Annotated in this window: 54 protein-coding genes, 23 tRNA genes, 2 rRNA genes, 1 riboswitch and 2 other annotated features (1 of these 82 running past the window's edge); of the genes, 19 read left to right on the top strand and 60 right to left on the bottom strand. The window is 38.3% G+C overall.

The genetic code is table 11. From position 1 onward, the window contains the following. Together ACIP9W_RS00395 and ACIP9W_RS00390 are read right to left on the bottom strand one after the other, a co-directional pair. Positions 1-521: the 5' portion of a DUF84 family protein gene (locus ACIP9W_RS00395; protein ID WP_400785030.1), read on the bottom strand. 1 nt of this gene lie to the left of the window's left edge; the window shows 521 of its 522 coding nt (coding positions 1-521); it begins with the start codon at positions 519-521; its stop codon straddles the left edge of the window (only 2 of its three bases are visible, at positions 1-2). 47 nt (positions 522-568) lie between these two features. Then, complete coding sequence (locus tag ACIP9W_RS00390; RefSeq protein WP_400785028.1) at positions 569-1642, bottom strand: M42 family metallopeptidase; 1074 nt, start codon at positions 1640-1642, stop codon at positions 569-571. A gap of 169 nt (positions 1643-1811) precedes the next feature. Here ACIP9W_RS00390 and ACIP9W_RS00385 point away from each other — a divergent pair, with 169 nt between their 5' ends. Both ACIP9W_RS00385 and ACIP9W_RS00380 read left to right on the top strand, forming a co-directional pair. Next, a complete protein-coding gene (locus tag ACIP9W_RS00385; RefSeq protein WP_282241349.1) occupies positions 1812-2123 on the top strand; it encodes a hypothetical protein in 312 nt (103 codons plus the stop codon). A gap of 233 nt (positions 2124-2356) precedes the next feature. Beyond that, entirely contained in the window at positions 2357-3271 is a 915-nt protein-coding gene (locus ACIP9W_RS00380) for an iron-hydroxamate ABC transporter substrate-binding protein (RefSeq protein ID WP_400785026.1), read from the top strand. 603 nt (positions 3272-3874) lie between these two features. Here ACIP9W_RS00380 and ACIP9W_RS00375 read toward each other — a convergent pair. Genes ACIP9W_RS00375 through pepV form a run of 7 tightly spaced genes read right to left on the bottom strand, consistent with a single transcriptional unit; the run spans position 3875 to position 10080 of the window. Next, positions 3875-4726, bottom strand: coding sequence for a YtnP family quorum-quenching lactonase (locus ACIP9W_RS00375; RefSeq protein WP_400785024.1), 852 nt, complete (start codon positions 4724-4726; stop codon positions 3875-3877). Between the two features lie 16 nt (positions 4727-4742). Then, complete coding sequence (gene trmB / locus ACIP9W_RS00370) at positions 4743-5384, bottom strand: tRNA (guanosine(46)-N7)-methyltransferase TrmB (protein WP_400785022.1); 642 nt, start codon at positions 5382-5384, stop codon at positions 4743-4745. Positions 5385-5388: 4 nt separating this feature from the next. Further along, complete coding sequence (locus ACIP9W_RS00365) at positions 5389-6327, bottom strand: diacylglycerol/lipid kinase family protein (protein ID WP_400785020.1); 939 nt, start codon at positions 6325-6327, stop codon at positions 5389-5391. Continuing rightward, on the bottom strand, positions 6320-7279 hold the full coding sequence (locus ACIP9W_RS00360; protein ID WP_400785018.1) for a nuclease-related domain-containing protein: 960 nt from the start codon (positions 7277-7279) through the stop codon (positions 6320-6322). Before ACIP9W_RS00360 ends, ACIP9W_RS00365 begins: the two co-directional genes overlap by 8 nt. Position 7280: 1 nt before the next feature. Further along, positions 7281-7823 (bottom strand): RNA 2',3'-cyclic phosphodiesterase, encoded by a 543-nt coding sequence (thpR, locus tag ACIP9W_RS00355; RefSeq protein ID WP_400785016.1) that lies wholly within the window; start codon positions 7821-7823, stop codon positions 7281-7283. Continuing rightward, positions 7820-8671 (bottom strand): D-amino-acid transaminase, encoded by an 852-nt coding sequence (gene dat, locus ACIP9W_RS00350; protein WP_400785014.1) that lies wholly within the window; start codon positions 8669-8671, stop codon positions 7820-7822. Before dat ends, thpR begins: the two co-directional genes overlap by 4 nt. Further along, entirely contained in the window at positions 8671-10080 is a 1410-nt protein-coding gene (gene pepV, locus ACIP9W_RS00345) for a dipeptidase PepV (protein ID WP_400785012.1), read from the bottom strand. Before pepV ends, dat begins: the two co-directional genes overlap by 1 nt. A 301-nt stretch (positions 10081-10381) precedes the next feature. Between pepV and ACIP9W_RS00340 the strand changes: the two genes are divergently transcribed. Beyond that, positions 10382-10603: a DeoR family transcriptional regulator gene (locus ACIP9W_RS00340; protein WP_142538837.1), complete on the top strand. Its 222-nt coding sequence runs from the start codon at positions 10382-10384 to the stop codon at positions 10601-10603. A gap of 37 nt (positions 10604-10640) precedes the next feature. Here the strand turns inward: ACIP9W_RS00340 and ACIP9W_RS00335 are convergent, their stop codons facing one another. Together ACIP9W_RS00335 and ACIP9W_RS00330 are read right to left on the bottom strand one after the other, a co-directional pair. Beyond that, positions 10641-11363, bottom strand: a complete 723-nt coding sequence (locus ACIP9W_RS00335; protein ID WP_400785010.1) for a pseudouridine synthase — start codon at positions 11361-11363, stop codon at positions 10641-10643. Positions 11364-11372: 9 nt separating this feature from the next. Beyond that, positions 11373-12989: a putative polysaccharide biosynthesis protein gene (locus ACIP9W_RS00330; RefSeq protein ID WP_400785008.1), complete on the bottom strand. Its 1617-nt coding sequence runs from the start codon at positions 12987-12989 to the stop codon at positions 11373-11375. 300 nt (positions 12990-13289) lie between these two features. Here ACIP9W_RS00330 and ACIP9W_RS00325 point away from each other — a divergent pair, with 300 nt between their 5' ends. The 3 genes from ACIP9W_RS00325 to ACIP9W_RS00315 all read left to right on the top strand — a co-directional run bounded on the left by ACIP9W_RS00325 (position 13290) and on the right by ACIP9W_RS00315 (position 17511). After that, complete coding sequence (locus tag ACIP9W_RS00325) at positions 13290-14546, top strand: BaiN/RdsA family NAD(P)/FAD-dependent oxidoreductase (RefSeq protein WP_400785006.1); 1257 nt, start codon at positions 13290-13292, stop codon at positions 14544-14546. 726 nt (positions 14547-15272) lie between these two features. Then, positions 15273-15501 (top strand) — a binding site (T-box leader). 52 nt (positions 15502-15553) lie between these two features. After that, positions 15554-16942, top strand: a complete 1389-nt coding sequence (gene trpE / locus ACIP9W_RS00320) for an anthranilate synthase component I (protein ID WP_400785004.1) — start codon at positions 15554-15556, stop codon at positions 16940-16942. Then, positions 16939-17511: an anthranilate synthase component II gene (locus tag ACIP9W_RS00315; protein WP_400785003.1), complete on the top strand. Its 573-nt coding sequence runs from the start codon at positions 16939-16941 to the stop codon at positions 17509-17511. The genes trpE and ACIP9W_RS00315 overlap by 4 nt, the downstream gene beginning before the upstream one ends. 228 nt (positions 17512-17739) lie before the next feature. Here ACIP9W_RS00315 and leuS read toward each other — a convergent pair whose 3' ends face one another. The 7 genes from leuS to ACIP9W_RS00280 all read right to left on the bottom strand — a co-directional run bounded on the left by leuS (position 17740) and on the right by ACIP9W_RS00280 (position 27028). After that, positions 17740-20151 carry a leucine--tRNA ligase gene (gene leuS, locus ACIP9W_RS00310; RefSeq protein ID WP_400785001.1) on the bottom strand — a complete coding sequence of 804 codons (2412 nt, stop codon included), beginning with the start codon at positions 20149-20151 and terminating at the stop codon, positions 17740-17742. Between the two features lie 42 nt (positions 20152-20193). Continuing rightward, positions 20194-20405 (bottom strand) — a binding site (T-box leader). 43 nt (positions 20406-20448) lie between these two features. Next, positions 20449-21216 carry a 3-hydroxybutyrate dehydrogenase gene (locus ACIP9W_RS00305; protein WP_400784999.1) on the bottom strand — a complete coding sequence of 256 codons (768 nt, stop codon included), beginning with the start codon at positions 21214-21216 and terminating at the stop codon, positions 20449-20451. Positions 21217-21264: 48 nt separating this feature from the next. Further along, positions 21265-22593 (bottom strand): GntP family permease, encoded by a 1329-nt coding sequence (locus ACIP9W_RS00300; protein ID WP_282241333.1) that lies wholly within the window; start codon positions 22591-22593, stop codon positions 21265-21267. A 46-nt stretch (positions 22594-22639) separates the two neighbouring features. After that, complete coding sequence (locus ACIP9W_RS00295) at positions 22640-23296, bottom strand: 3-oxoacid CoA-transferase subunit B (RefSeq protein WP_400784997.1); 657 nt, start codon at positions 23294-23296, stop codon at positions 22640-22642. 20 nt (positions 23297-23316) lie between these two features. Continuing rightward, positions 23317-24006, bottom strand: coding sequence for a CoA transferase subunit A (locus ACIP9W_RS00290; RefSeq protein WP_400784995.1), 690 nt, complete (start codon positions 24004-24006; stop codon positions 23317-23319). A gap of 415 nt (positions 24007-24421) precedes the next feature. Then, positions 24422-25765, bottom strand: a complete 1344-nt coding sequence (locus ACIP9W_RS00285; protein WP_400784993.1) for a sigma-54 interaction domain-containing protein — start codon at positions 25763-25765, stop codon at positions 24422-24424. Between the two features lie 93 nt (positions 25766-25858). Continuing rightward, on the bottom strand, positions 25859-27028 hold the full coding sequence (locus tag ACIP9W_RS00280) for an MDR family MFS transporter (RefSeq protein WP_400784991.1): 1170 nt from the start codon (positions 27026-27028) through the stop codon (positions 25859-25861). A gap of 122 nt (positions 27029-27150) precedes the next feature. Between ACIP9W_RS00280 and mnmL the strand changes: the two genes are divergently transcribed. The 4 genes from mnmL (at position 27151) to ACIP9W_RS00260 (ending at position 30489) form a co-directional block, all read left to right on the top strand. After that, positions 27151-28110, top strand: a complete 960-nt coding sequence (mnmL, locus tag ACIP9W_RS00275; protein ID WP_400784989.1) for a tRNA modification radical SAM protein MnmL/YtqA — start codon at positions 27151-27153, stop codon at positions 28108-28110. Continuing rightward, entirely contained in the window at positions 28107-28676 is a 570-nt protein-coding gene (gene mnmM / locus ACIP9W_RS00270; RefSeq protein WP_400784987.1) for a tRNA 5-(aminomethyl)-2-thiouridylate-methyltransferase MnmM, read from the top strand. The genes mnmL and mnmM overlap by 4 nt, the downstream gene beginning before the upstream one ends. A 186-nt stretch (positions 28677-28862) precedes the next feature. Further along, the gene (locus tag ACIP9W_RS00265) at positions 28863-29945 is read left to right on the top strand and encodes a type III polyketide synthase (RefSeq protein ID WP_400784985.1); all 1083 of its coding nucleotides are present in this window, start codon (positions 28863-28865) and stop codon (positions 29943-29945) included. A 1-nt stretch (position 29946) separates the two neighbouring features. After that, on the top strand, positions 29947-30489 hold the full coding sequence (locus ACIP9W_RS00260; protein WP_400784983.1) for an isoprenylcysteine carboxyl methyltransferase family protein: 543 nt from the start codon (positions 29947-29949) through the stop codon (positions 30487-30489). Between the two features lie 25 nt (positions 30490-30514). Here ACIP9W_RS00260 and ACIP9W_RS00255 read toward each other — a convergent pair whose 3' ends face one another. The 3 genes from ACIP9W_RS00255 to ACIP9W_RS00245 all read right to left on the bottom strand — a co-directional run bounded on the left by ACIP9W_RS00255 (position 30515) and on the right by ACIP9W_RS00245 (position 33446). Then, positions 30515-31828 carry an NAD-dependent malic enzyme gene (locus ACIP9W_RS00255; protein WP_400784981.1) on the bottom strand — a complete coding sequence of 438 codons (1314 nt, stop codon included), beginning with the start codon at positions 31826-31828 and terminating at the stop codon, positions 30515-30517. Positions 31829-31916: 88 nt separating this feature from the next. After that, positions 31917-32600 (bottom strand): phosphoribosylaminoimidazolesuccinocarboxamide synthase, encoded by a 684-nt coding sequence (locus ACIP9W_RS00250; RefSeq protein ID WP_400784979.1) that lies wholly within the window; start codon positions 32598-32600, stop codon positions 31917-31919. Between the two features lie 54 nt (positions 32601-32654). Further along, positions 32655-33446 (bottom strand): alpha/beta hydrolase, encoded by a 792-nt coding sequence (locus ACIP9W_RS00245; RefSeq protein ID WP_400784977.1) that lies wholly within the window; start codon positions 33444-33446, stop codon positions 32655-32657. A gap of 88 nt (positions 33447-33534) precedes the next feature. Here ACIP9W_RS00245 and ACIP9W_RS00240 point away from each other — a divergent pair, with 88 nt between their 5' ends. After that, positions 33535-34047: a gamma carbonic anhydrase gene (locus ACIP9W_RS00240; RefSeq protein WP_400784975.1), complete on the top strand. Its 513-nt coding sequence runs from the start codon at positions 33535-33537 to the stop codon at positions 34045-34047. A 134-nt stretch (positions 34048-34181) separates the two neighbouring features. Further along, complete coding sequence (locus tag ACIP9W_RS00235; RefSeq protein WP_400784973.1) at positions 34182-34802, top strand: hypothetical protein; 621 nt, start codon at positions 34182-34184, stop codon at positions 34800-34802. A 1277-nt stretch (positions 34803-36079) separates the two neighbouring features. On the opposite strand, the gene metK is transcribed toward ACIP9W_RS00235, so the two are convergent. After that, positions 36080-37276, bottom strand: a complete 1197-nt coding sequence (gene metK / locus ACIP9W_RS00230) for a methionine adenosyltransferase (protein ID WP_282241322.1) — start codon at positions 37274-37276, stop codon at positions 36080-36082. Between the two features lie 200 nt (positions 37277-37476). Continuing rightward, positions 37477-37594, bottom strand: a riboswitch (SAM riboswitch). Between the two features lie 190 nt (positions 37595-37784). Between metK and pckA the strand changes: the two genes are divergently transcribed. Beyond that, positions 37785-39371, top strand: coding sequence for a phosphoenolpyruvate carboxykinase (ATP) (gene pckA, locus ACIP9W_RS00225; protein WP_400784971.1), 1587 nt, complete (start codon positions 37785-37787; stop codon positions 39369-39371). Positions 39372-39417: 46 nt separating this feature from the next. On the opposite strand, the gene ACIP9W_RS00220 is transcribed toward pckA, so the two are convergent. The 8 genes from ACIP9W_RS00220 to ACIP9W_RS00185 form a co-directional block, all read right to left on the bottom strand. Beyond that, positions 39418-39867, bottom strand: a complete 450-nt coding sequence (locus tag ACIP9W_RS00220) for a hypothetical protein (protein WP_282241320.1) — start codon at positions 39865-39867, stop codon at positions 39418-39420. Beyond that, positions 39849-40658: an alpha/beta hydrolase family protein gene (locus ACIP9W_RS00215; protein ID WP_400784969.1), complete on the bottom strand. Its 810-nt coding sequence runs from the start codon at positions 40656-40658 to the stop codon at positions 39849-39851. The genes ACIP9W_RS00220 and ACIP9W_RS00215 overlap by 19 nt, the downstream gene beginning before the upstream one ends. Next, positions 40636-41109, bottom strand: a complete 474-nt coding sequence (locus tag ACIP9W_RS00210; RefSeq protein WP_400784967.1) for an NUDIX domain-containing protein — start codon at positions 41107-41109, stop codon at positions 40636-40638. The genes ACIP9W_RS00215 and ACIP9W_RS00210 overlap by 23 nt, the downstream gene beginning before the upstream one ends. Before the next feature lie 50 nt (positions 41110-41159). Further along, positions 41160-41810, bottom strand: a complete 651-nt coding sequence (locus ACIP9W_RS00205) for a CPBP family intramembrane glutamic endopeptidase (RefSeq protein WP_400784965.1) — start codon at positions 41808-41810, stop codon at positions 41160-41162. Between the two features lie 147 nt (positions 41811-41957). Then, positions 41958-42119, bottom strand: a complete 162-nt coding sequence (locus ACIP9W_RS00200) for a hypothetical protein (RefSeq protein WP_400784963.1) — start codon at positions 42117-42119, stop codon at positions 41958-41960. Further along, a complete protein-coding gene (locus ACIP9W_RS00195) occupies positions 42103-42444 on the bottom strand; it encodes a transposase (RefSeq protein ID WP_282241315.1) in 342 nt (113 codons plus the stop codon). The genes ACIP9W_RS00200 and ACIP9W_RS00195 overlap by 17 nt, the downstream gene beginning before the upstream one ends. Positions 42445-42525: 81 nt before the next feature. Further along, positions 42526-42705, bottom strand: coding sequence for a putative motility protein (locus ACIP9W_RS00190; RefSeq protein ID WP_282241314.1), 180 nt, complete (start codon positions 42703-42705; stop codon positions 42526-42528). A gap of 58 nt (positions 42706-42763) precedes the next feature. Continuing rightward, positions 42764-43222 (bottom strand): Dps family protein, encoded by a 459-nt coding sequence (locus ACIP9W_RS00185; protein WP_282241313.1) that lies wholly within the window; start codon positions 43220-43222, stop codon positions 42764-42766. Between the two features lie 100 nt (positions 43223-43322). Here ACIP9W_RS00185 and ACIP9W_RS00180 point away from each other — a divergent pair, with 100 nt between their 5' ends. The 3 genes from ACIP9W_RS00180 to ACIP9W_RS00170 all read left to right on the top strand — a co-directional run bounded on the left by ACIP9W_RS00180 (position 43323) and on the right by ACIP9W_RS00170 (position 44856). Next, positions 43323-43445 (top strand): hypothetical protein, encoded by a 123-nt coding sequence (locus tag ACIP9W_RS00180; protein WP_282241312.1) that lies wholly within the window; start codon positions 43323-43325, stop codon positions 43443-43445. Position 43446: 1 nt separating this feature from the next. Continuing rightward, on the top strand, positions 43447-43680 hold the full coding sequence (gene yidD, locus ACIP9W_RS00175) for a membrane protein insertion efficiency factor YidD (RefSeq protein WP_400784960.1): 234 nt from the start codon (positions 43447-43449) through the stop codon (positions 43678-43680). Positions 43681-43779: 99 nt separating this feature from the next. Further along, a complete protein-coding gene (locus ACIP9W_RS00170) occupies positions 43780-44856 on the top strand; it encodes a metal ABC transporter solute-binding protein, Zn/Mn family (RefSeq protein WP_400784958.1) in 1077 nt (358 codons plus the stop codon). Positions 44857-44880: 24 nt separating this feature from the next. Here the strand turns inward: ACIP9W_RS00170 and ACIP9W_RS00165 are convergent, their stop codons facing one another. From ACIP9W_RS00165 to ACIP9W_RS00145, 5 genes are all read right to left on the bottom strand, one after another. Further along, complete coding sequence (locus ACIP9W_RS00165) at positions 44881-46311, bottom strand: o-succinylbenzoate--CoA ligase (protein ID WP_400784956.1); 1431 nt, start codon at positions 46309-46311, stop codon at positions 44881-44883. A gap of 62 nt (positions 46312-46373) precedes the next feature. Further along, entirely contained in the window at positions 46374-47192 is an 819-nt protein-coding gene (gene menB, locus ACIP9W_RS00160; RefSeq protein ID WP_142538870.1) for a 1,4-dihydroxy-2-naphthoyl-CoA synthase, read from the bottom strand. Positions 47193-47194: 2 nt separating this feature from the next. Beyond that, a complete protein-coding gene (gene menH, locus ACIP9W_RS00155; protein ID WP_400784954.1) occupies positions 47195-48016 on the bottom strand; it encodes a 2-succinyl-6-hydroxy-2,4-cyclohexadiene-1-carboxylate synthase in 822 nt (273 codons plus the stop codon). Next, positions 48004-49716, bottom strand: coding sequence for a 2-succinyl-5-enolpyruvyl-6-hydroxy-3-cyclohexene-1-carboxylic-acid synthase (gene menD, locus ACIP9W_RS00150; RefSeq protein ID WP_400784952.1), 1713 nt, complete (start codon positions 49714-49716; stop codon positions 48004-48006). Before menD ends, menH begins: the two co-directional genes overlap by 13 nt. Further along, on the bottom strand, positions 49709-51070 hold the full coding sequence (locus tag ACIP9W_RS00145) for an isochorismate synthase (RefSeq protein ID WP_400784950.1): 1362 nt from the start codon (positions 51068-51070) through the stop codon (positions 49709-49711). The genes menD and ACIP9W_RS00145 overlap by 8 nt, the downstream gene beginning before the upstream one ends. Before the next feature lie 159 nt (positions 51071-51229). Between ACIP9W_RS00145 and ACIP9W_RS00140 the strand changes: the two genes are divergently transcribed. The 3 genes from ACIP9W_RS00140 to ACIP9W_RS00130 all read left to right on the top strand — a co-directional run bounded on the left by ACIP9W_RS00140 (position 51230) and on the right by ACIP9W_RS00130 (position 53943). Beyond that, the gene (locus ACIP9W_RS00140) at positions 51230-52141 is read left to right on the top strand and encodes a 1,4-dihydroxy-2-naphthoate polyprenyltransferase (protein WP_400784948.1); all 912 of its coding nucleotides are present in this window, start codon (positions 51230-51232) and stop codon (positions 52139-52141) included. 172 nt (positions 52142-52313) lie between these two features. Continuing rightward, positions 52314-52655, top strand: a complete 342-nt coding sequence (locus ACIP9W_RS00135) for a P-II family nitrogen regulator (protein ID WP_400784946.1) — start codon at positions 52314-52316, stop codon at positions 52653-52655. 19 nt (positions 52656-52674) lie between these two features. Continuing rightward, positions 52675-53943 (top strand): ammonium transporter, encoded by a 1269-nt coding sequence (locus ACIP9W_RS00130; protein WP_400785916.1) that lies wholly within the window; start codon positions 52675-52677, stop codon positions 53941-53943. Positions 53944-54997: 1054 nt separating this feature from the next. On the opposite strand, the gene ACIP9W_RS00125 is transcribed toward ACIP9W_RS00130, so the two are convergent. The 25 genes from ACIP9W_RS00125 to ACIP9W_RS00005 all read right to left on the bottom strand — a co-directional run. Then, positions 54998-55069, bottom strand: a tRNA-Glu gene (locus ACIP9W_RS00125). Positions 55070-55077: 8 nt separating this feature from the next. Further along, positions 55078-55168 (bottom strand) — tRNA-Ser (locus ACIP9W_RS00120). Between the two features lie 6 nt (positions 55169-55174). Then, a tRNA-Asn gene (locus ACIP9W_RS00115) sits at positions 55175-55249 on the bottom strand. 218 nt (positions 55250-55467) lie between these two features. Further along, positions 55468-55539, bottom strand: a tRNA-Glu gene (locus ACIP9W_RS00110). A 9-nt stretch (positions 55540-55548) separates the two neighbouring features. Beyond that, positions 55549-55639, bottom strand: a tRNA-Ser gene (locus ACIP9W_RS00105). Positions 55640-55645: 6 nt separating this feature from the next. Beyond that, positions 55646-55720, bottom strand: a tRNA-Asn gene (locus ACIP9W_RS00100). Between the two features lie 4 nt (positions 55721-55724). Beyond that, positions 55725-55801: transfer RNA gene (locus tag ACIP9W_RS00095), tRNA-Ile, on the bottom strand. 5 nt (positions 55802-55806) lie between these two features. Further along, a tRNA-Gly gene (locus ACIP9W_RS00090) sits at positions 55807-55880 on the bottom strand. A gap of 7 nt (positions 55881-55887) precedes the next feature. Continuing rightward, positions 55888-55963: transfer RNA gene (locus ACIP9W_RS00085), tRNA-Phe, on the bottom strand. Positions 55964-56021: 58 nt separating this feature from the next. Next, positions 56022-56097 (bottom strand) — tRNA-Asp (locus ACIP9W_RS00080). Between the two features lie 3 nt (positions 56098-56100). Beyond that, positions 56101-56177 (bottom strand) — tRNA-Met (locus ACIP9W_RS00075). A 28-nt stretch (positions 56178-56205) separates the two neighbouring features. Next, positions 56206-56298 (bottom strand) — tRNA-Ser (locus ACIP9W_RS00070). Positions 56299-56310: 12 nt separating this feature from the next. Beyond that, positions 56311-56387, bottom strand: a tRNA-Ile gene (locus ACIP9W_RS00065). Between the two features lie 6 nt (positions 56388-56393). Continuing rightward, positions 56394-56467: transfer RNA gene (locus ACIP9W_RS00060), tRNA-Met, on the bottom strand. 21 nt (positions 56468-56488) lie between these two features. Continuing rightward, positions 56489-56564 (bottom strand) — tRNA-Ala (locus ACIP9W_RS00055). Between the two features lie 11 nt (positions 56565-56575). Then, positions 56576-56652 (bottom strand) — tRNA-Pro (locus tag ACIP9W_RS00050). 7 nt (positions 56653-56659) lie between these two features. Further along, a tRNA-Arg gene (locus ACIP9W_RS00045) sits at positions 56660-56736 on the bottom strand. An 18-nt stretch (positions 56737-56754) separates the two neighbouring features. Then, positions 56755-56843 (bottom strand) — tRNA-Leu (locus ACIP9W_RS00040). Positions 56844-56858: 15 nt separating this feature from the next. After that, a tRNA-Gly gene (locus ACIP9W_RS00035) sits at positions 56859-56933 on the bottom strand. A 17-nt stretch (positions 56934-56950) separates the two neighbouring features. After that, positions 56951-57035: transfer RNA gene (locus tag ACIP9W_RS00030), tRNA-Leu, on the bottom strand. 18 nt (positions 57036-57053) lie between these two features. Beyond that, positions 57054-57129, bottom strand: a tRNA-Lys gene (locus ACIP9W_RS00025). A 6-nt stretch (positions 57130-57135) separates the two neighbouring features. Next, positions 57136-57211: transfer RNA gene (locus ACIP9W_RS00020), tRNA-Thr, on the bottom strand. Between the two features lie 12 nt (positions 57212-57223). Then, positions 57224-57299, bottom strand: a tRNA-Val gene (locus ACIP9W_RS00015). A gap of 39 nt (positions 57300-57338) precedes the next feature. After that, positions 57339-57454, bottom strand: a 5S ribosomal RNA gene (gene rrf, locus ACIP9W_RS00010). Positions 57455-57578: 124 nt separating this feature from the next. Beyond that, positions 57579-57671: ribosomal RNA gene (locus tag ACIP9W_RS00005) — 23S ribosomal RNA — on the bottom strand; the annotation flags it as partial.

Raw genomic sequence — 57671 nt, 5'->3', positions numbered from 1 at the left:
TACAACAACTTCTTGGAAAGCTCATATTGCCCTATTAGAAGATACATAATATGTTCGAACATCATACTTCTTGTGATAAGCCCGTCCGTAAATACACCAATTGCTCCTTCCGCGTGGCGAATCCCTTTCCTATTTGTATAGACGTCCATTACTGGTCCAAGTTCCGCCCCAGCACGTAACTTTTCGGACACTTCGTCTGGCAAAGGAATACCTGCCCCCATCGCAGTAAATACTTCCCCGCCACTTGTCACAAGCGCCCCCCAATTACACATGTAGAGGACACCTTCAATTTCCTGTACGCCTCCTTCTAAGCCAATTCCAAACAAAGTATCCTGCTGCTCTATTAGCTGTTTTGCTCGATTGATCGCTCCTTGTCTCGTTTCTTCATTGCTCATTGGCTGTACAGATACGAAGGAGTCTACTTCCTTGTTTACGAAACTGGCATCTGGATAATATAGTTTCGCAATTGTTTGCACTGCTTTTGTTTTAGCTTTATTATTAGTTCCTATGTATATTTTCATCGATTTATTCTCCATTTCCAAAAAAAGATGCCTCGAGGGCATCTTTTTTATACGTTTGCTTTAATCGTTTCTAGTGTAGTTTGATCACATGCTTTTACTAGTTTTACTAGTAATTCTTTTGCTGCAGCATAGTCATCTGTATGGATGATTGAAGATGATGTGTGAATATAGCGTGAGCATATACCAATTACAGCACTTGGAATTCCTTCATTAGATGTATGCACTCGACCTGCATCTGTACCACCTTGGGAGATGAAGTATTGGTAAGGAATACTATGTGTTTCTGCTGTGTCCAATACAAATTCTCGCATACCACGATGCGTTACCATTGTACGGTCAAAAATACGTAAAAGTGTCCCTTTTCCAAGTTGACCAAATTCATTTTTATTGCCAGAAGCATCATTTGCAGGACTTGCATCTAAAGCGAAGAACAGGTCTGGTTTAATCATATTTGCAGAAGCCTGTGCCCCACGTAAGCCCACTTCTTCCATTACGTTTGCACCGGAATAAAGCATATTCGGTAATTGCTCGTTTTGGACTTCTTTTAATAGTTCAATTGCAAGTCCACAGCCATAGCGATTATCCCAAGCTTTTGCCATGATTTTTTTATCATTAGCCATTGGTGTAAATGGGCAAACTGGAACAATCTGATCTCCTGGTTTGATCCCCATGCGCGCCACATCTTCTTTATCGTCTGCACCAACATCAATGAGCATATTTTTAATATCCATCGGCTTGTTGCGTATTTCATCGCTTAGTAAATGAGGAGGAATGGAACCGATTACACCAGGAATTGTTTTTTCTTTTGTTACAATGTCCACACGTTGTGCAAGTAGAACTTGGCTCCACCAGCCACCAAGTGGTTGAAAACGAATCATTCCGTTATCAGTAATACCAGATACCATGAAACCAACTTCGTCCATATGACCAGCTACTAATATTTTAGGTCCATTTGCATCTCCTTTTTTCAAACCGAAAATACCACCTAAATTATCTTGCACGATCTCATCCGAATATTTCGACAGCTCGCTTCGCATAAATGCTCGAACTGCATGTTCATTGCCAGGTGCGCCTGGTAATTCTGTTAACGTTTTAAATAGTGAGCGCGTTTCTTCATTCATCTAAAAAAGCCTCCTAAAGCTCCTGCAAAAATATATTTTTCAATAAAGATTCCACTTCTATTGTAATAAAAGATGCATTACTTTACTACAATTAAACTTCGAATATCGAATAATTTAAACGACACCGGATGTGTGATACACTAAAAAAAAGGACTGGAGGAAGATAACGATGAAACTAAAAGATTATATGATGGGTCTAGGTACTGGTATTGCTATTGGAATTATTGCAAGTCAAGCCGCTAACAAAGTGAATAATCGATCTGCCGAGCTCGTTCTAAAAGATATAAAAACAGCATTTAAAGAAGAGGGACCAATTGATGGTTCATGGATTTTAATGAACCCAGAGCCGTTTAACAAAGAGGCTATTCATACGAATGTATACAAAGGCGGCATTTCCCGCATGAAAGATGGAGAACTTGAGCAGTTTGAGTTTGCCGCAGACGCAAAAACTGGTACGGTTGTAGAATTGGTAAGAATGTAAGGTAAACAAAACTAATATAATTTAAAGCCAAGAAGAAGTAAAATATCTACTTCTTTCTTGGCTTTTTCAATTCCCTTTTCTCTTCTTATAAGCTAATTATAAACAAAAAATTCATTGACATCTTTTATCAACGCTATTAATATTTTATATGAGTTAATTGAAAATGATTATCATTATTACTTTGATTACTTTCATATTAATATCACACTATGTTTTAAAAGGAGAAAATCATATTGAAAAAGCTATTCCTACCATTCTTATTTTTGTTAGTACTCATTCTTTGTGCCTGCGGAAATAATGAGTCGGTGAACGAAGATAAGACAACTGAGACTAAAACAGATACATTTACTTACCAATCAGAAACTGGACCTATTGAAGTACCTACCGATCCCAAAAGAGTAGTGGCTCTTACTAATGGTCCCAATGCATTGGCCCTAGATGCCCACATCGTCGGTATTGATGAATGGACTAATACAAATCCCCTTTTTGAAGAAAAGCTTAAGGGTGTCGAAGTCGTATCAGAGGATAACTTGGAAAAAATCATTGAACTGGAACCAGATCTTATCATAGCTGGATCTTATATGAAAAATATCGACAAATTAAATGAAATTGCTCCTACTGTTGTTTTTACTTGGGGAAAACTGGATTATTTAACCCAGCAAGTTGAAATTGGAAAACTCTTAAACAAAGAAACAGAAGCGAAGGAATGGGTCAAAGATTTCCAAGAGCGTGCTAAAACGGCAGGAGAAGCCATTCAAGCAAAAATCGGTAAAGATGCAACTGTTTCTGTCATTGAAAGTGGGGATAAAGAGTTTTATGTATTTGGAAATAATTATGCACGAGGAACAGAAATACTATATCAAGCAATGGAATTAAAGATGCCTGATAAAGTAAAGGAATTGGCGCTTGAATCAGGTATTTATACCTTTTCATCAGAAATGCTTCCGGAGTTTGCTGGAGATTATGTAATTCTAAGTAAAAACCCAGATGTGGATAATTCATTTATGGAAACTGATGTATGGAAGAACATACCAGCAGTTAAAAACAATCAGGTATTCGAAATAAACACGAAAGCATCTACCTACAGTGATCCCATCACCCTAGAATATCTTCTCGAGTTTTTCGAAAAATCATTTCTTAATAACTAGTTAGCTAAAATATATCCCAACTTGACTGACAACCACCCCCGTATAATTACGGGGCTTTTTTTATAGCACATCACCGGGCCAACTGTAGCGAAAATCAAAGAAGCTTGCTATTTACTTAGTTCTAGCTGTTCTTATATAACCCATTAAAAAATCCAGTAATTGTTTGAACGAGACATAACAGGCTGCGAACGCGACAAAACTCCTCTTCGAGCATGACCAAACCCATTTCGAAAGCGACGTAATTCCCGCTGAACACGATAAAACCAATTTAGCAGATTCTCTTTTGGGAATAGTGAAGAATGGCTCCTATTTACTACGTAGTATCCCCATAATTCTAAGTATCTTCTTGTACCCTTATCCAGTAAATGGATAAGGGCAACCAATCAGTCATGGTAAGCAACTAATTCTTAAATTAGCAAGTTTACTTGGGGTGAGACACTGATAATTACCACACAGTTTTCTCAAATCATGATTAAAATAATTAGCATGCCGTTCCTTATGCAACTTGAGTTATCTACGTGTCTAAACTTCTATAGTCTCCTTCTCTATAAATAAAAACAACTTATGGTTACGTAAGCCATAAGCTGTTTTATCAGACTTCATTCAGAAGTTATTCGTTCTCTCTAGTTTATCTACTATCTCTTTTCCATCTTCAGACCATTTCACTAATCGGTAAAAGACGTCATGGTAAAAGCTAAACCAATAATTAGATTGTAATGCCTCGTTTACCCACTTTTCTTTCGCAAAAATAGAAGTCATTGGATAATCGTCATAAGCCAATACCCATAGTGGATTTTGGTGTGCATGTGTAGGCATGAGATCCGCCATATGAATAATCGTCTCATCGTTTTGCTTAAACAACACAATACTATGTCCATCGCTGTGACCACCAGTGTGAATCATTTCAATCCCATCTACTACTTCTATGGAATCGGTAAATGTCACTACTTGATCTTCTATGGGCTCCCAATTTTCTTTCCAATATGTATTTCGAGAACGGATATTTGGGTTTTTCATTTCATTCCATTCGACGTCCGACACATAAATTTTAGCATTTGGAAAACTGGAAACAAGCCTGTCATCTGCCCATTTAGTTAAACCACAAGCATGATCAAAATGTAAATGTGTCATGATCACTATATCGATTTCTTCTGGGAGAACACCAAGTTGTGCTAAATTGTCTTCCACCTGAGATTGATTGGAAACTCCATAGTTTCGTAATTGCTTGTCCGTAAATTTTCCGTAACCGATTCCTGCTTCTAGTAAAATTTTTTGCCCTTTGTGCTGGATGAATAATGGATCGGATGCTAATTCGATTTGATTCTTTTCATTGACAGGATATTTCTTTTCCCATAATGGTTTTGGTACAACACCGAACATGGCACCCCCATCCATATGCGTCGTCCCGCCCTGTAACCAAGTTAAAGACATGTCGTGAAATTGAAACGTATCCATTCTCCCTTGTCCCCTTTTATACGAATTTTGCTTCAACACGATAAATCGGCTGCCCTTTTGCAGAAAATTTTTCTTCATACTCCGTCATAATGTTATCTTCTGGCATATTTGCGTGCAAATCGAGCGAAACATCTTTTATTAACATACCATAAGCTGACATACTAATTAAAGAGTATTCAAATAATCCCCGATTATCTGTTTTGAAATGGATTTCCGCATTATCTACTAAAATAGATTCATATAGTTTCAAAAACCCTTCATGCGTTAAGCGTCTTTTCGCATGTCTAATTTTTGGCCATGGATCAGAGAAATTTAAATAAACACGGTCTACATCGTTTTTCTCGAAGTATTTGTCCAAATCGGCACCATTTACTTTTAGTAAGCGTAAATTTGACGGAGAGCCTGCTGCAATCACATTTTCAACCGCAGAAACAATAACGCTATCATAAAGCTCTATTCCAATGTAGTTAATATTGGGATTTTGTTTTGCCATCCCAGTTATAAACTGACCTTTGCCTGTACCCACTTCCATATGAAGCGGATGATTATTATTAAATTCCGATTCCCACTTCCCTTTCAACTCTTCCGGATTCGGAATAACAATTTCAGGGTGGCTATTTATAAATTCTTCTGCCCATGGTTTATGTCTTAACCTCATTATGTTAAACTCCTTTTTCTATATGTTTTGCTAAGTTCCAAGCTTTTGGACTGACTGAAAATAAATAAGAGTGATTTTCCTCGGTTATACAAGAAAATTCCCCATCTACATGTCCATAAACTTTGTCATGCATTGATATTGTATAGTTTTTCGCTTGAAACTGAATAACTTCTTTATATTTTGTATGTTTTCCAAAGAACACCGTACTAAATATAAATAATAATTTCCATCTTGCTAGCTTGTACACGATGGTCATTTCAATTAATTGATCATTTGGTTTGGATAAAGGTGATATTTTCATCCCTCCACCAAAATAGGGTTGATTGCATACAACGATGAACCAAACATCGTCATACGTTACCATTTTGTCTTCTGTATGTAAAGTGAAAGAAAAACGCTGAAAAGTAAATAACTCTTTTATAAGGTATATAATGTAAGTTAACTTTCCTAAACCAAACGTATTTAATCTTTTTTTCCATGTAGAATGGTTAACAGAATAAGCCACTTTTGCATCAAAACCAAACCCTGCATTATTCACTACAGGGTATGAATCATGACCAATAGTTAACAAAGCTAGATCCATTTTCACTGATTCATAGTTGCTATGTACATACTCATTTAATTGCTCGGTCGTTTGAAAAACAGAAAATGTTCGGCCGAAATCATTCCCACTTCCTGCAGAAATGACACCAACTCGAACATGATTGTAGCCTGTAACTCCAACAATGATTTCGTGGACCGTACCATCCCCACCAACAGCAACTATTAATAACGCATCTTTACTCGATGCAGCATAGCTTCTAGCAATCTCTGTTGCATGTCCACTTCGTTCAGTTATTACACATGTATAAGGAAAAGCAATGGCATCTTTCCACTTCTTCCAAATCTTTTTTCCACGTCCATTACCGGCATGCTCATTGACGATAAAAACAATGTTATTCATCTTTCTCCTCGCTATCTAAATCCCAAGAAGACCTTGAATAAGAAGTAGTTTGCACTAAATTTAAAATTGCTTGTGCAGCTTTAAATTGCATATGTTTCATAGGAGAAGGAGAATTCTTTAATGATAAAAACCATTCTCCATACGTCCTGCTATCGACAAATTGGACATTATAAGAAGAACCGGGATAGTCGATATATCCATTCCTTGATAGAATAACTTTTCTAATCGGTAAATCTATTTCTTCTTTTTTAAAAACTTGCAATAAGATAGATTCCATACGATTAATATTAATCATCGGACTTAATACTTTTTTCTCTTCTTTTCCACTTTTTCTTATCCAAAAACGATCCCCGCTACCGATAAATGCATCTAGATTTTGGCCTTCTAGCATAACGATACAAACAATTTCTGTTGGCAAAACCAGCATAATATCTAATTCAATTGGTGCCTTTTTTAGCTTTAAAATAGGATAATAGAATAAAAAATAATTATCGGGAAGCGTCTGCATAAACGTTCTTAATAATGTATCTCGCATAAATTTTGGATCCACATACGACTTTTCACGTAAAGTAGAACTTGCCCATTTTATTTGAAAATGGAAAAGTTGATCTAAATACATTCGTTTTAAATCTTCTTTCGTCTGTGGCTCATAAACAATTTTTGGTTCAAAAAAAAGAGGAGTGGGCTCATCCGAAATAGAATTTACCTCTTCTATTTCCGTATTTTCTTCCTTATTGCGATGAAACAGTTTAGAAAAAAAAGATTTTTTCTCTGGTTCCTCTATTTTTTCTTCTTCTGTATCCATCCAATTATTATGGAATGCCCCTTTTTCAAATTCCTCTTTCGTGCGTTCCCATTGTTGTTTTTTCAATCGAATAAATTGAGTTGGGTATCTTTTCAAATCTTTTTCGTAACGTGAAACATAATCCTGTAGCTTAACTAATTGAGCCATTCTACACCCCCCTATTCTGTATACAAACAATATCCTCATAACGAGGGGAACGATTGTTATTTATTTGGAAAATGGAGAAATGAGAGACATCAAAACTCATCTTTGGTAATTGAAAATCTGTTGTATGCAATTCGTTCGCTGCTGCCCATTTTTTAGCAATGGTAATATGAGCGTTAAAATCTTTAATGTTATTTATCTCAATAACTTTGGATAATTGCTGCACAATTTTCTGTTGTAGATCATGTAAAGGATTGCTGTCTTCTAAGGCAGTATATATTACACGAGGTGTTTGCGCATTTCCAAAATGAGATAAGCCGCTTGTTGTTAGTTCGAACGCTTCCCAATGAATATCTTGTAAACGTTCCACGATCGATGTTAGTACAATTTGTTCCACATGCCCTAAGTAAAAGAGCGTGATATGCAAGTCCTCTGCGACAGGCAAAGTTTTATGTGTTGTATGCACATTTGTTTTTTCACGCTCATTTACAATCGCTTTTGCAATATGCTCGGGAACCTTAATACCGATAAAGTAATGTTGTTTCATACACCAATAGAAGATGGGATTTTGTGTTCAAATGCTTGTTGCAGTTTTTCTGTCCATTCCCCACGTTTACCTTCTCCGATTAGTTGTCCTTCAAGAGAAATGATTGGCATTACTTCTGCGTTTGTAGAGGACATAATCATTTCATCCATAGCCAATGCTTGTTCCTTCGTAAACGCTTCTTCGACTACTGTTAACCCGATTTCTTCGCAACAATCTAAAATCACTTTTCTTGTAATACCATTCAATATCAAGTTACTTACTGGATGCGTATAAAGTACACCATCTTTTATGCCATACACATTAGAAGAAGATCCCTCTGTCACAATCTCTCCACGATGTTGAATTGCTTCATAGCAGTCTTTATTAATTGCTTCTTGTTTAGCGAGTACATTACCAAGTAAGTTAAGCGACTTAATATCGCAACGAAGCCATCGAATATCCTCTACAAAACAAGCTTTTACTCCGTTTTTTAGCTGAGCGAGTGGGCGTGTCGTTTCTTTTGTATAAGCTGTTAAAACGGATTCAACTGCAGGATTAGGAAAATTATGCTGTCTCGGACTTATACCACGTGTAACTTGTACATAAATATGACCATTCTCTACTTCGTTTGTTTCGATTAGTTCATGGAGCATTTTGTGCATAACATCTTTTGTGTATGGGATCACTAGCTGAATTTTATCGGCACTTGCATATAAACGATCGATATGCTCTATTGCTGTAAATACATTGCCGTTATAAATTTTAATTACTTCGTAAATCCCATCACCGAATTGATAACCACGGTCTTCAAATCCAATTTTTACTTCTTCTTCGTTTATAATTTCGTCATTCCATAAAATTTTAGCCATTATTTTTCACCTGCTTCTACATTTTTACTTGCTAGTTCAACGATTGCATCAGCATAAATTGCTGTAGCTTTTATCAAATCTTCAATATCCACGTATTCATCTAGTTGATGCGCAACATCTTTTCTACCCGGAAAAAGCATACCAAACGCCACCCCTTTATCGAGTACACGTGCATATGTCCCTCCACCAATGGATAGAAGCTTTGCTTCTTCTCCAGTATTTCTTTCATATACTTTTTGTAATGTTTGGATTAACTCATCCTTTTCATCGACATGATGCGGAGCAGAATTAGAACCTAAATCAAGTGTAATGCCCATTTGCTTTAACACTCCTCGACAAGCAGCAAGCTTTTCTTCAAAAGGATACGTAACAGAATAGCGCATGCTTACTTGTGTGCATGATCCTTGTTCTGGTGCATAATGAATCACCCCAGGATTAAGCGTAGTATCACCTGATATATCATCCGTAAAGTTTAACTCGAGTTTATGCCCTCTGCTATCTTCCCCAAATCCTTCTACCAAAAAGTCTACAAAAGCTTTCGAATGAGCGGTTAAATTAATCGTTTGTAAAAATTTCGCAAGTACGATTGCTGCGTTAACTCCTTCATCCGGTTCCATAGCATGTGCAGATTTTCCGTGGACTAATACTTTTACCATTGGGCCTTGAGGAGCAACTTCCCCAGTAATTCCATGTTCTTTCGCAAAAACATCAAATTTTTCTTTAATGGTAATAAGTCCACCAAATACAAAGGCAAAGGCTTCATCAGGTACCATATTTGTTCGTTTTCCAGCTTGAAAAAACTGAATTGTTTCTGTTTCAGGGGAACCTGTTTGCGTAAAGATTAAACTGGCAATTCCTTTTTCTGCATTAATAATTGGAAAATCTGCATCCGGAGCAAACCCAATTGTCGGCATTTGTTCTTTTTGAAAATAGCGATCCACGCAACGAAAGCCACTTTCTTCGTCCGTTCCAATAATCATACGCACTTTTTTAGAAAGCTCAATTCCAGATTCTTTTACTAATTTCATCGCCATCCATGCGGCAATGGTTGGTCCTTTATCATCTATTGCACCGCGACCGTATACTCGATCGTTTGCCACGACACCCTCAAATGGTGGGTAAGTCCAGCCATTTCCTTCTGGTACTACATCTACATGACAAAGAATACCGAGAATTTCTTCACCTTCACCCATTTCAATATGACCAGCCATATTATCTACATTTTTTGTTGTAAAACCGGCTTTTTCTCCTTCTTGCAGCATATGTTGTAATGCCTCTAAGGGTTTTGGACCGAAAGGCATGTCGTCTGTAGCTAGATCTTTTTGTAGGACACTTGGAATTTGAATAAGCTTTTGTAACTCTGTTATTATTTCTTCTTTCTTATCTTCAGCAAGTTTTAACCAGTTCATAAGACAACCACCTCTACGATTAATGTATATATAGCTATTTTACACTTATTTTAACTGGACGTCTTTTAAAAAAATTTATAACCTATAAATGCCTGTACTTTCAGATTTTTATGTTAAAACTTTGTAAATTAATTTGTTTTGATAGAAATTTGGTAGAAAATCTACTATAATTAAATTGTCAGATAATACTATTGACTACCAATATAGTAAAGGGGCTGTAAATTGCAATTATCTAGTTGCTTTTCACCCATGTCGTCCGCTAGTCTAGCCAAGAGATATGATGATGAAGGAGTGGTTACTCATGAAACCTACTACTGATCGGATGCTCAATCGAATTAAAGACATGTACATGTTCATCCGAGATAACGGAACTGTTACAACACAAGACTTAGTCGATGAATTTGGCATCACTCCTCGCACCATTCAGCGAGATTTGAATGTGCTTGCTTTTAATGACTTAGTTATTAGTCCAACAAGAGGCAAATGGACCACGACGAACAAACGCGTTAAATTAACATCTTAGATAGCTTCAATATGAAAAGAATGACCATGCTCAAAACTTAAGCGAGGTCATTCTTTTGCTGTATTTGCTCTAATTCTTCTTCTGTTAATTCCCGATATACCCCTTCTGCAAGTGACTCATCCAGCTTAAGGGCACCCATTGAAAGTCTTTTTAAGAAGACTACCTTTTTCCCTACTGCTTCAAACATTCTTTTAACTTGATGGAATTTCCCTTCTGTAATTGTTAATTCAATCTCAGAAATGGATCCACTTTTTAAAATCTGGAGTATACCAGGTTTTGTATGATAGCCATCATCTAATGTGACTCCATTTTTAAAAGCTTCTATATCAGTCTCGTTTACTATACCTTGCACCTTGGCAAAGTATACTTTTGGAACCTCTTTATTTGGCGTCAGCAAACGATGCGTTAATGCTCCATCATTTGTAAGTAACAGCAGACCTACCGTATCCTTATCCAGCCTCCCGACTGGATAAGGCTCGAAATGCCTCACATCATCATTCAATAAATCGATGACGGTTTTATCTCTTGTATCTTCTGTTGCAGATACAACTCCTGCTGGTTTATTTAACATTAAATAAATGAACTGTTTATATTCTATAACTTCCCCGTAAACAGATACTCTATCGCTATGTTCATTTACATGCACACCGCTATCTTTTACAGTGACTTCATTTACTTGAATTGCCTTTGACTTGATCAATAACTTAACTTCTCTTCTTGTTCCAAAGCCCGTATGAGCTAGAAATTTATCTAATCGCATATCGTTCTCCTAAAAACCAATTTTTTTCGTGTATTTTGTGAGTCTTTCTCCAAAGAGCTTTTGTGCAAGACCTAATCGCAATGTTACATACCCATAAAAAGCAGCACCGATGGAAGCACAAACAAATATGACTACCAATGCCTCCAGCTTATGATCAATTGCGAACATTTTCTCGATGCCCCATTTAGAAAGGAATACTAGTATTAACATAGCTACATTCACCATCAGGATTAATAGAATTCTTCTAAACACCATCGTTGATTTGTAATGCAAAGTTTTTCGAATCGCAAACATATTTAACCCTATGGCTACAATATAACCTAAAGAAGTAGCCAATATTGCACCGTCTGTTTCAAACGCTTTAATGAGTGGCGTATTTAACACAAGCTTCGTTAATATACCAAGTAATAAATTCAAGATAATAAGTTTTTGTCTGTCTATCCCCTGCAAAATCGCTGTTGTCACTGGATATAGCGCAAATAATATAGCTACAGGTGCATAATGCGCAAGCACTGTCGCCCCTGTTTCACTTTGCTCGTAAAACACTAGGTAAAATTCATTCGCTAAAACGGAAATACCCATGGCAGCTGGTACAGTTAGGAATAATAATATTTGAAAAGTTTGGTCCAATGATTTTCTTACTTGGCCAAAATCTTGCTTCGCGTAATAACTTGTAATTAACGGAATTAAGGTCATGGAAAATCCTGTTGCTAGCATTACAGGGATCATTACAATTTTGTGCGTATACATGTTAAGCATCCCTAAATATGTATTGGATATTTCCGCTGTTTTTCCAATCAATAGCATTGCGCGATTAAATGTGATCATATCAATAAACTGAAATAATGGATTTATAACTCCTACTAGAGCAAATGGAACTGTATATATTAGAATTTCTTTATATATTTCTTTTAAAGAAACATTCGAAGTAATATTACCACTATTAGTAAGTAAATTATTAAATTCCGGTTTTAGTTTTTTCCAATACCAATAAAGTATAATTAGACCTGCTATTGCTCCAATAAATGCAGCAAATACGGCAAATGAGATTGCTGTCTTCTCTGTTCCGTTAAAGATCTTAACAACAAAGAATGCTCCCACTAGAACAAATAAAATTCGTACAATCTGCTCTATTAATTGAGATATAGCTGTAGGAGTCATATGTTGATACCCCTGGAAAAAACCTCTGATTAAACTCATTAAAGGAACTATTATAACGGCGAAACTAACATATTTAATAACACTCGCTACATCATGAATAGTGAAGAAAGATTCATCATTTTTTATAACAAGATGAGCTATAGGTTCAGCTAAAGAAAATAAAATAATGAACCCCAAAATACCTGTCACACTCATTAACACCATACTTGATTTTACAAGCTTTCTTCCAGTTGCATAATCGCCTAATGCATTATATTTTGAAACAAACTTGGAAACTGCAATAGGGATTCCAGAAACGGCAATCGCAAGCATTATCGAATATGGCACATAGGCATATTGATAAAGTGCCATATACTTTTCCCCGACAATTTGATACAAAGGAATAACATAGAGTACTCCCAAAATCCTTGATAATAAGAGACCAACAGTTAAAATCATTGTCCCTTTTAATAAATTCGAAGCCATAAAACCCGCCCAATCCTGTCAAATTCGCCTTGACGTATTTATTGCGCCCAGATTAAGTAAGGAAGTTAGCCTAAGAACTTCACATCCTTACGACAACAGCTAACTGACCTGCATCACGCAGGTCTGAGCTCGTTTGAGATATTCCTCTTAAAATCTGTGGCATCCGCCAAAGGCTTTAACTTTAGGCAACAATAAAATAATTGTTGCCTAAAGTTAAATTGTCTACACTACAGTTTACATCTGTCTCATGAAAACCACAATCGTGTATAATAAAGAAAAAAGTGAAAGTGTGAATTATTTATGTATGACGTTATTGTAATCGGTGGGGGTCCATCAGGATTAATGGCCGCTGCCGCTGCTGGAGCAGAAAAGAAAAAAGTATTACTTATTGAAAAAGGTTCAAAGCTTGGTAAAAAACTTGCTATATCTGGCGGTGGACGTTGTAACGTAACCAATCGTCTTCCTCAAGAAGAAATCGTCAAAAATATCCCTGGAAATGGACGTTTTTTATTCAGTCCCTTCTCCGTTTTTAATAATGAAGATATTATTGCGTTTTTTGAAAATCTTGGGGTTGCTTTAAAAGAAGAGGATCACGGAAGAATGTTCCCTGTTTCCAATAAGGCAATGGATGTTGTAAATGCGTTACTGGATGAATTAAAAAGACTACATGTTGAAATTAAATTAAATTCTCCAGTCGCAAAGCTCCTAATGAATGACGAAAAAGTAATTGGCGTACGCCTTAGTACAGGTGAAGAAATTGTTGCACCGGCTGTTGTTGTTGCTGTTGGAGGAAAGGCAGTTCCGCAAACTGGATCCACTGGAGACGGCTATCCTTGGGCTGAAAAAGCGGGACATACAGTTACAGATCTATATCCAACAGAAGTTCCTTTATTATCAAGCGAGTCTTTTATCAAATCGAAGGAGCTTCAAGGTCTTGCCCTGCGAGATGTTGCGGTTTCTGTACTGAAGAAAAATGGAAAACCGATCATTACTCATCAAATGGACATGCTATTTACCCATTTTGGTTTAAGTGGTCCAGCCATTTTGCGTTGTAGCCAATTCGTTGTGAAAGAACAAAAGAAAAATGGCGAACAGCCTGTTCAAATTCGCATCGATAGTTTGCCAGATCAAAATGAAGAGCAAACATTTCAATCTCTCCTCTCTTCTATCAAAGAGGATCCGAAAAAGTCTGTGAAAAATGTTTGGAAAGGGATTGTGCCGGAAAGATGGTTATTATTTTTACTACAGCGTGCGGGTATCCAGGAAAGTGAAGATGGCCAAAACCTAGCACATGAGAAAATAAGAGAACTCGCACATCAATTGAAACAATTTACGGTGGACGTTTATGGTACACAGCCTCTCGATAAAGCATTTGTAACAGGTGGCGGCGTATCTATTAAAGAAATTGAACCCAAAACAATGGCGTCTAAGAAAAAAGCAGGACTGTATTTCTGCGGGGAGATTTTGGATATTCACGGATATACAGGTGGTTATAATATTACATCCGCCCTTGTTACTGGGAAAATTGCGGGTATGAGTGCTGCGTTAGCTAATTGATTTATCCTATAACTAATACGCAATATAGGGAAACTGCGACTTAGAGAGCGTGGAGAAAGTGAACGCTTGGATTTAGCACGGCGGCGCTTCGCTTTCCCGATGGAGTCTCGCGCCGCCGCACTAAATCGCTCCAATTAAGTGGTTGCAGAACAATTATTTCTAGAAAATGGCTAAGGGCAACCAAACAGCTGTCGAAAGCAACCAGTTCTAGTCTGAGAGCAACCAAACGATTGTCGAGAGCAATTAGTAGTAGTCTGAAAGCCACCAAATTACCCCTGAGAGCAACCGATTTTTAATAAAACAAGTTTACTTGGAATGAGACGCCTATAATAATTGTTCATTAATTGGGGTTACTTTACAAAAAGCAACCGTTCTATCAGCTTTGTCGCGTTCAGCCGTTATTTTGTCCCATTCGCAGTGGATATTGTCTTGTGTCACCACTTATTGGTAATTAGGAACTCTGATAAGTAAGAAATTTCTCTTGATTTTCACTGCTGGCGTCGACTCCTGCCGGATGAGGGAGCAAAATGAGCCATCCCAACGTCCGCCTCAGGCGGCGGGGATGGCTCATCGCTCACCCGGCGGAAAGCGTACGACTGCAGTGAAAATCATAGCGGTCACCTAATAGAACTTTCTACTTCGCAGTTTCCCTAGAAGGTGCAACTATTTATTAGCTACCTCAAAATATAAATTGAATTTTAACACTATTTATAATACAATAGTCTTTAACAAGCGATGATGAAGAATAGTAGCGATGTAAAATGCTTAAGAGAGCTAACGGTTGGTGCAAGTTAGTAGCAGGCATGTCGTGAATGGGCTTCTGAGCTCCGGGCTGAACGTATTAGTAGGCTTAGGCGTATGTCTACGTTACAAGACTTCGCGAATGGTTGTTTGCGAAATAAGCGGGTTACAATAGTAATCAATAAAGGTGGCACCACGGCTCTCCGTCCTTTTTAGATGGAGGGCCTTTTTGTGTTCAGTTGAGCAGAGAAAAGGAGAGATTAGTAATGACAGTTGAGACGAGAAGCTATGAGATGAAAGAGATTCAAGGAGATATGATGACCCCTATTTCCATTTACCAATCGATAAATGGAAGAAAGAAAATGCTATTTGAATCGTCAGCTAAGCATGAAGAAAGTGGACGTTATTCATTTATCGCATTAAACCCCATTGCAGAATTGATTGGTGACCAATCAGGCTATACTCTGTCGTATGCCGAGGGAGATACGGAGAAAGGGTCATCATCTGTAATTGAGAAACTAAAAGATCTGATGCCCATTCATACAGAGAAGTACCCGTTTGCTTTTTTCGGCGGGGCGATTGGCTATTTCGGATACGAAACGGCATTTTATCAAGAGAAGATTGGGAAATTGTTGCCTGATGAATTAGAGATGCCAGATATCCATCTTATGTTCTATGACACATTTATTATTTTTGATCATTTGAAACAAAGTGTGACGATTGCTGCAATTGATTTATTTCAAACTGGTCGCACGCAACAAGAGATGGCAACTGCAATTGAAACAATTTATACAGATTTACAGCAGGTTTCCAAGCTTCAAGAGGATACAAAAACAAAGCTTGCTTTCCAACCAAATATAGGACAGTCAACTTTCATTCAGATGGTAGAAAAAGCAAAGGAGCACATTGTAAAAGGTGATATTTTCCAAATTGTGTTATCACAACGTTTTTCTTCCCCTTTCGAAGGAAATCCTTTTGCTCTATATCGCCAGCTTCGTACTTCGAATCCTTCTCCTTATATGTTTTATATGGAGTTTGAAAAATATACGATTCTCGGCACTTCACCAGAAAGCTTAGTTAAAGTTAATAATGGAATGATTACGACCAATCCAATCGCAGGGACAAAGCCACGAGGAGAAACCGTCGAGGAAGATATGCAAATCGCAAAAGATTTATTGAATGATGAAAAAGAAATTGCCGAGCATCGAATGCTTGTAGATCTTGGACGTAATGATATCGGACGGATTTCGGAAATTGGTTCCGTACAAATCCAAAAGTATATGAAGGTTGAATACTATAAATATGTCATGCATATTGTCTCAGAAGTAACCGGTCGCTTAAAGAAAGACTTGCATGTGCTTGACGTGTTGACAGCTTGTTTACCAGCAGGCACTGTGTCCGGAGCTCCCAAAATCCGTGCGATGCAAATTATTAATGACTTAGAAACTACCAAACGTGGAGTGTACGCTGGAGCGGTCGGCTATATCTCCGTCACTGGCAATATGGATTTAGCGCTTGCTATACGCACGATGGTTGTGAAAGATAGCCATGCTCATGTTCAAGCGGGAGCTGGTATTGTCTTTGACTCGGTTCCAAAAAGTGAATACGAGGAAACGATTAATAAAGCGAAAGCACTGTTGGAGGTGCAACGATGATTTTATTAATCGATAATTATGATTCCTTTACTTATAATTTATTTCAACAAGTGAGCACACTAGGTCAGGAAGTAACGGTTATTCGAAATGATGCAATATCCATTGAAGAAATAGAACGATTAAATCCTGCGGCTATTCTTATTTCTCCAGGTCCAGGTACCCCAACGGAAGCTGGCATTTCGGTGGAGATTATTCAGAAGCTGCACAGAAAGTATCCGATACTTGGAATTTGTCTTGGTCATCAGTCAATCGGTGCTGCATTTGGTGCGGATATTGTGCAAGCTAAAACAATCATGCATGGCAAGATTTCAAACATAGAACATACTTATTCATGCTTATTTAAGGGTATAAATGAACCCATGTCCGTTATGCGTTATCATTCGCTGGTGATTGATGAAAATACATTAAGCGACGAACTAGAGGTACTTGCTAGAGCTAAAGATGATCAGGAAATAATGGCGATCAAACATCGAGATTACCCCCTATATGGACTTCAGTTCCATCCTGAATCCATTGGAACTGCGCAAGGGAATCGGATTATACAGGCTTTTATAGAAACACTTGTATGATAATATACAAAATGCAGGAGCTCCTAGTATCTTACTAGGGGCTTTTTGAGTTGAAAAATGTTTGAGAATAGAGTTAGTTGGAAATTTGGAGGGTTTAGTTGGAATTTTTATAGATATAGTTGGAATTTCGGAGGATTTAGTTGGAAAAACGAACAGTTTAGTTGTAATAGGGGAAAAAAGTAAAAAAAGCTACTTATCCTCAAAAGGGATAAGCAGCTTTCTCACTCATTAGATTACAATATTAACCATTTTACCAGGTATTGCAATAATCTTCTTCACTTCTTGACCTTCCAGCCATTGTTGCACTTGTTCAGAAGCTAGAGCTAATGCTTCTAATTCTTCTTTTGTTGCATCTTTAGAAACATTTAGTTTCGCGCGTACTTTTCCTTTAATTTGTACCGGAACTTCTACTTCGTTATCTACTAATTTAGATTCGTCGAAAGTCGGCCAAGATTCATACACGATTGTATCATTATGTCCAAGAATGCTCCAAAGCTCCTCAGCTATATGCGGAACGATTGGAGAAATGAGCTTCACAAAGCCTTCCACATATTCTTTTGAGATTTTCTCTGCTTTATAGCCTTCATTGATAAATACCATCATTTGTGAAATGGCTGTATTATAATGCATTGCTTCAAAGTCTTCCGTTACTTTCTTAACCGTTTGGTGATACGCTTTTTCTATATTGTCAGAAGAAGTGTCTGTAACTTTTGCACTCAATTTACCCTCTTCATCGACAAGTAAACGCCAAATACGGTCTAGGAATCGTCTTGAACCATCTAAGCCGTTTGTTGACCATGGTTTGGAAGAATCCAGTGGTCCCATGAACATTTCATATAGACGTAGAGAATCGGCACCATGACTTTTCACGATATCATCAGGATTTACTACGTTCCCTTTTGACTTAGACATTTTTTCGTTACCTTCACCTAGGATCATTCCTTGGTTAAATAGTTTTTGGAATGGCTCTTTCGTTGCCACAACCCCGATGTCGTAAAGGAATTTATGCCAAAAACGTGCATATAACAAGTGCAGTACCGCATGCTCTGCTCCACCAACATAAATGTCAACCGGCAGCCAACGTTTAGCTAGTTCTGGATCCACAAGTGCTTCGTCATTGTTCGGATCGATATAACGTAAGTAGTACCAGCAGCTGCCTGCCCATTGTGGCATTGTATTTGTTTCACGACGTCCTTTTTTACCTGTTACTGGATCTACAACATTTACCCACTCAGTAATATTAGCTAATGGAGATTCACCTGTTCCACTAGGTTTAATATCTGTTGTCACAGGAAGCGTTAATGGTAATTCAGACTCTTCTACAGCAGTAGAAGTGCCATCCTCCCAATGGATAATTGGAATTGGCTCACCCCAATATCGTTGACGGCTAAATAACCAGTCGCGTAGACGATACGTGATTTTCTTTTCACCTTTACCATTTGCTTCAAACCACTCAATCGCTTTTGCAATAGCTTCTTGTTTGTTTAAGCCATTTAAAAACTCTGAGTTAACAAGCGTACCGTCAGCTGTGTATGCTTCTTTTTCAATATCGCCACCAGATACTACTTCAACGATTGGCAGGTCAAATTGTTTTGCAAATTCATAGTCGCGCTCATCATGGGCTGGAACCGCCATAATAGCACCTGTTCCGTATGATGCTAATACATAATCCGCAATCCAAATAGGCATTTTTTCGCCACTTACTGGATTGATCGCATAAGCACCTGTAAATACACCTGTTTTATGCTTGGCAAGATCGGTACGCTCTAAATCACTTTTCAATTTCACTTGATCTTTATAAGCTTGCACTGCTTCAGCTTGTTCAGTAGTTGTGATTGTATCTACAAGCTTATGTTCAGGCGCTAATACTGCATAAGTTGCACCGAAAATTGTATCTGGTCGAGTTGTAAATGCACGGAAGGATTCCTTTGTATCAGCTATTTCAAATGTAAGCTCGGCACCTTCTGAACGACCAATCCAGTTACGTTGCATTTCTTTTAAGCTTTCCGGCCAATCTAATTCTTCCAAGTCTTCCAACAGTCTATCTGCATAAGCTGTTATGCGAAGCACCCACTGACGCATCGGGCGACGTTCTACTGGATGTCCTCCACGTTCAGAAACGCCATCAATTACCTCTTCATTTGCCAACACAGTACCTAATGCAGGGCACCAGTTTACTGGCACTTCATCTACATAAGCTAGACCTTTTTTGTACAACTGAATGAAAATCCATTGTGTCCATTTGTAGTAAGAAGGATCTGTCGTATTAACTTCTCTATCCCAGTCAAAAGAAAATCCTAAATCCGTCATTTGACGTTTAAATGTAGCAATATTTTTGGCAGTAAACTCTGCTGGATCATTACCCGTATCAATCGCATACTGCTCTGCTGGTAATCCAAAAGCATCCCATCCCATTGGATGAAGAACGTTATAGCCTTGTTTACGTTTGAATGCACTTAGTATATCCGTTGCGATATACCCTAGTGGATGCCCAACATGCAAACCTACTCCTGATGGATAAGGAAACATATCCAATGCATAAAATTTTGGTTTGGATGGATCATCCGTCATTTTGTACGTTTTGTTTTCTCGCCAATACTTTTGCCATTTTTTTTCGATTGCTTCATGATTAAAGCTCATTGAATTTCCTCCTTAAAATAAAAAAACTCGCCCCTTAAAAAAATAAGGGACGAGAGATATACTCACGCGGTACCACCCAAATTAGTGAAAACTTCACTCAACTTGATTCCTTAACGCGGAAAACGGTATAAGCTACTTAAGTTCACCTATACAGACTCCAAGGCGAGTTCAATAGGGCATTTCACTAACTTTCACCAACCGTTAGCTCTCTAAAAAAACACACGCTATTTACTGATCCTTATCCAAGTCTTGCTATTACTTCGTATTTTAGAGGAAATAGCAAGAAATAGCAAGTTTTTATTGCGTTGTGTATCCACCATCTAAAACAACGGCTTGACCTGTCATCCCTTTTGCAGAATCACTTGCTAAAAACAATGCCAAGTCAGCAATTTCCTTAACATCTAGCAAACGTTTTTGTGGAACTAACGGATATAATACTTCTTCTAGTACTGCTTCTACTGGAATGTTACGTGTTTTTGCAAGATCCTCAAATTGATTGCGCACAAGTAGTGTATCCGCATATCCAGGACAAATAGCATTAACCGTTATTCCATCAGCAGCCGTTTCTAATGCAGCAACTTTTGTTAATCCAATTACACCATGCTTAGCAGAATTATAGGCTGCTTTACCTGCAAAGCCGATTAAGCCATTGATGGATGCCATATTAATAATTCTACCAAAGCCTTCTTTACGCATATGCGGAAGAACATGCTTAGTCGCCACAAATGGGGCTGTTAGCATAATTTTTACTAATAATTCAAAACGCTCTGTTGGAAAATCTTCTAACATTGCAACATGCTGCATTCCGGCATTATTGATCAAAATATCAATACGACCAAACTCTTCTACCGTTCTGTTTATAGAGTGAATAATTTCCTCTTCATTTGTAACATCACATTTTACACTAAGAACATCTTCACCTAGCGATAATGCAGCTTCTTTTACTTTTTCTTCATTAATATCCGTTAAAACTACCTTCGCACCAGCTTCATAAAATTCACGTGCTATTTCAAATCCTATACCTTGTGCTGCTCCGGTGATGAGTAGTACTCTATCTTTTACCATTTGTCTTACCTCCAAAACTAATTACTTATACTCTTAAGATTAAAAAACTTAAATACCTAAGCCTAGTGAAAACAAGATAATTGCCAAAGCAGTTCCTAGTGCCGGCACTACGACAGTTGTTGCTCCTACAGCCCAATACGCTGCACTATGCTTTTCTCCACAGATTGATTGAATCGTAGTTACAACATATCCATTATGCGGCAATGAATCTAGTGCACCTGATGAAATAGCGACTACTCGGTGTAACGCTTCTGCATTTACCCCCATATCCATGTAATGTGGTGCTAATAATGGTAAGGCGATTGATTGTCCGCCGGAAGATGAACCAGTCATACCAGCAATTACAGATACTGCAATTGCAGCTCCGATTAAAGGTGATCCCGGAATGTTGGTCATAGCTTCCACTGCTGTTGTAAATGCAGGGACATTTTTTGCAACTCCGCCGAAACCAACAACCGCAGCTGTATTACCAATTGCAATAAGCGCACCAACAGTACCAGCTGAAAATGCTTCCCAGAAATTTTTGGAATATTTTCTTCCAACAATATAAGTTGCGATAACTCCACCCAGTAAAGCGATTATCAGTGCGGATTGTGCCAATTTATCATGGAAAATAAATGAGATCGCTAATACAACCACTAATGGAAGCATTGCTAAAAAAGGATTTGGTAAACTTCTTGTCGTATCGAATGTCGGATCAGATTCACGGTCTATAAATCTTTCCCCTTTACTAACCGCTTTCTTAATAATACGGCTCAACCACCAATATCCAAAAATCGCCATGAATGCCGCTACGATAATACTTACTTCCCATCCCGCATATGCATTCGTCCCTAAAAACTCTATTGGAATCCAGTTTTGGATTTCAGGAGAACCCGCAGATGTCATCGTAAATGTTACGGACCCCAATGCTAACGTTGCTGGAATAAAACGACGCGGTAAGTCCGCTTGTTTAAACAATGAAATGGCCATTGGATATACAGAGAACGCAACTACAAACAGACTTACGCCTCCATATGTAAGAATTGCACAGGCAATTACGATTGCTAGTACTGCATACTTCATCCCTAATTTATCAACAATCCATTTGGACACAGAGTCTGCTGCCCCGCTATCCTCCATTACCTTACCGAACACGGCTCCTAGTAGGAACATTAAATACCAAGACATTATAAAGCCAGTAAACCCTGTCATATAACTTGTTACAAAGTTGGCTTCCCCTTCATCTGCCAATTGTGCAAATAATGGCATGCCACTAGTCAATGCCACTAACAATGCCGATATCGGACCGGCTATTAAGATATTTACACCCTTCATAGTCAAAATAATAAGTAGAACTAATCCCCCAATAAGTCCAATCATACTTAATAATTCCATGAACATTTCCCCCAAATGTTTATTTTACTAAGTGATATTTATTAAATTAACTAATTTGTACGTTTTCTTTTACATTATTCACGATCAAAGTTGCTTCTGTAGAATCAATGATATCTTGTACACTGTACCCTTCGAATACTTCTTTGAGTTCGAGTCCTTCCGGTGTTACTTCAATCATGGCACGCTCTGTAATAATTTTGTCGACTACTCCTTTTCCTGTTAATGGTAGAGAGCATTCTTTTTTAATTTTTGCAGAACCATCCTTCGCTACATGATCCATAATTACAATTGTTTTTTTAGCACCATGGACTAAATCCATTGCGCCTCCCATTCCTTTAATCATCTTTCCAGGAATCATCCAGTTTGCGAGATCTCCTTTTTCAGATACCTCCATTCCCCCTAAAATCGCCACATCTACATGGCCGCCACGTATCATCGCAAACGATTCCGCACTTGAAAAAAATGAAGAACCAGGAATAGTCGTTACAGTTTCTTTTCCGGCATTGATGAGATCAGGATCTACTTCCTGTTCGGTAGGATATGGTCCAATACCAAGTAATCCATTTTCCGATTGTAAAACAACTGTTTTATTTGGAGAGATATAGTTCGCTACTAGAGTAGGAATCCCTATTCCCAAATTGACATAGTTACCATCTTCTATTTCTTTTTCTGCTCTTCTAGCAATTATTTCACGTGTATTCAACTGAGTCTCCTCCTTTATTCTTATGAACGTGTTGTTAAACGTTCGATTCTTTTTTCTTGTGTTGCTTGGAACAATCCTTGAACATAAATACTTGGTGTATGGATTTGAGCAGGATCTAAGTCACCTGTCTCTACAATTTCTTCTACCTCAGCAATCGTAATTTTGCCCGCAGCAGCCATCATTGGATTGAAGTTTTGAGCGGTTTTGTTATAGATTAAGTTTCCAAATTTATCTGCTTTCGCTGCTCGAATAAGAGAAAAGTCTGCTTTTAAAGCTTCTTCTAGTACGTATTCTTTTCCATCGTATACGCGAATCTCTTTCCCCTCAGCAATTGTTGTTCCAACACCGGCTGGAGTGAAAAATGCTGGGATACCTGCACCACCTGCACGTATTTTTTCAGCAAGAGTTCCTTGCGGAGTTAGTTCAACTTCAATTTCACCAGAAAGCACTTGACGTTCAAATTCTTTATTTTCACCAACATATGAACCTATCATTTTTTTTATTTGTTTATTATTTAATAATAATCCAAGTCCCCACTCATCGATTCCACAGTTATTTGAAATAACCGTTAAATCCTTTACGCCTTTTTTCACTAGGGCAAGAATCAGCTGTTCTGGTATTCCTACTAAACCAAATCCCCCTACCATTAATGTTGCTCCATCTTGAATTTCCATTACCGCTTCTTCTGCAGAAGAATAAATCGGCTTCATATGAACTCCCCCTTACATTTTTAACACCCTAATCAACTACGCCTCGGAGAAATTATATCCAGATTTTGAATTATGGCCTCGCAATTATCTCCAATCAAAATCTGTGACATCCGCCTGAGGCTAAAATTGAATCAGCATGATTTTGGTCTATCTCCGTTTTAATAAATGCTAGCATTCATCCCACCACTTGTAGAAGTGAAAGACGACTGCCGAGTCAATTTAAAACGCTTTCATATGTAATTAAAGCAGAATCGGAATATTCTAGCAATAGCTATTGTGACAATTTTAAGTCTATGAAACACCCTTAAAATCCGAATTCCTGGATACCTTCTTGTGATAATTCAATATAAAGATCATTTCATTCAATATAATAAATCCGATTTTCAGGACAAGTGTCCAATAAATCGGATTTAGGTCATAAGTTATATTTTTTTATTTTTTCATAAAGCGTCGATCTGCTTATTCCTAATTGTTTTGCAATCATCGCTTTGTTGGATTGCTTTTCAAGTAAATCTTGAATGACGCGTCTTTCAACTTCTATTAAAATATCTTCTAGTTTTCCATTCATGTTAAACGACAAAGCATTTCGCTTCTTTACTTGTATGGGAAGTGCAGAAGGCCCGATAACGTCATTTTCAGCAAGATATACCGCTGCTTGAAGCACATTTTGCAACTCACGAACATTCCCTGGCCAATGATAAGATTGAAGAATTTCTCTCGTTTTTGTTGCCAACACAATTTTCCGGCGGCCAGCCTGCACGACAAACTTTTGTAAAAAGTAGTTTAACAGCTCATCTAGGTCCTCCAACCGCTCCCGTAAAGGCGGTATTTGTAAGGTTACAGCTTGAATCCGATAAAATAGGTCCTCTCTAAATTTCTTTTCCTCCACAAGATTTGCTAGTGATACATTCGAAGATGCTAGTATGCGAACATTTACTTGTTCTTCTTTCTCACCATGTGTTGTAAAAACCATGCCATCTTGTAATGCACGTAGGAGCTTTGCCTGTAGCGTCAGAGGTAAGGCACTAATTTCATCTATGAACAAGGTCCCTTTATCCGCTTGCTTATATCTTCCCCTACTAAGTTTACCAGTTGCCAAATCATACTTTCCGAATAATTCTTCCTCTAGCAATTCAGGCGGAACCGCCGCACAGTTTACTTTAACAAACGGCTCATTGGATCGTTCAGAAAGCTGATGTATACTGTGTGCAAAAATCTCTTTTCCAGTCCCACTTTCCCCTTCTATTAAAACTGGTATATCACTTGGAGCAATTATTTCGATCGTTTCTTTTATTTTTCGCACTGCCGCTGAAGTGCCTTTTATATCTCCTAGATGGTACTCTTTATAGCTATTATCCTCCATATTTAATTGAATACGCTCCATCGTTGTTCGAACATGAGAACTTAGCTTTTTCCAATCAGACATATCTCTAAATATAACGCTGCCAAAAGCACCAACAATTTTCCCTTCAACAACAAGTGGTACTCGATTTGCAAGCATATACGTCCCTTTAATATAGTGAGGTGAGGCAATATGTGCTATCCCTGTCTTAATAACTTCATGCATTTTAGTATTTTCTATTACTTCAGCAACCGGCTTTCCAATTGCCTCTTTCCTTTCCACCTCTAAGAAACGGCAATATTCTTCATTAATATAAATAATGTTAGAAAGCTCGTCCACCACTACAAACCACTGAAATGCATTTTCTAATATTTCCGCAAGCACAGATGTAGATAAGTTTCTTAAAAAAGTTTCCATTGCAGTCCCCCCTTGGAAACAGCTTTTCTTTAATATTCTCAAAGATTAGCATATTAATCAATTTCATTTCAGAAAAAAACCGTTTGATTTTTATCAAACGGTGCGTTTTTTAAGTGGTAAATCATATAGCAAACTCGTTACAATTGCGAAAATCATTAAACTCGTTAGGATTAGTATCATCATTGGTGTTCCATAAGCTTCTACAAGTATTCCACCTATAAAAGGGCCAATCATTCTTCCGATTGTTGCCATACTATTTACAATCCCTTGATAAAACCCTTCCCTTCCTTTTGGTGCTAACTGACCAGCAAGCGTTGGTACAGCAGGCCATACGAACATTTCGCCTATAGTCAGGATGACCATCGCCGTGATAAACATCGCATAACTTTCTGCAAAAGCAACAACTACAAAAGATCCCATGAAAATAACAATCCCGATGATAAGCTGCGCTTTAATTTTATGTTCTAATCGGCTAATAATTGGTTTGATCAGCGGTTGCGCCAAAATAATAAGAGCGCCATTGATCGTCCATAGCAAGCTATATTGTTTTAATGATATACCTAAATCTAACACATGCGTTGAAATAGTCGATGTCCACTGCACGTATACGATCCATGTCAGCATATACCCAATCGTTACGATCAACATGGCGTAAAAAGGAGCTTTTTGTTTTATTTCCTTTTTCTCATTTATCACTGAGCTATGTCTATTCGTTGTAACAACTAATTTCCGATAAAAAACCCATACAATTGCTAAAAATAATACATAGGTCAGTAAATTTGCCATGAATATGTTGTTAATATTATGATCTGCAACTACACCTGCAATAGCAGGACCGATTGCAACTCCCACATTTTGCGCCAAATAAATGGCATTAAACGCCTTCCTTCCGCCTTCAGGCCAAACACTTCCAACCATTGCATACATACTCGGGAAAATAATTCCCCCACTAAAACCTAAAATTGCAACAAACCATATATATTCTGGCCATCCATGCCAAATTGTCAGCAATACTAAAGCAATCATTGACAATATAATTCCTAGCATAATCGATTTATATCCACCAATGCGGTCGAATAAATACCCTCCAAGTAAATTACCTACCACACCTGTCCCAGCATTAATCATGAGAACAAAACCAGCCATCGACAGCGACTGCCCCAAATAATCATGCATATAGATTGTGTGTAAAGGCCATAAAAAGGAATTTCCCATCGTATTTACAAACATTCCGATGATTAAAAGCCATACAGCTTTTGGCATACAAAACACCTCATTTCCTCGTACGCTAGACTATTGTATGCTTTTTTATAAGTTACTTCAAGATAGATACAACAAACTACACAAAGACATGATAAAATAGGCATGTTAAGGAGTGAAATTGCATGAACGAAAACAACTTTCCTTTTCCATCTGACGGAAAAAGGTATTATACATGGAATCGATATTTACGAGACAAATTTGATCAGAAGATTTTCAAAGTCGCACTCGACGCTGGCTTTGACTGCCCAAATAGAGACGGTACAGTGGCTTTTGGTGGCTGCACTTTTTGTAGTGTTGCTGGTAGCGGCGATTTCGCGGGAGATAAAGTCGATCCAATCCCCGTCCAATTTGAAAAAATAAAAGCCAAAATGCATGAAAAGTGGAAAAAAGGAAAATGCATTGCCTATTTTCAAGCCTATACAAATACACATGCCCCACTTCCAGTACTAAAAGAAAAATTCGAAGCTGCTCTAGCTTTAGAAGGTGTCGTTGGGATCTCCATAGCAACTAGACCCGACTGCTTACCAAATGATGTAGTCGAGTATTTAGCCGAGTTAAACGAACGAACTTATTTATGGATAGAGCTAGGACTTCAAACAGTACATGAAAGAACAGCAAATTTAGTGAATCGCGCGCATGATTACTCCACTTATATAGAAGGAGTCAACAAATTACGCAAACACGGCATTAGAATTTGCACCCATATTATTAATGGACTTCCCTTAGAAGACAGAGAAATGATGATGGAAACTGCCCGTGAAGTGGCTAAGCTAGATGTACAAGGTATTAAGATCCATCTACTACATTTATTAAAAGGGACTCCAATGGTGAAGCAATATGAAAAAGGAAAGCTAGAATTTATGGAACGAGATGCATACATTCAGCTCGTTGCCGACCAATTAGAAGTAATTCCACCTGAAATGGTTGTCCAACGTATTACAGGTGATGGACCAATCGACTTAATGATTGGCCCAATGTGGAGCGTCAATAAATGGGATGTATTAAACGGCATAGATGCGGAACTCGCAAAAAGGGATAGTTATCAAGGGAAATTTTATGTAAAGACTGGTGTTTTACAATGATTTTAAAAAGAGTTTTACCATTTGCAAAAGAATTACTAGCAAATGTTGTGGAAAAAGGTGATTCGGTAGTAGATGCAACTGCCGGAAATGGACATGATACCTTATATCTTGCAGATTTAGTAGGAGATAGTGGACATGTATATGCATTCGATGTCCAAAAAGAAGCCATTCAATCAACTGCAGATAAATTAGAACAAGCGAATATGATTGGACAAGTTTCATTAATTCATGATGGGCATGAAAATGTAGCAAAATATGTGTCTGTACAAGTATCTGCAGCCATTTTTAACTTAGGTTATTTACCTGGTAGTAATCATGAAATCGTGACAAGAGGAGCTTCAACCATCCAAGCAATCGAATCTCTATTACATTTACTAAAAGTTGGCGGGCTGATCGTTTTAGTCGTTTATCATGGGCATGAAGGTGGTAAAGAGGAAAAAGACACACTTATGGATTTCGTACAGCAATTACCGCAATCGTACGCCCATGTACTTTCGTACCAATTTGTCAATCAACAAAATGACCCGCCGTTTATACTTGCAATTGAAAAGATGAAGATGAGTTAACACCTTAACAAAGAAACCCGACCTATTCTGAATAGCTCGGGTTTCTTTGCATCACACATTCAAAGGGCATCTTTTAAAAGATTTTCAATGAAAGAAAGTTTTATATTTTTTAAGTAACGCTTTAACCACCTTTATGCATATCTAACAAAAATATGGGTATAGTACTTAGTAAAAAGGAGTAACTACATGCCTAAAATTGCCTCTATAAGTACATATAAACCTCCCTATACGTTAGACCAAACTAATATTGAACAACTAACAAAAGAACTTTTTCAAGACAAAATTGCACAGTTGGATCGATTATTAAAAGTATTTGAGAACGGTGATATCGAAACCCGCAATTTTTGTGTACCTTTAGAGTGGCATCGAACAGATCATACATTTGAAGAACGAAATGATATTTATATAGATTTAGCGACCAAATATAGTGTAGAAGTTATCCAAGCTTGCCTTCAAAACACTGTTTTTTTACAAAATGCGATTGATCCAAACGAAATTGATGCCATTATATTTGTCAGTACGACTGGGATATCTACTCCGAGTATTGATGCACGCGTGATGAACCATCTTCCTTTTTCTGATCGCATGAAACGAATCCCGTTATGGGGACTAGGTTGCGCTGGCGGAGCTGCAGGAGTTAGCCGAGCATTTGATTATTGCAAAGCCCATCCAACTGAAAAAGTACTTGTTGTTTGTGTAGAGCTTTGTAGTCTTACCTTCCAACCAAATGATTTTTCGAAAAGCAATTTAATAGGAGCTTCTCTTTTTGCGGATGGTGCAGCTTGTGTATTAGTATGTGGGGATGAAGCGAATGTTTCTACAAAAAGACCCGTTCCTCACATTATTAATACAGCTTCCAAATGGATGCCTGACTCCGAAAATGTGATGGGATGGGATATTAAAAATAGTGGATTACATGTTGTATTCTCCAAGAGTATCCCGTCTATTATTTCTAGTTGGCTCGGACCATTTATCGATGAATTTTTTACAGAACAACAACTGACAAAAGAACAACTCGACCATTTTGTGGCACATCCCGGAGGAAAAAAAGTACTAAAAGCATATGAAGATACACTTCATCTGACGGAAGACCAAACATCGATTTCACGGGACGTATTAAGAAATCATGGAAATATGTCTTCACCCACTGTACTTTACGTATTAGAGCAATTCATGCAAACTGAAAATAAAAAAGAAGCGATTGGTTTACTAGTAGCACTGGGACCTGGATTTTGTGGAGAAGCAGTTTTACTGAATTGGGGGGATTAACATGTTATTTGGGATCATCATATTCCTAGTCATAGCACAAAGAATTATAGAGGTTTTAATCGCCAAACGAAACGAAAAGAAGATGCTTGCACGCGGAGCCTATGAAGTTGGCGCCTCTCATTATCCTTATATGATTGCACTGCATGTAAGTTTTTTTGTATGTTTGATTGCAGAAGTCGTGTTTTTAAACCAACGTATCTCTCCTTTGTTTCCATTGTTTATGTTAATCTTTTTATTTGTTCAGGTACTACGAATTTGGTGCTTAACCTCTTTAGGGACATTTTGGAACACGAAAATCATGATCTTACCTGGTGCCAACGTCGTAAAATCTGGCCCATATTTGTATATTAGACATCCCAATTATGTGGTCGTATGTATTGAAATAGCGTTATTACCTCTAATGTTTCAAGCATATTTTACCGCTATTTGCTTTACGCTTTTAAATCTAGCGATGCTTTCGGTACGCATTCCACTAGAAGAGAAAGCTTTGATGGAAGCAACCGATTATTCAGAAGAATTTAAAAAGAAGATTTCGGCATCTTAACCGAAATCTTCTTTTATTTTGGATATTATTTTTGGTTTGCTGCTTCTTCCACTGCTCTTGCAACCAATTGATGTACAGTTGGATCGAGTGGGTTTGGTATTAATTCGCCTGGTTTTGTATGACCGACAATTGCTTGTGCTGCAGCTATTAGCATTGGATAAGTAATAGCTGATGCTCCAGCATCTAATGCTCCTTTGAAGATGCCTGGAAAACCGATTACATTATTTACAGAACGTCCGTCTGCTGCAAAAGCTGCCCCTGCTGCGATTGCTTCAGATGGAAGTATTTCCGGATTTGGATTGGAAAGTGCTAAAATGATTTGTCCTTTTCGTACCATTTCTGGTTTGATCAAGCCAGAAACTCCCGTTGTCGCAACGATAATATCACAAGTCTGCATCATTTCCTCAAGAGAGCCAATTGTTTTCCCTCCGTGCTTTAATAGACGATTTTGTGCTTCTTCTTGACGATCAAGCCCATAAACGTCTTCTACACCATAAGCCATTAACATACGGCAAATCGCAAGGCCAGCCGCACCCAGACCAATTTGACCGATTTTCGCTTTTTTCACATCTACATTTGTAGCTTTGCATGCAGATAATATAGCCGCTAAAGCAACTACCGCCGTTCCATGCTGATCGTCATGCATCACAGGAATTGGAAGCTCTTCTTTTAGTCTTTCTTCAATTTCAAAGCAATGAGGAGAACCGATGTCTTCTAGTAATATCGCTCCAAAACCTTTATGTATATGCTTCACTGTTTCTACTATTTCATCCGGATCGCTTGTGTTCAATAAAATCGGAATGCCACTTAATCCAACAAACTGATCTAATAATACAGCTTTCCCTTCCATTACTGGCATACCTGCAACTGGACCAATATTACCTAAACCTAAAATCGCTGTACCATCTGTTACGATTGCAACGGAGTTTCCAATCGATGTGAAATAGTTAGCTTTTTCCGGATGGTTGTATATTTCCATACACACACTTGCGACGCCGGGTGTATAGATTCGTTGCAAATCTCCAAGTGAGCGCACATCTAATCTACTCTTCATTGCAATTTTTCCGCCTTCATGCGCGTTCAGTACATCATCTGTTACCGCATGAATTTTCACGCCGCTTCCGATCTCTTCAATATTTGCAATTACTTGATCTAGTTGTTCAATCGATTTACATGTAATCGTAATATCGCGAAGCGTCGTCAATGCACCACTTTTTAAAGTAGTAATGTCACCAATATCTCCTTCTCCTAAACCGATTGCAGTGGCAACTTTAGCAAAATTACCTGGTTTTGATGGAGTTTCTACAATAATATTTCGAATAATATGTTGTTTTTGCATATATTTCTCCTTTTAAATCTCTATATCTACGGTTTGATTATAACACAAAAAATCCCTTATTCTTAAGGAATAAAGGATTCTTTCTTATTTAAGAGAACAACAATGCTTCTAAAGCTAACGGTTCAATATATTGGCCGTCTTTATAAACACGCATATTGCCGCCAGAAATCTCATCAATTAAAATTATTTCATTTGTTTTAGCATCTCTACCAAATTCGAGTTTAATATCATATAATTCTAGCCCTTTTGTCGCTAAATCTTCTTTCACAAGTTGAGAAATTTGTTGCGTTAAAGTTTGTAACGTTTCATACTCTTCCTCTGACAAGATGGAAAGCATCGAAAGTGCTTGTTTAGAAATGGGAGGATCCTGACGATCGTCGTCTTTAATCGTTACTTCGACAAATGCATCGAGAGGTTGTCCTTCTTCACAATATGCCCCGTATCTGCGTAGAAAGCTGCCTACAGCTTTAAAGCGACAAATAACCTCAAGTCCTTTTCCAAACACTTTTGCTTCTTTTACAGTCATGGTAGATTCCTCGATATTCGAATCAATAAAATGAGTAGGTATTTCTTTTTCCATTAACTTTTGAAAGAAGTATGTAGTCATACGAAGTCCAGCTTTACCAGCGCCTTCTATTGTTAGTCCTACTGTATTTGCACCCGGATCAAATACGCCATTTTCTCCAGTTACATCATCTTTAAACTTTAACAAAACATCTCCGTTGTCCAGCTTATAAACATCTTTTGTTTTTCCTTGGTATGTAAGATTCAATTGGAACTTCCTCCTTTTTATAACTACGACTTATTTTACACCTAAATGATACCGTCAAACAATATAACCAATGGATCTTAGCACATTATTTATAAAAGAATCGGAATAGGCAAAAATTTCTTCTCGTTCCGGTTCCTGATGCAAATCATGAAAACAATTTTTCCATTCTTTGAACTGATATTCGGAAAGAGTTTGCTTTTTTAACCAGCTAATCGTTGTTTGAGTATCTGTAATTTTATCCCGTTCCCCTGTCATCAATAACACCGGAACATTTGGGATAGATTCTTCTGTTTGAACAACGCTTTTCATCATTGTTTGCAGTTCCTTATACCAGTCATTTGAAACAAGCGTACGATATGATTGGTCTTCCACAAATTGACGATATACATCGTAATTTCTTGTTAATTCATTTAACTGAAGATCATGGTTAATCTTTTGCGGAACGGATAATTTAGCTAGCGCATTTGTCCATTTAGAGGGCATTTTTTTTAATTGGAGCCAGGGAGATGTTAAAATTACCCCAGCATATTCTATTTCTAGTTTGCGCATCACTTTCACTAATAATGTTGCACCTAGTCCATGCCCCATTAAAAAGATTGGCAGATCATATGTTACTGCAACTTGAAGTGCCTGTTTTATATAGTCTTTATACAATTCAAAAGGCTCATCATGTAGCCCTTTTGCTTTTTTTAGTTCCCCATGACCAGGTAAATCTCCCATAACGATATGACAATTGGAGCTTCTTAGTTTTTCAATTAGCCAAGCATATCTTCGATGGTGTTCATATGCACTATGCACGAGGACGATTACTGCCTTTGGTTTTTCTTCTGCTTCCCATTTCCACATGAACAGCACACCTTTCTGTTTTGTTTCATTTTTTGCATTTGTTTGATACGATTAATTATATTCTATTTTTATAAAGGGTGTGTATTTATTGATTTATCCATATAAAGACAAAATTCCATCGATAGATGAAACTGCTTTTATAGCTGATTATGTCACAATAACAGGCGATGTGACAATCGGTCCGGAGTCTACAATTTGGTTCAATACGGTAATTCGAGGGGACGTTGCTCCTACGATTATTGGACGTAAAGTAAGTATTCAAGATTTAAGTTGCCTTCATCAAAGCCCAAATAAGCCACTTATTATTGAGGATGAGGTAACGATAGGCCACCAAGCAACATTACATAGCTGTATCATTCGTAAAGGCGCATTAGTTGGAATGGGGTCTATTATTTTAGACGGCGCAGAAATCGGAGAAGGTGCATTTATAGGAGCAGGAAGTCTTGTACCTCCAGGAAAGAAAATCCCACCTAACTCATTGGCATTTGGAAATCCAGCAAAAGTAGTACGAGAGCTAAACGATGCTGATAAAGCAGATGTACAGCGAATTATTCATGAGTATGTCGAAAAAGGACAGTATTATAAATCATTGCAAAAATAAGAATGCCCAATGGAACTGTTCGTCGATTAGGAGGGGCTATGTATAGCCGCTATCAGCCTCTCTTTTTTAAGAAAGATTATTTGCTTAACATTGAAAGCAGTTACGCTTAACTTTTTTTCGAGGAGTGTTGTATTGTGAGAGATCAAGAGTTAGCAGAGGCTTTTGAGCGTTCAGAAATAAATTTACTTGTAGAGCTGCGTACCGGAAATGGTTTTGATGAAAAAGAATACGAAAAATTAGTTGAAGCACTCACCGCTTGTGCAAATGAATGGGAATGTCGTAATAGCATACCAAAAAAAGCTGTCTACCCTTTAATTGAACTTTATGATGAATTGGTCAACTTTTCGTTTATATATACTGGGGAAAGAGGAGTACGTATCAAGAATGCAGCAGAGAATCTAAAGAAATTGATACATAGATGTACAAGTGAAGAGGATAATACGGAATCTGAGAAAGTAAAAGTAATTGCCAAATTGTCCGAGTACATCAAAGAAGATGGTAACTTTTTTACAAAACTCCAAAACGGCAAAGGCATCGATGAACAACAATTTGAAAAAATCTATGATGAATTAAACGATATTTCTGATGAGATTCATACGTGGGAGTCATTCCCAAAATCATTTGTAAATATTTTAATAGATCTATGTGAGTTAGATTTGTTTGTCCATCTATACCAGGATGAGTTCCATCTACAGGAAGAAGCAGATAAAATTTATGACGCATATGAACGTATATTTGGTTTGATCTTTGGCTGATTGGGATAACTGCTTTTGGGAGTGATCTAATGGAAGTTGTAGTACAATACATAATTAATTTCTTGGTTGTAATAATAATTGTTGGTTTACTTGCTTTTTTATTTGGAAACCCAAAAATAATTCGTGTCATTCAAATACTTTTTAGTAAAATATATATAATAGCTAGTATTTTTATATATAGCACAATAGCGTATGCTTATTTTTTATCAGTTCCTTCCTCTCTCCGGAACCTTTATTTTACGTAAGCGGTACAGCACTCAATCCTTACCATGAAGACGCATTGCTTACGATATCTATTACGTTTGGGATCGTTTATCTGATCGCTCTTCTTATTAGCTTTCATTTCCTCGGAAAATATAATATGTCTAAATGGAAATCTAAAGTTTTAACATATATATCCTTACTAATCATCGTATGTCTTACTTATCCACTCATTATTAACATAATATTTATACGTTTTCAGCTTACCTTCTATGGAGCTATCTCATTAATTTTATTAATCTTACTCATCTGGTTTCTTCAGAGCCCACTTTTTAAAAGAAGATACACATCCGACAACTTTGTTTAAAGTCCGTAAGCAGAATCGCTTTACTTCCCCTTGCTAATATCTTTTCTACGGATCTTTGTCATTTGTATGTTATAAGTAAGGAACCACATAATAGGGAAACTGTACGGTAGTGAGTGGAAGAATGTGACCGCCTGGATTTAGCACGGCTACGCTTCGCTTCGTCGCGAGCGACTGCAGGGTCCGTCTACCTCGCTTCCCCGCAGGAGTCTCGCGCCCGCACTAATTCCCTCCAATTATGTAGTGGCAGAATAAGTATCTCCAAAAAATGGCTAAGGGCGATCAAAAACGGTCGAAAGCAACCAAACGAATGTTAAGGGCAACTAGTTGCAGTCTTACAACAGCCAAATGACCCCTGAAAGCGACCAATTTCCCTAAAACAAGTTAACTTGGATTGAGAAGGCAATAATAATAGAGCACTAACTGGGATTATTTTCCATAAATCTTCCACTTGCTTGGCTTTGTCGCGTTCATAGCTTATTATGTCGCGTCACGCCATTTACTGGAATTTATCAGTTGCAAATATCTTCTAACTTTCCGTGTTGAATCAACTCACTACCGCGAAGTTTCCCTATACCACGATCGATTTAAAACATGCCAATCCTTATGCGACTTGATTCAAATTATCCACATATCTAAATCCTTTATGGTTTCCTAACCAATAAAAAAGCGATACTTCCCTAAATAACAAGGAAAGTATCGCTTTTATCAATTATAGACCAGCTTTTTCTTTTAAAGCATCTGCTTTATCTGTTTTTTCCCATGGTGCATCGATGTCTGTACGACCGAAGTGACCATAAGCAGCAGTTTGTTTGTAGATTGGACGACGAAGGTCTAGCATTTTAATAATTCCTGCAGGACGAAGGTCGAATAATTCACGAATATATGCTACTAATTGTGCCTCTTCTACTTTTCCTGTTCCAAATGTATCGACAGCAATAGATACAGGCTGTGCTACACCAATCGCATAAGCTAATTGAACTTCACAACGATCTGCAAGTCCTGCAGCGACAACATTTTTTGCAACATAGCGAGCAGCATATGCAGCAGAACGGTCTACTTTCGTCGGATCTTTACCAGAGAAAGCACCACCGCCGTGACGAGCATATCCACCGTACGTATCAACAATAATTTTACGACCTGTTAAACCAGCATCCCCTTGAGGACCACCGATTACAAAACGACCAGTTGGGTTGATAAAGTATTTTGTATTTTCATCGATTAAATGAGCAGGAACAATTGGATTGATCACTACTTCTTTTAAATCTTTTTGAATTTGTTCTAACGTTACTTCTGGATGATGTTGAGTAGAAATAACAATCGTGTCGATACGAACTGGATTATTATTTTCATCATATTCCACTGTCACTTGCGTTTTACCATCTGGGCGTAAATAGTCTAATGTGTCATCTTTACGCACTTCTGCTAAACGACGTGACAACTTGTGCGCTAAACTGATTGGAAGTGGCATAAGTTCCGGTGTTTCGTTACATGCATAACCAAACATAAGACCTTGGTCCCCTGCTCCAATTGCTTCGATATCTGAATCAGTCATTGATCCTTCACGAGCTTCTAACGCTTGGTCAACACCCATTGCAATATCAACTGACTGCTCGTCAATTGCAGTCAACACTGCAGAAGTTTCTGAGTCAAATCCGTATTTTGCACGAGTATAACCTATTTCTTTAATAGTAGAACGTACTACTTTTGGGATATCTACATAAGTAGACGTTGTAATTTCTCCTGCAACTAAAACAAGTCCAGTTGTTACACTTGTTTCACAAGCAACACGTGCATTTGGATCTTCTGTTAAAATTGCATCTAAAATAGCATCCGAAATTTGGTCACAAATTTTATCTGGATGCCCTTCTGTAACTGATTCCGATGTAAATAATCGGCGTTGTGTCATAGAATATTCCTCCTATATCCTGCGAGATTTCTCTCAAGAATTGATACGGTACTCATTCCCATGTCAAGCCATTTCAAATGGATTAAACTTGAAGCCGTTTCGGACTTGGCACACAAGGATAAAGGGCGATGTAATATAAAAAAGCCTTTCACTCACGTAATTTACATGAGGAAAGGCATTCATTTCATAAGCACCTTTCACTCTTATCAATCAAGGAATCACACCTTGTCTCAGGTTGGGCACCTTTGTAATACTAGAAAAAATTACAGGTTGCCGGGTTTCATAGGGCCTGACCCCTCCACCAGCTCGGGATAAGAGTATCCGTTCAATTTATCATCATACGGAAACACCAGACAAAAGTCAACAAAAAATACCGTAATTATTTAAAATGAAAATAAACATCCAATTAGTGTAGACTATTAAGTTAAATGTGTTATACTAATTCACATATCAAGTAAATACTCCTCCAAACAAGGAGGAAAAACGAAAAAAGGATGGTAAATACAATATGAATTCAATCGATACGGTGAGTGAACTGAACGAATTGCTAGCTGGAAATAATATTAGCGTACAATTATCAGTGCCGCAACTTGTGGAAAAAGCAACTTGTAGAGGAGAAGCTGTTTTAACCTCAACAGGTGCTGTAAAAGCAGAAACAGGTAAATACACAGGCCGTTCCCCAGAAGATAAGTATATCGTAGAAGAGCCTATCTCTAAAGACAAAATCGATTGGGGTTCCGTAAACCAACCTATCTCTCCAGAAATTTTTGAAGCACTATATAAAAAAGTAACGAACTACTTAAAAGAACAAGAAGAATTATTCGTATTTAAAGGATTTGCAGGAGCAGATAAAGAATCTCGTCTTGGCATCCAAGTGATCAATGAATTTGCATGGCATAATTTATTTGCCCACCAATTATTTATCCGTCCTACCGAAGAAGAGCTTGTAAATCATCAAGCAGATTTCACAATTGTAAGCGCACCTAACTTCAAAGCAGATCCAGCGATTGATGGAACAAAATCAGAAACATTCATCATCGTTTCTATGGAAAAACGTATTGTATTAATCGGTGGAACTGAATATGCAGGTGAAATGAAAAAATCTATCTTCTCTATTATGAACTATTTGTTGCCAGAACAAAACATTTTTCCTATGCATTGTTCAGCAAATGTTGGAGAAGCTGGGGATGTTGCATTATTCTTCGGTTTATCTGGAACAGGGAAAACAACACTTTCTGCAGATGCAGGGCGTAAATTAATCGGTGATGATGAGCACGGTTGGTCAGATAATGGCGTGTTTAATATCGAAGGTGGCTGCTATGCAAAATGTATCGACCTTACTCGTGAAAACGAACCGCAAATCTTTGACGCTATTACATTCGGAACAGTTTTAGAGAACGTAGTAGTAGATCCAGAAACTCGCGTGGCGAACTATGCAGATGATTCATTAACAGAAAATACGCGCGCAGCATATCAAATTCAAAATATCGATAACATTGTAGACCCATCTGTAGCTGGTCATCCAAATACAATCGTTTTCTTAACTGCTGATGCATTTGGCGTACTACCTCCAATCAGTAAGTTAACTAAAGAACAAGCAATGTATCACTTTTTAAGTGGTTTTACTTCTAAATTAGCAGGAACTGAACGTGGAATTACATCTCCACAACCAGCATTCTCTACTTGCTTTGGTTCTCCTTTCTTGCCATTACACGCTACTGTATATGCAGAAATGCTTGGAAAGAAAATTGATGAGCATGGTGCACAAGTGTTCCTTGTGAATACAGGATGGACTGGTGGAGAATATGGTGTTGGTAGCCGTATGAAACTAGCTTATACACGTACAATGGTACGTGCAGCAATCAACGGCAAGTTACGAAATGTAGAAACTACGACAGATGAAGTGTTTGGTCTAGAAATTCCTACTGAAATCGAAGGAGTACCAGCAGAAGTGTTAATTCCACGTAATGCATGGGAAGACAAAGAAGCATATGACGTGAAAGCAGCAGAACTAGCACAAGCTTTCCGCAAAAACTTCCAAAAATTCGGTACAGTATCAGAAGATATTGCCCTTAAAGGCGGACCTTTAGCATAATAATCAAAAAGAGGATGTCCCATTTATATGGTGACATCCTCTTTTATTAATCTGCATTTTCATCATAAAAATGGGTTGTAGCCGATGAATTGAATAAGGAAATGAACTTCTCCGCATTTTCCTCATCTACTTTATATAAAATAACTTCTGATCCGTAATGACCTATTTCTAATCTTTCGTCACCGTCTTTATTGAAGAACATCATGAACCATTTTAACCCGCCTTTTGGATCGATGGAGTTATTTCTAAAATAGGTATGATTTTCATCATTTAAATTAACTGTGATGATTTTGATGAGCCCTTCATTTAAAATAGAAATCGCTTTCGGTCTCAATTCTTCAATTATTTCCTCTTCTTCTTTCCAGCAGTGAATCACTACATCCTGAAAAGTATTCGTATAGTTATCCCAAAGATCCTCCCAAAAACTCGTATCCATTGCAAATGATGACTTACCTTCAATACTCATTGATTCGGTGTTTACAATGACATTTCCCAATTTCTAACTCCTCTCTGTTTTTTCATCCATGCGCATGCATCCTTCACCACTTGACGATTTACTTTGCTCGGAAAATAGTGGGTGAATTCAGGATAGTACCATGTTTCTACTATTTTGTTATTCCCTATAAGTTCTTTTTCTAACATTTCTGCATGCTGTGGGGAAACATTAATATCCATTTTCCCATGAATGATCAGTGTAGAAGCTTGTATTTCAGCTATTTTAAGCAAGGCATCACGCTCCTCATAAGCTTCTGTTTTATTTGTTGGAGTACCACCTATCACCCTTTTCATCATTCTTCGCATATCCAAGCGTTCCTCGTAAGTTAGATAAATATCGGATACTCCTGCCCATGTGACAATCGAAGTTATATCATTTCGTAAAATGGCAGTCCATAGCGCCATAATACCGCCACGAGAGAAAGCGAAGATATGAATTCTAGACGAAATGCAAAATTGCTTTAATACATCTACTGCATAAACAGCATCCAATCGATCTTCACCTGCAAACTCGTCCCTTCCCTCGCCGCCACGATTTCCGCGATAGTAAGGCGCAAAAACAGTAAAACCTTCTGAAGCGATCTGGGCGATCCGAGCAGGTCTTACCATACCAATACTTTGCATACCTCCCCGCAAATACAATATCCCATCATACGTTCCTTCTCTTTTCGGGGACGCAAGCATTCCTTTCACTCGCAACCCACAAGACCAGTATGTAATTTCAGTTAAATCAATATGTGGATTCGGGGAAGGATATTTTCTCATCTTTTCAATCGTTCCATTTTCCTTCATTCTTTTTCACCTTCTCTAACATTGCTTGCATACCCTGATCTTGCATATGAAAGCTCAAATTTTCGGAGTTGGAAAGTTCATCCATCGTCAACCACAATGCGCCATCTGTTTCATAATTAGCTCTCTCTTCATGAATATACCCTATGTTTGCTATAAATACCGCCTTACAAAAGGGATTCTTCTCATGCACCATATATTCGGCAAACCATTCCAGATTGTCTATTTCTACATTTGTTTCCTCTAATACTTCACGTATCGCTGCTTCCTTTAAAGATTCATTTTCCTCCACTTTACCGCCAGGAAACTCAATACCTCGAATTGGATGTTTCGTTAAAAGCCACTTTCCTTTATATTTTGCTATTACTAATACATGCATCGGCTTAATCGGAAGTAGACCTTTTTCAAAGGAAAGTTCTACTTGTATACCATTTAAATCTTGAAAATTAATCATTCTTTATCCCTCTTTTTGTTTACTATTCAAAAGTTTATCATAGAAGAAATTTAAAGAATAATATTCCAGTACACAAGCATAATTCCAATATCCGCTAAACAGTGACTAATAATAGGCCCTGCAATCGAGCCTAGCTTAATACGAAATATTCCCCACATGATCCCTGCTAAAAATACAGGAATCACTGCCAACACATTAAATGGAAAACTAAATATTTCCTGTACGACAATCAGATGATACATACTATAAAATATAGCCGTAATCACAACCGCTAAAACATTTCCTAATTTTGGTGAGATTCTCCCATACATAAATTCTCTCCAATAAAGTTCTTCTAATATAGGGTTAATCAACGCTAATACTAAGACGAGTATAATTACCTTCGTTCCACTAAAATCCCATCTTTCTAATAACTGCTGTAGTTGTTTAATATCTATAAGCGAGGATTGGAAAACAATAACGAAGCCATAAATGGAAATTAAACAAATTATTCCACTTATAATTCCTACCAAAATATTTTTTTTCGAGAAAGCAAGTAGTAAAGACGAACTTTTTGTTCGTTTCCAGGAAGCAACAAAAAGCGGTATAAATAACAACCAACCGTAAAATAGAAGAAAAGTAATAAGAATATTTTGGAATACAGAAAGGCCAATATAGATAAAGACAGTTGGCATTATGAGTAATAAACCTTGTTTAATCATGCTTCCTCCTCAGAATTACAAGCTTTAGCTTATTTCCATGTCTGGAAACTTAACTGGAATCCACTTATAAGGATGCCTGCATTTTTCTTTTCATTTTACCATATGTATGAAAAAAGACTTAGCAACGATGCTAAGTCTTTCCATTGACTACTCCTTCTGTTCATCTCGTTTATAATGCTCATTTCCCTCTTCGCGATTTTGAGCGATATTCTGTTTTGCTTTAATTTGGGGATTTAGGTTTAACAGAGAACTTACATTACGATAAGTGGCAGGATTTTCGTTACCTTTTCGGTTAATATTTTTGCTCAACGGTCTCTCTCCTTCTTGGGGTAAAATAGGGAAGCTGTTCGACAAACTTTTTAGATTCTTCATCTCCAAATTCATGAATGAGCGCATATAGCTTTTTCATTCTTCTATCGTATTGATCATTTTCTTTATCGAAATGATAACTCTTTATCGGTATATGCGCTCGCCAAAAATTGCTGATTTCTACACTATCTAATTGATTGAAAAGCATTCGAAATACAGGGATAATTTCACGATTTACCGTAATTTCAAATTCCCATGGGGATTCGTCAGGGTACAAATATAATTGTTGGTTTTTGACCGATATATATACCTTGCTTAAAGTCATTTACACACATCCTTTTCAAATAGTATGTGGGCAAAATAAAAAAACATGCACCTAAAATAACTGGTACATGCTTTTCTTTTCTTACGCTTGAATATCAAGTACTGTTCCTTTGTAAGGATGAGGAGCAGCAGTTTCAGGCATATCTTGTAGCATTTGAACTGCAGCTACGGTATCCATATTCATGGCATTTTGTAAAACGCTCATTTGAACCGTTTGCTGTAGTTGTATGAGTTGCGAAGACATGATGGAGTTTAAATCCATAAAAACCCCTCCTTTACATCCTTTTTATCGGAAAGCAGATATCTACTTTACATAGGTTTTATTTCTTAGTTTCGTTTTTGTCACCTAAAAATGCATTCAGCATCCATTGATGTTTTTCTGTTTTTTGATAGATAGCGTTCAGCATATCCTCTGTCATATCATCTTCTTCTTTTGCTGCTTCATCCATTCCTTTTTTGAGCGATTTCATAATCTTATCAAAATCTTTTACAACAGCTTGTACCATTTCATCAGCGCTTTCTTTGTTCTTTGCTTCTTTAATATCCGAAAGCTCCAAGTGTTCTTTTAATGTTGCAACAGGTGCCTCACCTAAAGTTAGTAAACGCTCAGCAATTTCGTCCATATTTAAAGTTGCTTCGTTATATAGTTCTTCAAATTTAGCGTGTAATGTAAAGAAAGAAGGTCCCTTCACATACCAGTGAAAATTATGTAACTTTGTATATAATACCGACCAATTTGCTACTTGTTTGTTTAATTCCTTATTTAATGCTTCTGACATAAATTTGCCACTCTCCTTGAAATAATAGTTGCTTTCTCTTTTAATATACCTCTTTATTACTTACAATAAACTTAAATACAATATATATGGAGTGAATAAAATGGTATTTTGGATTTTAGGTGCAGCAATTTTACTTAGTATAGTGGGATTTGCATTTGTATATAAACTGGCGATGAATGATAAATCTTCTACTGTTGACCCTAAGCCAAAGGATGCTCAATAATATGAAGCAAATTATTATCGCTATTTTCCGCTTTTATCAAAAATTTATCTCTCCTTTAACACCACCAAGTTGTAGATTCTATCCCACTTGCTCACACTATGGTGTAGAAGCAGTACAAAAACATGGGGCGATTAAAGGCGGTTACTTGACGATTAGAAGAATATCCAAATGTCATCCTTTTCACGAAGGTGGCATTGATCCGGTTCCAGACGAATGGTCTTTGAAGAAAAAATAATTCATAGGCTATTTTTTCTTGCTTTTTTTTGATTAGTCTTGTATGATGTAAAAGTTAAATCTTTTTAAAACGTAACGATTACTATTTAGGAGTGAAAATATGAAAAAAAGTCTTCTATTATTTTTAGTATTCCTGCTTGTTTTATTCACGGCAGCTTGTGGAAATGAAGCGAGTCAAACAGAAACAACGCAAGAAAAAGACGATACATTACAAGTGTACACAACGGTCTATCCGCTTCAATATTTTACCCAAAGAATTGGTGGAGAAGCAGTTAATGTTCAATCTATTTATCCAGCTGGAGCTAATGAGCATACATTTGAGCCTACTCAAAAAGATATGATAGCACTTGCTGATGCAGATTTATTTTTCTACATAGGTTTAGGTTTAGAAGGTTTTGTCGATAATGCAAAAAAAACATTAGCGGATGAACATGTGAAAATGATTGCAACAATTGATGCTGTTCCTGAAGATCAACTAAATGCTAGTGATCATGATCACGAACATGAGGAAGCTACGGAAGAAGCTCATGAGCACGAGCACGATGAGGCTACGGAAGAAGCACAGGAACATGAGCATGAAGAAGCTACGGAAGAAGCACATGAACATGAGCATGAAGAGGCTGCGGAAGAGGGTCACGAAGGTCATGACCACGGAGATACAGACCCACATGTTTGGATTTCACCGAAAATTAGTCAAAACCTAGCTCTATCTATTAAGAACTCACTTGTAGAAGCTGCTCCTAAAGAAAAAGAAACATTCGAAAAAAATTACGAACAATTAATCGAAGAACTACAAAAACTAGATCAGGATTTTGAAGAAATGGCAAAGGAAGTACCGAACAAAACATTTTTTGTTTCTCATGCTGCATTCGGATATATAGCTAACACATATGGTTTGGAGCAAATTGCAGTAGCTGGGTTAAACTCACAAGATGAGCCATCGCAAAAAGAATTGACAAAGTTAATCGATTTAGCAAATGAAAAAAACATCAAATATATTTTATTTGAACAAAACGTCTCTTCTAAACTGACAGAAGTTATTCAACAAGAAGTTGGTGCAGAAAGCTTAGTATTACACAATTTAGGTGTGTTATCGAAAGAAGATCTTGCGAATAATGAAACCTATTTCACGCTTATGCAAAGAAATTTAGACACGTTGAGAACAGTATTACAATAACAAAAAACACTTAGAATTTATTTTCTAAGTGTTTTTTATATGATTGAAAAATTCTCTACGCAGCAACTTATTCGACGCATTACGCGGCAATTGATCTACAAAATAATAGTCTACTGGCTGTTTGTAAGAAGCTAGCTGCTTTTTCATAAACGCCCTTAAGCCTTCTTCCGTAATTTCCTCTTTTAATACAACAAATGCGGCAGGTACTTGCCCCCATTTGTCATCCTGCCTTCCAGCCACACCAGCTTCTTTAACTGCAGGATGTTTAACCAAAGCTTGTTCTATTTCTGCAGGATATATATTTTCTCCTCCAGAGATTATTAAATCAGAACGCCGATCAACGACAAATAAATAACCTTCCTCATCCAAGTATCCTATATCACCGGTATGCAACCAACCATCTACTAAAGGATGTTTTTGTTCCGCTGCTCCAACATAGCCTTTTGTAACATGTGGTCCTTTTATACAAATCTCTCCGATTTCTTCTTCTCCATCAATGCGTACATCCGCAAAGAACAGCGGTTTGCCCGCAGAGCCTAATTTGATAATGGCGTCCTCACTCGCTAATGTTGTTGTCTGAGAGGCAGTTTCTGTCATACCATATGTTTGGAGCACAGGAATATTTCGTTCGATTGCTCTCTCTAAATAATTTAAGGGCACTGGACCTCCACCAACAAGCATCGATCGGAACGTATGAGGAAAAGAAAGTTCACGCTCTTCTAATACAGTTAGCATTCTTTCTAATGTAACCGCTACAACAGACATTCTTGTAACAGTACCAGATAGAATCTCTTCTACTGCAGTCGTAGCGTCAAATTTCGAATGGAGGTTGACTGTCATTCCATATATAACAGAACGCATTAAAATCGAAAAACCGCTAATATGAAATAATGGCATCGTGCATAACCAACAGTCGTTTGGTTGGACACCTAGATTGAGGGCTGATCCAGTCGCATTCATTAAATGGTTTTCAAGCGATTGTCGTACCCCTTTAGGTCTTCCAGTTGTACCGGAAGTATACATAATTGTTATCGTACGTTCTTTCGGCCACTCTTTCTCTACTTCAAAAGCGGTTTGCTCAGCGCTTTCAATCTCATCGAAAGACCATTTATTTGCAAAAGATAAAGTTCTTTTTGCATGATCATCAACCAATAAATAATCGGGTGCACTATCTGCTAGTTGATAATTCAACTCTTCTTCTGATAATCGTTCATTTAACATAACAAGCTCGCAACCAATTTGCATACATCCATGTAAAATCATTACTAGCCTTGCATCAGAAGAGGCTAATATAGCTACTCTCATACCGCGTGTGATACCTTTTGTATGAAGACTTTCTGCGTATTTAGTTGCTTCCTTTGAAAGTTGCGCAAATGTCCACTCCTGGTCATTAAATCTTAAAGCAACACGATTCGGAGTCAAGCTCGCTCTTTTCAACAATAAATTCGGATACATAAATATTAATCTCCTTTAGAAAAAGCTGCCCAAAATAAGGGCAGCTCATACTGTTTAGGCAATCACGGAAAACGTGGGAATTGACCAAAATCAGGTTTACGTTTTTCTTTAAATGCATCGCGACCTTCTTTTGCCTCATCTGTTGTGTAGTAAAGAAGCGTTGCGTCCCCTGCCATTTGTTGAAGACCTGCTAATCCGTCTGTATCTGCATTCATCGCTGCTTTTAAGAAGCGAAGAGCAGTTGGGCTCATTTCTAGCATTTCTTCACACCATTGTACAGTCTCGTCTTCTAGTTGTTCATAAGGAACAACTGTGTTAACTAATCCCATATCAAGTGCTTGCTGAGCATCGTATTGACGGCATAGGTACCAAATTTCACGTGCCTTTTTATGTCCAATAATACGTGCAAGATAACCTGAACCATAACCAGCATCAAATGATCCTACTTTAGGTCCTGTTTGCCCAAATCGAGCATTATCAGCAGCAATAGTTAAGTCACATACTACATGTAAAACATGACCTCCACCGATTGCATAACCAGCTACCATTGCAACAACTGGTTTAGGAATAACACGGATTAAACGTTGTAAGTCTAGGACGTTTAAACGAGGAATTTCGTCTTCTCCAACGTATCCACCATGTCCACGTACTTTTTGGTCTCCACCTGAACAGAAAGCATGCTCACCTTCACCTGTTAAGATAATGACACCAACATTTTTATCATCGCGTGCGCGTGAAAATGCATCAATCATTTCCATTACCGTTTTCGGACGAAATGCATTTCGCACTTCCGGACGGTTAATAGTTACTTTTGCAATACCGTTGTAATACTCATACTTAATGTCTTCATATGTATGTAGCGTTGTCCATTCACGAGTCATCTTTATTCCTCCTCTAAAATAACTTTCTTTATTATTGTAGCAAAGATTTTCGGTTTTTCCACATGAATTGCATGTCCAGTATCTTCTATAACCTCTAAATGCGAGTTTGGAAACTCCTGTTGCATTCGTCTAGCAATTGCACAAAACTTTACATCCAGCTCTCCAGTCACTAATAATACCGGGATTGTTATATCACTTAGTATTCCCCAATAAGAAGGTTGCACTCCTGTACTAAATCCTTTCAAACTATTGCTAAGACCAACTGCTGACTGAGCAAGTCTTTCCTTACGAATATTTGCTTGCTGTTCAGGAGACAGCTTTTTTTGCGTTTGGAATAAAGGTATATTCTCCCAAAAGTCAACGAAAGAAATAACTCCTTCTTTCGTAATACGTTCTGCAAGCAACTCATCCGACAACTTTCTTTTCTGTCGTTCCCCATCGTCTGCGAGGCCTGGAGAGCTACTCTCTAGTATTAATCTATCTACAGGATATTTAGCGGTATAGGCTAACGCTAAGCGTCCTCCCATCGAGTAACCGACAAGCGTAAAATGAGTCCACTCCAATTGTTGAAAGATCGCATGAAGGTCTTCTATTTGTTCATCGACATTATAACGGGCAGAATCGACTGGCTTATCCGTCTGTCCATGCCCGATTAGATCAATTGCCAATACTTCGACCGAAGAAGGAAGATTACTAATTACTTCCTCCCAAGTACTACTAGAACCTGTAAATCCATGTAAACAGACAACTTTTTTGGTAGCTCCGATATTATATCGCTTGATATGCATATTGATCGAACGAACCATCACATTTATACTTTCCAACTAGAATCTAACTCCTCCGAAATTCCCACCCATAATTTTCGATGCGTTTCTGTATTGACTTGTCGATTCGTAAATACTTCTATAATACGGATATCTGTCGTCTTAGGCTGCATCAATGCTTGTTGGAATGCTTCCTTCGTATGCACAGCGTCATACTGGGCATCATACATAGCTGCAATATGTGAAAATTCTAAACCAGTAGGGGTTCCGAATAATTGCTCAAAATAATGTGTTTCGGTTGACTGCGATAAATAAGAGAAGATACCTCCTCCATCATTATTCATAATAACAATTGTACAATTTGTTTGATGGAATCTACTCACAATTAGCCCATTCACATCATGTAAAAAAGCAAGATCGCCGATAAGCAAATATCCAGGTCGATTGGTTACAGCTTGAACGCCTAATGCTGTTGATACTACTCCATCAATTCCGTTCGTCCCTCTATTTGCATATATTTGAACATCTTTCTTAGTTTTATTGAAAAAAGTATCTACATCACGGATTGGCATGCTACTGCTAGCAAACAAATCTACCCCATCAGGAAGTGCTTCAAACAATCTACCCGCCAATGCACCTTCATCTTCCTCGTTTGCTATATACGCTTGTATATGTTTTGTCGCGATATCATTCGCTTTTGACCAATTGTGTAAATAACTAGAGGCTTGTTTTTCTTCAATCGGTATCCATAAAGTATTTGTCGCTACTTGTACATGATGCGTTACCGCATGAATAGAATCACGGAAAAGTGGACTTTCATCTACTACTATAAATACTTCTGGCTTGCACGCCTTCAAAAATAAGGTAAGTGGCTTCGAAACAGGCTGCGCCCCAAAACGAATAACAACATTCGGAATAGCGGTTTGTTTAAATGCATCGTTTTTCAAGAGTGCATCATATTGATCAATACATAATTCCATACAATCATCAGGTATCGATGTTCGTAAGTTAGAAAGTGGATCAACTACTACAGGCCATTTAACTGTTCGTGCAAATTCCCAAAAGCCTTCCGTCGAATGTATAGAATCTCCGACAATAAGTAATCCCTTATCTTCACGCATTAGTAGATCTACATACCACGCAGTAAAATCACTACTTGGGACAAGCTTCCCTACTTCTGATATTTGCATCTCAGTTATAGGTAATGACTGCTCCATATTCAACAATAGTGGCTCTCTAAAAGGTACATTTATATGGACTGGTCCCATTGGTGCAGACTTCGAAGTGGACACTGCACGATGAATATGACGCTCCATAAAGGCTAAACCCGCTGTATCCACTTCTGGAAGAGGAAAGTCAACAGACCATTTGACATGCTTCCCAAAAAGATGTATTTGATCGATTGCTTGCGGCGCCCCGACTTCCCGTAATTCATGTGGACGGTCTGCAGTCACCACCAGTAACGGAACCCGTGCGTAAAAAGCTTCCACAATAGCAGGGAAGAAATTCGCTGCAGCCGTTCCAGAAGTGCAAAGAAGCACAACTGGCTCCTTTATTGCTTTTGCAATACCTAATGCAAAGTAACCGGCCGATCGTTCATCTGTCTGACGATAAAATGCAAAGCCGTCGCTTTTTGCAAAGCCATAAGCCAGAGGTGTAGATCTGGAACCGGGACACATTACAATATGTTTAACACCAGCCTGTTTAATTGTTTCTACAAATTGATTTACATAGGATGTTAAATACTCGATGTTAGTCATTCATATTTCCTCCAAGCGTGCGCAGCATTGGTCTAAATTTCACACGTGTTTCTTCAAATTCTTCCATAGAAGAGGATTCTGCTACAATTCCGCCGCCCGCATATAAATACGCATATTCATTTTCGATTAATGCGGAACGGATGCCGACCGCAAACTCACCGTCCCCTTCTGTATTAATCCAACCAATTGGAGCTGCATAATAGCCACGATTCATTTGTTCGGATTCACGAATTATGCTAATCGCTTCTTGACGCGGTTCGCCCCCTAAGGCTGGTGTTGGATGTAAAGCTTGTACTAATTCAAATAAAGAGGAATCCTTTTTCAAATGCCCCTCGATCGGCGTATATAGATGTTGGATATCTCTAATTTTCATAAGCTTTGGTCTTGGTGGTACTTTCAATTCTTTACAATACTGCTCAAATACTTTACGAATCATATCTACTACGTATTTATGTTCGCCTAAGTTTTTAGGATCCGCAAGAAGGGCTTCCCCTAATGCTTTATCTTCCACTGAATTTTTACCACGTTTAACAGAACCTGCAAGTCCCGCAGACTGCGCTTTTGAGTTTTCTACTTTCACTAGCCGTTCTGGAGTCGCTCCAAAAAACATCTGCTCCCCATTTTCTAAACCAAATAAATAACTCTCTGGTTGTTCCATGGCAGCATGATAAATTGCTGTTGCTGGAGAGAAATCCTTTTCAAACATTAACTTAAGAGACCGAGCAATTACTACTTTATTCACTTCATCCTCACGAATCCTTTTTGTTACATCTTCCACCGCATGTAAATACTGCTCTTTTAATCGATCTTCGCGTTTTACTAATGCTGGTTTGGAATGAGTTTGAAGTTCTCTTACTTGGGCAGTGTGTATAAGCGCATCTCTTTCCAACCGTAACCGTTCAAATATATCCGCGCTCTCTTCCTCGTTTGTAATATAATGAATGCTTACAAATGCTCTATCTTGTTGAATTACTAATTGGAATGTCGCCACTACAAAGAATGCTGACGGAAAATTATCCCATTCAGATGTAATGGTGTTTTTAGGATCAAATGCAAATCCACCAAATAAGATTGGCGAAACATCTACTTGTTCTTTAACTAAAGCATTACATAGCTCTTTCCATTTAGAATCAATGTCCGCATATCGATTATCTGCTAAGTTATTTGCTATGGTATGCGCATGACCTAAGCCAACAAGCGTCAATGTTTTTTCTTTGTTTTGCCAAAAAAATCGTTGGCCTTTATATTTTTCATCTCCCGCTTCAAAAAAAGCATGAGCTGATAATCTGGATACTTCTATTGTTTCTGTATAAAAACGTAATGTTGTTTGCTTTTGACCGGTGGTTTTCGGCATTAAAATTACCTCCGTATTAATATCTTGGTGTTAATCATGATGTTTTCTTTTTTATTTCTCTACCCTTTATCATACAACTTTCTACACTTTTCGGCACACATTTAGCAACGAATATATGCTAATATTGATAATGGATTGTTTAAAAGGAGAGAAAATTTTATGTCACATGAACTACAAGCCGACAAAGGTTGGCGCGTCTGGTGGAAATTAACAAGACCCCATACATTAACCGCTTCATTTGCTCCCGTTTTTTTGGGAACGATGATCGCACTCTATTACACAAATATTAACTGGCTATTATTTTTAGCAATGTTAGTTGCTTGTCTTTTTATACAAGCGGCTACTAATATGTTCAATGAGTATTATGATTTTGCTCGCGGACTTGATAGTGAAGAATCCGTGGGTATAGGTGGAGCAATTGTGCGAAATGGTGTTAAACCGAAAACAGTAATGCAGTTAGCATTGCTATTATATGGACTTGCTGGTTTACTAGGTATCTACATTTGCTATAAATCCTCTTGGATGTTACTTGTTGTTGGTGCTGCTTGTATGCTAATAGGCTATCTGTATACTGGTGGACCTTATCCTATCGCCTATACACCATTTGGTGAATTTTTTAGTGGTGTAGTAATGGGTATGCTTATTGTTTTAATAGCGACTTTCATCCAAGTTGGTTCTGTTCCTAATTTTGCCATCTTGCTTTCTATTCCAAGTGCACTACTTGTAGCCGCGATTATGCTTTCTAATAATATCCGAGATCTTGAGGAAGATACAAAAGGCGGCAGAAAAACGATGGCGATTCTTGTAGGTAGAAAAAATGCTATTACAATTTTGGCTTCTTATTTTATCATATCTTATCTTTGGATTGTAGGCTTAGTCTTACTACAAATTATTACACCATGGTCATTACTCGTTATATTAAGTATAAAAAAACCATTGCATGCGATTAAACTATTCAGAGAAAAAGATAATCCGCTTGAAGTAGCTCCTGCTATGAAAGATACAGCACTGACTAATACAATTTTTGTATTCCTTTTAGGAATAGGTTTATTAATCGGTTACTTCTTATAAGAAAAGCGCAAGAAGAAAAAGAAACACTTTTCTTCTTGCGTTTTTTTATGGCTATTTTTTATAAGCATCATAAATTGATGTTATATAAACTAACATAATTTTCAGAATATCATTTACATTTTTTATCTTTTATAATATGATGTTATATATTCTTACATTAGGAGGATGCAAAATGAAAAAAATTGAAACAATTATTCGCCCAGATGTATTTTCGGAAGTTCGTCAAGCACTTGCATTAGAAGGGATTGACGGGCTAAGCGTGACAGAAATTGCCGGTTGCGGCCGCCAAGAAGGACGCACTGGCTTATTTCGTGGGAACAACTATGAAATGGAATTTCATACAAAATTGAAGCATGAAATGGTCGTAGAAGATCATTTAGTAGAGAAGCTGGTAGAAGCCATTTTGAATCACGCATCTACTAATGAAGTTGGTGATGGAAAAATATTTGTTTTACCAGTCGATGAAGCAATCCGTATAAGAACAAAAGAACGCGGTGCAGTTGCCGTAAACTAAAGGAGAGGATTTTATGACAATAGAAATGGTTCAACATTCAATCGACATGTTGTGGATGATGTTAGGTGCTATTTTAGTATTTTTTATGCATGCAGGATTTGCAATGCTCGAAGCAGGTTTTACGCGTTCTAAAAATACACTGAATATTTTAATGAAAAACTTTCTTACAGTATCGCTTGGCGCTCTTCTATATTTCCTCGTAGGGTTTGGGTTTATGTTTGGTGAATCTTTCTTTGGTGCAATAGGTACGGATGGGTTTACACTATTTGGTAGAGAGGATATGGGTTTCTTCGTTTTCCAATCGGTTTTTGCTGCAACTTGTGCAACCATTATTTCAGGTGCAGTTGCTGAGCGAATGAAGCTATCTTCTTATTTATTTTTAGTAGTAGCAATGACTGGAATTATCTACCCTGTTGTAGGTCACTGGATTTGGGGAGGCGGATGGTTAGCTAAACTTGGTTTTATTGATTTTGCAGGTTCTACAGTCGTTCACTTAACAGGAGCCATCGGAGCTTTCGTAGCAGCAACACTTTTAGGTCCTCGCCTCGGAAAATATAGCAATGGTAAAGTGAATGTTATACCTGGCCACAGTATTCCTCTCGGTGCTTTAGGAGTTTTCATCTTATGGGTTGGCTGGTTTGGATTTAATGGAGCAAGTACCTTAGCTGCCGACCCTACTCTTGTCCCTCAAATTATTGCAAATACTTTATTTGCTGCTTCTGCCGGAGTTTTATCTACCGCTTTTTATACGAAACTAAGATTTAAAAAATTGGACGCCTCTCTTACTTTAAACGGTGCACTAGCAGGTTTAGTAAGTATTACGGCTGGTGCTGCTAATGTCTCTCTCATGAGTTCTATCTTAATTGGTTTACTTGCAGGTATTATTATGACAGAAGGAGTTCGCTTCTTAGATGTTATATTAAAAGTCGATGATCCTGTTGGAGCAATAGCAGTTCATGGGATAACTGGGATTTGGGGAACGATAGCTGTTGGACTATTTGAAACTTCAAGTGGACTCTTTGTAGGTGGAGGAGCGAGCTTGATCGTTGTTCAGATATTAGGAATTTTAGCTGTTATTGTTTGGGTTTCTATTACTGTTTCCGGCTTTTTGTTTGCCGTAAAAGTATTTAGTCCGATTCGTGTATCCAATGAGGAGGAAACTGCTGGACTTGATTTTGTAGAGCATGGTTCCCAAGCATATGAACTGAACGATGTATTTCCTGGCATTAGCACAAAAACAGAAGGATTTGCTCAACGCTTAACGGAACTAGGAAAAGCTACTAATTAGGGTTCTCATTCTTCTGAAGACAGAACAAAACTGCTAAAGTACCTACCTCTGGACAATTTAGCTTATGGGAACGATTAAATGGAATAACGCAGAGAATAGGGAAACTGTGCGGTAAAGCTTTATTAGGTATCCGCCGTGATTTTCGCTACATTCGGATGCTTTCCGTGGGGTGAGCGATGAGCCATCCCTTCCGCTTTGGGCGTCATTGGGATGTCTCATTAGCCCAGGGAATAAAGGCTAAGAGCGCCACATCGTGTGGCAACGCCTTTGAAACCAACGTCCTGTTGGCCTCCACAGGAGTCGCCGCTTGTAGCGAAAATCAATGGCAATATCTTTTTTATTAATGATCGACTTGCTAAAAACATAATCATCAACAGTTTTTTGACTAGGCAAATCCAATAAATGGCTAAGGGCAACCAAACAGCTATCGAAGGCAACCAATTCTAGTCTGTGAGCGACCAAATCACTGTTGAGAGCAACTAGGTCTAGTCTAAAGCAACCAAATTACTTCTGAGAGCAACCAATTTTCATAAAACAAGTTTACTTGGAGTGAGACGCCGATATGGATGAACGTTATTTAGGATTACTTTATAAAAAGCTTCCGCTTGCTCGGCTTTGTCGCGTTCACGTAGGACTTTGTCGTGTTCGCAGCTCATTATGTCACATTAAACCATTTATTGGAATTTATTAGTTGGAGAACATCTGAATAAGTTTCATTTGTTAAACAGTGACGCTGATTAGATAGCGTTATCCTCCATAGATTGTAGCGAAAGGGCGTCGACTCCAGCCGGAATAGCTTGAGCTGAAGACCCTGGACAGAGCGTAGCGAAGGAAGCGACTGAAGCCAAGCCGGCGGAAAGCGTACGCCCTGCAGCGGAAATCTTAGCGGATTCTTCATTCCATTCACTACTTCGCAGTTTCCCTATACCACGATTAAATTAAAGCATGTCGTTCCTTATAATCTTTTTAAAAAGTTCCCTCATGTCTAAACCTTTTATAGTTTCCTAACCAATGAAAAAAGCATGCTTCCTAATTGGAAACATGCTTTTTATAATGACCCCTACGGGATTCGAACCCGTGTTACCGCCGTGAAAGGGCGGTGTCTTAACCGCTTGACCAAGGGGCCAAACTATATGGCGGAGAAGGAGGGATTTGAACCCTCGCGCCGGTTGCCCGACCTACACCCTTAGCAGGGGCGCCTCTTCAGCCACTTGAGTACTTCCCCATATATTGGCTCCGAAGGTAGGACTCGAACCTACGACCAATCGGTTAACAGCCGATTGCTCTACCACTGAGCTACTTCGGAATAATAATAATCCTAAATTGGACTAAAAGCATTGACCTCAAGTTTTTAGGCATACGCTTTAATCAGGAGACTAATTGACCTCTTATTAAAGGTATAGAGAGAAAAAATCGAACTCTCATTAAGTTTTACAGAAATAGAAAAAGCTACTTATTAAATGATATTGATCACTCTTAAAGATTGAAAAAAGCATGTTTCCTAATAGGATACATGCTTTAAAATGACCCCTACGGGATTCGAACCCGTGTTACCGCCGTGAAAGGGCGGTGTCTTAACCGCTTGACCAAGGGGCCAAACATATATGGCGGAGAAGGAGGGATTTGAACCCTCGCGCCGGTTGCCCGACCTACACCCTTAGCAGGGGCGCCTCTTCAGCCACTTGAGTACTTCCCCATATGTTGGCTCCGAAGGTAGGACTCGAACCTACGACCGATCGGTTAACAGCCGATTGCTCTACCACTGAGCTACTTCGGAATAATGGTGGGCCTAAATGGACTCGAACCATCGACCTCACGCTTATCAGGCGTGCGCTCTAACCAGCTGAGCTATAGGCCCATTATTGGAGCGGGTGAAGAGAATCGAACTCTCATCATCAGCTTGGAAGGCTGAGGTTTTACCACTAAACTACACCCGCATTACTATGGTGGCTCAGGACGGAATCGAACCGCCGACACAAGGATTTTCAGTCCTTTGCTCTACCGACTGAGCTACTGAGCCTCTTCAATTTTTATTTACTTGTCCTAAATCTAAAACTAATAAACTTAAATTAATTTAATGGCGGTCCCGACCGGGATCGAACCGGCGATCTCCTGCGTGACAGGCAGGCATGTTAACCGCTACACCACGGGACCATTTGGTTGCGGGGACAGGATTTGAACCTGTGACCTTCGGGTTATGAGCCCGACGAGCTACCGAACTGCTCCACCCCGCGATAATAATATATGTATTAGTTTTAAAAATGGAGGAGGAAGAGGGATTCGAACCCCCGCGCGGTATGACCCGCCTGTCGGTTTTCAAGACCGATCCCTTCAGCCAGACTTGGGTATTCCTCCGGAATATGTTGATGGTGGACCTTGCAGGACTCGAACCTGCGACCGGACGGTTATGAGCCGTCTGCTCTAACCAACTGAGCTAAAGGTCCTAAATATAGCGGCAGAGGGAGTCGAACCCACGACCTTTCGGGTATGAACCGAGTGCTCTAGCCAACTGAGCTACACCGCCAAGAATTTTACTTTAATAATATGGTGGAGCCTAGCGGGATCGAACCGCTGACCTCCTGCGTGCAAGGCAGGCGCTCTCCCAGCTGAGCTAAGGCCCCATTTTTTGGACTGGTCGGGAAGACAGGATTCGAACCTGCGACCCCTTGGTCCCAAACCAAGTGCTCTACCAAGCTGAGCTACTTCCCGTAATATATGGCGCGCCCGGCAGGAGTCGAACCCACAACCTTCTGATCCGTAGTCAGACGCTCTATCCAATTGAGCTACGGGCGCATATATTTTTCATAAAAGTGGTGCCGAGGACCGGAATCGAACCGGTACGGTAGTCACCTACCGCAGGATTTTAAGTCCTGTGCGTCTGCCAGTTCCGCCACCCCGGCACTTTGATGAATCTTTGGAGCGGAAGACGAGGTTCGAACTCGCGACCCCCACCTTGGCAAGGTGGTGTTCTACCACTGAACTACTTCCGCTCGGTTATGAAATTAAATGGTGCGGGTGAAGGGAGTCGAACCCCCACGCCTTGCGGCGCTAGATCCTAAGTCTAGTGCGTCTGCCAGTTCCGCCACACCCGCATGGATATTTTTTAAAAATGGTGAGCCATGTAGGATTCGAACCTACGACCCTCTGATTAAAAGTCAGATGCTCTACCAACTGAGCTAATGGCTCGTACAATGGTGCCGGAGAAAGGACTTGAACCCTCAACCTACTGATTACAAGTCAGTTGCTCTACCAGTTGAGCTACTCCGGCGAAGAATAAATATGGTGGAGGATGACGGGCTCGAACCGCCGACCCTCTGCTTGTAAGGCAGATGCTCTCCCAGCTGAGCTAATCCTCCTGGGTATTAAAATTAATTTGTACTATGTACTTATTGCAAGCCTAGCGACGTCCTACTCTCACAGGGGGAAACCCCCAACTACCATCGGCGCTGAAGAGCTTAACTTCCGTGTTCGGTATGGGAACGGGTGTGACCTCTTCGCCTTCATCACTAGACTTGAATAATTATTTGAAAGACAAGTTTTATTATAACAACTTTGTAGAAAATTTCAAGTGTTTTTTTAAAAAAAATATTCTTTCAAAACTGGATAAACGACATTTTTAAACAAATAAATACAATTTGGTTAAGTCCTCGATCGATTAGTATTCGTCAGCTGCACGTGTCGCCACGCTTCCACCCCGAACCTATCTACCTCATCGTCTTTGAGGGATC

Source organism: Psychrobacillus sp. NPDC093180, assembly GCF_044754065.1.
Lineage (GTDB): Bacteria > Bacillota > Bacilli > Bacillales_A > Planococcaceae > Psychrobacillus.
This window is presented reverse-complemented; position numbering and strand designations above follow the sequence as displayed.

Bases quoted from the DNA above. Each gene is read 5' to 3' on its own strand.
- ACIP9W_RS00215 (WP_400784969.1), bottom strand. From the start codon at position 40,658: ATGAAGGAAAATGGAACGATTGAAAAGATGAGAAAATATCCTTCCCCG.
- ACIP9W_RS00180 (WP_282241312.1), top strand. From the start codon at position 43,323: ATGGTATTTTGGATTTTAGGTGCAGCAATTTTACTTAGTATAGTGGGA.
- ACIP9W_RS00135 (WP_400784946.1), top strand. From the start codon at position 52,314: ATGAAAAAAATTGAAACAATTATTCGCCCAGATGTATTTTCGGAAGTT.
- thpR (WP_400785016.1), bottom strand. From the start codon at position 7,823: ATGAAACAACATTACTTTATCGGTATTAAGGTTCCCGAGCATATTGCA.
- mnmM (WP_400784987.1), top strand. From the start codon at position 28,107: ATGATTTTAAAAAGAGTTTTACCATTTGCAAAAGAATTACTAGCAAAT.
- ACIP9W_RS00265 (WP_400784985.1), top strand. From the start codon at position 28,863: ATGCCTAAAATTGCCTCTATAAGTACATATAAACCTCCCTATACGTTA.
- ACIP9W_RS00365 (WP_400785020.1), bottom strand. From the start codon at position 6,327: ATGAATAACATTGTTTTTATCGTCAATGAGCATGCCGGTAATGGACGT.
- ACIP9W_RS00360 (WP_400785018.1), bottom strand. From the start codon at position 7,279: ATGGCTCAATTAGTTAAGCTACAGGATTATGTTTCACGTTACGAAAAA.
- ACIP9W_RS00245 (WP_400784977.1), bottom strand. From the start codon at position 33,446: ATGTGGAAATGGGAAGCAGAAGAAAAACCAAAGGCAGTAATCGTCCTC.
- pckA (WP_400784971.1), top strand. From the start codon at position 37,785: ATGAATTCAATCGATACGGTGAGTGAACTGAACGAATTGCTAGCTGGA.
- leuS (WP_400785001.1), bottom strand. From the start codon at position 20,151: ATGAGCTTTAATCATGAAGCAATCGAAAAAAAATGGCAAAAGTATTGG.
- ACIP9W_RS00340 (WP_142538837.1), top strand. From the start codon at position 10,382: ATGAAACCTACTACTGATCGGATGCTCAATCGAATTAAAGACATGTAC.
- ACIP9W_RS00260 (WP_400784983.1), top strand. From the start codon at position 29,947: ATGTTATTTGGGATCATCATATTCCTAGTCATAGCACAAAGAATTATA.
- menD (WP_400784952.1), bottom strand. From the start codon at position 49,716: ATGACTAACATCGAGTATTTAACATCCTATGTAAATCAATTTGTAGAA.
- ACIP9W_RS00290 (WP_400784995.1), bottom strand. From the start codon at position 24,006: ATGAAGCCGATTTATTCTTCTGCAGAAGAAGCGGTAATGGAAATTCAA.
- trmB (WP_400785022.1), bottom strand. From the start codon at position 5,384: ATGAGGTTAAGACATAAACCATGGGCAGAAGAATTTATAAATAGCCAC.
- ACIP9W_RS00190 (WP_282241314.1), bottom strand. From the start codon at position 42,705: ATGGATTTAAACTCCATCATGTCTTCGCAACTCATACAACTACAGCAA.
- trpE (WP_400785004.1), top strand. From the start codon at position 15,554: ATGACAGTTGAGACGAGAAGCTATGAGATGAAAGAGATTCAAGGAGAT.
- ACIP9W_RS00165 (WP_400784956.1), bottom strand. From the start codon at position 46,311: ATGTATCCGAATTTATTGTTGAAAAGAGCGAGCTTGACTCCGAATCGT.
- ACIP9W_RS00305 (WP_400784999.1), bottom strand. From the start codon at position 21,216: ATGGTAAAAGATAGAGTACTACTCATCACCGGAGCAGCACAAGGTATA.
- ACIP9W_RS00140 (WP_400784948.1), top strand. From the start codon at position 51,230: ATGTCACATGAACTACAAGCCGACAAAGGTTGGCGCGTCTGGTGGAAA.
- ACIP9W_RS00285 (WP_400784993.1), bottom strand. From the start codon at position 25,765: ATGGAAACTTTTTTAAGAAACTTATCTACATCTGTGCTTGCGGAAATA.
- mnmL (WP_400784989.1), top strand. From the start codon at position 27,151: ATGAACGAAAACAACTTTCCTTTTCCATCTGACGGAAAAAGGTATTAT.
- yidD (WP_400784960.1), top strand. From the start codon at position 43,447: ATGAAGCAAATTATTATCGCTATTTTCCGCTTTTATCAAAAATTTATC.
- ACIP9W_RS00325 (WP_400785006.1), top strand. From the start codon at position 13,290: ATGTATGACGTTATTGTAATCGGTGGGGGTCCATCAGGATTAATGGCC.
- ACIP9W_RS00280 (WP_400784991.1), bottom strand. From the start codon at position 27,028: ATGCCAAAAGCTGTATGGCTTTTAATCATCGGAATGTTTGTAAATACG.
- ACIP9W_RS00145 (WP_400784950.1), bottom strand. From the start codon at position 51,070: ATGCCGAAAACCACCGGTCAAAAGCAAACAACATTACGTTTTTATACA.
- ACIP9W_RS00390 (WP_400785028.1), bottom strand. From the start codon at position 1,642: ATGAATGAAGAAACGCGCTCACTATTTAAAACGTTAACAGAATTACCA.
- ACIP9W_RS00210 (WP_400784967.1), bottom strand. From the start codon at position 41,109: ATGATTAATTTTCAAGATTTAAATGGTATACAAGTAGAACTTTCCTTT.
- ACIP9W_RS00255 (WP_400784981.1), bottom strand. From the start codon at position 31,828: ATGCAAAAACAACATATTATTCGAAATATTATTGTAGAAACTCCATCA.
- ACIP9W_RS00375 (WP_400785024.1), bottom strand. From the start codon at position 4,726: ATGGATACGTTTCAATTTCACGACATGTCTTTAACTTGGTTACAGGGC.
- metK (WP_282241322.1), bottom strand. From the start codon at position 37,276: ATGACACAACGCCGATTATTTACATCGGAATCAGTTACAGAAGGGCAT.
- pepV (WP_400785012.1), bottom strand. From the start codon at position 10,080: ATGAACTGGTTAAAACTTGCTGAAGATAAGAAAGAAGAAATAATAACA.
- ACIP9W_RS00170 (WP_400784958.1), top strand. From the start codon at position 43,780: ATGAAAAAAAGTCTTCTATTATTTTTAGTATTCCTGCTTGTTTTATTC.
- dat (WP_400785014.1), bottom strand. From the start codon at position 8,671: ATGGCTAAAATTTTATGGAATGACGAAATTATAAACGAAGAAGAAGTA.
- ACIP9W_RS00335 (WP_400785010.1), bottom strand. From the start codon at position 11,363: ATGCGATTAGATAAATTTCTAGCTCATACGGGCTTTGGAACAAGAAGA.
- ACIP9W_RS00315 (WP_400785003.1), top strand. From the start codon at position 16,939: ATGATTTTATTAATCGATAATTATGATTCCTTTACTTATAATTTATTT.
- ACIP9W_RS00195 (WP_282241315.1), bottom strand. From the start codon at position 42,444: ATGACTTTAAGCAAGGTATATATATCGGTCAAAAACCAACAATTATAT.
- ACIP9W_RS00300 (WP_282241333.1), bottom strand. From the start codon at position 22,593: ATGGAATTATTAAGTATGATTGGACTTATTGGGGGATTAGTTCTACTT.
- ACIP9W_RS00185 (WP_282241313.1), bottom strand. From the start codon at position 43,222: ATGTCAGAAGCATTAAATAAGGAATTAAACAAACAAGTAGCAAATTGG.
- ACIP9W_RS00205 (WP_400784965.1), bottom strand. From the start codon at position 41,810: ATGATTAAACAAGGTTTATTACTCATAATGCCAACTGTCTTTATCTAT.
- menB (WP_142538870.1), bottom strand. From the start codon at position 47,192: ATGACTCGTGAATGGACAACGCTACATACATATGAAGACATTAAGTAT.
- ACIP9W_RS00330 (WP_400785008.1), bottom strand. From the start codon at position 12,989: ATGGCTTCGAATTTATTAAAAGGGACAATGATTTTAACTGTTGGTCTC.
- ACIP9W_RS00385 (WP_282241349.1), top strand. From the start codon at position 1,812: ATGAAACTAAAAGATTATATGATGGGTCTAGGTACTGGTATTGCTATT.